General features: G+C 64.1%; 58 protein-coding genes (2 of these 58 running past the window's edge). 28 read left to right on the top strand and 30 right to left on the bottom strand.

Annotated features, from left to right (window positions below; genetic code table 11):
* Both J1M81_RS06320 and J1M81_RS06325 read left to right on the top strand, forming a co-directional pair.
* Positions 1 to 560, top strand: the 3' portion of a protein-coding gene (locus tag J1M81_RS06320) for a GAF and ANTAR domain-containing protein (protein ID WP_206497758.1). It extends 85 nt beyond the left edge of the window; the window shows 560 of its 645 coding nt (coding positions 86-645); the start codon falls outside the window, past its left edge; it ends in the stop codon at positions 558 to 560.
* Positions 561 to 630: 70 nt separating this feature from the next.
* The gene (locus tag J1M81_RS06325; RefSeq protein ID WP_206497759.1) at positions 631 to 2,769 is read left to right on the top strand and encodes a catalase; all 2,139 of its coding nucleotides are present in this window, start codon (positions 631 to 633) and stop codon (positions 2,767 to 2,769) included.
* Positions 2,770 to 2,771: 2 nt separating this feature from the next.
* Here J1M81_RS06325 and J1M81_RS06330 read toward each other — a convergent pair whose 3' ends face one another.
* Positions 2,772 to 3,164, bottom strand: a complete 393-nt coding sequence (locus J1M81_RS06330) for an ankyrin repeat domain-containing protein (protein WP_283348701.1) — start codon at positions 3,162 to 3,164, stop codon at positions 2,772 to 2,774.
* A gap of 214 nt (positions 3,165 to 3,378) precedes the next feature.
* Here J1M81_RS06330 and J1M81_RS06335 point away from each other — a divergent pair, with 214 nt between their 5' ends.
* Positions 3,379 to 3,798: a DUF4234 domain-containing protein gene (locus J1M81_RS06335; protein ID WP_027495463.1), complete on the top strand. Its 420-nt coding sequence runs from the start codon at positions 3,379 to 3,381 to the stop codon at positions 3,796 to 3,798.
* A 31-nt stretch (positions 3,799 to 3,829) separates the two neighbouring features.
* On the top strand, positions 3,830 to 4,264 hold the full coding sequence (locus J1M81_RS06340; RefSeq protein WP_206497761.1) for a GNAT family N-acetyltransferase: 435 nt from the start codon (positions 3,830 to 3,832) through the stop codon (positions 4,262 to 4,264).
* A gap of 112 nt (positions 4,265 to 4,376) precedes the next feature.
* On the opposite strand, the gene J1M81_RS06345 is transcribed toward J1M81_RS06340, so the two are convergent.
* The 10 genes from J1M81_RS06345 to J1M81_RS06390 all read right to left on the bottom strand — a co-directional run bounded on the left by J1M81_RS06345 (position 4,377) and on the right by J1M81_RS06390 (position 13,143).
* Entirely contained in the window at positions 4,377 to 4,709 is a 333-nt protein-coding gene (locus J1M81_RS06345) for a DUF3140 domain-containing protein (protein WP_032387659.1), read from the bottom strand.
* Between the two features lie 140 nt (positions 4,710 to 4,849).
* Complete coding sequence (locus J1M81_RS06350; RefSeq protein WP_158514256.1) at positions 4,850 to 5,593, bottom strand: EAL domain-containing protein; 744 nt, start codon at positions 5,591 to 5,593, stop codon at positions 4,850 to 4,852.
* 258 nt (positions 5,594 to 5,851) lie between these two features.
* Positions 5,852 to 7,144 carry a lipase family protein gene (locus tag J1M81_RS06355; protein WP_241257711.1) on the bottom strand — a complete coding sequence of 431 codons (1,293 nt, stop codon included), beginning with the start codon at positions 7,142 to 7,144 and terminating at the stop codon, positions 5,852 to 5,854.
* Between the two features lie 20 nt (positions 7,145 to 7,164).
* The gene (locus tag J1M81_RS06360; RefSeq protein WP_206497762.1) at positions 7,165 to 8,754 is read right to left on the bottom strand and encodes a GMC oxidoreductase; all 1,590 of its coding nucleotides are present in this window, start codon (positions 8,752 to 8,754) and stop codon (positions 7,165 to 7,167) included.
* Positions 8,755 to 8,861: 107 nt separating this feature from the next.
* On the bottom strand, positions 8,862 to 9,407 hold the full coding sequence (locus J1M81_RS06365; protein ID WP_032400433.1) for a TetR/AcrR family transcriptional regulator: 546 nt from the start codon (positions 9,405 to 9,407) through the stop codon (positions 8,862 to 8,864).
* A 34-nt stretch (positions 9,408 to 9,441) separates the two neighbouring features.
* The gene (locus J1M81_RS06370; protein WP_206497763.1) at positions 9,442 to 10,200 is read right to left on the bottom strand and encodes a 1-acyl-sn-glycerol-3-phosphate acyltransferase; all 759 of its coding nucleotides are present in this window, start codon (positions 10,198 to 10,200) and stop codon (positions 9,442 to 9,444) included.
* A 6-nt stretch (positions 10,201 to 10,206) separates the two neighbouring features.
* Positions 10,207 to 10,599, bottom strand: a complete 393-nt coding sequence (locus J1M81_RS06375) for a hypothetical protein (protein ID WP_032400435.1) — start codon at positions 10,597 to 10,599, stop codon at positions 10,207 to 10,209.
* A gap of 8 nt (positions 10,600 to 10,607) precedes the next feature.
* Positions 10,608 to 11,750 (bottom strand): FAD-dependent oxidoreductase, encoded by a 1,143-nt coding sequence (locus tag J1M81_RS06380; protein WP_206497764.1) that lies wholly within the window; start codon positions 11,748 to 11,750, stop codon positions 10,608 to 10,610.
* Positions 11,747 to 11,944, bottom strand: coding sequence for a ferredoxin (locus J1M81_RS06385; protein WP_027495453.1), 198 nt, complete (start codon positions 11,942 to 11,944; stop codon positions 11,747 to 11,749). Before J1M81_RS06385 ends, J1M81_RS06380 begins: the two co-directional genes overlap by 4 nt.
* On the bottom strand, positions 11,941 to 13,143 hold the full coding sequence (locus J1M81_RS06390; protein ID WP_206497895.1) for a cytochrome P450: 1,203 nt from the start codon (positions 13,141 to 13,143) through the stop codon (positions 11,941 to 11,943). The genes J1M81_RS06385 and J1M81_RS06390 overlap by 4 nt, the downstream gene beginning before the upstream one ends.
* 160 nt (positions 13,144 to 13,303) lie before the next feature.
* Here J1M81_RS06390 and J1M81_RS06395 point away from each other — a divergent pair, with 160 nt between their 5' ends.
* Positions 13,304 to 13,966: a TetR/AcrR family transcriptional regulator gene (locus tag J1M81_RS06395; RefSeq protein ID WP_206497765.1), complete on the top strand. Its 663-nt coding sequence runs from the start codon at positions 13,304 to 13,306 to the stop codon at positions 13,964 to 13,966.
* Positions 13,967 to 14,221: 255 nt separating this feature from the next.
* Here the strand turns inward: J1M81_RS06395 and J1M81_RS06400 are convergent, their stop codons facing one another.
* A complete protein-coding gene (locus J1M81_RS06400) occupies positions 14,222 to 15,070 on the bottom strand; it encodes a GAF and ANTAR domain-containing protein (RefSeq protein ID WP_206497766.1) in 849 nt (282 codons plus the stop codon).
* A 174-nt stretch (positions 15,071 to 15,244) separates the two neighbouring features.
* On the opposite strand from J1M81_RS06400, the gene J1M81_RS06405 reads away from it, so the two are divergent.
* Positions 15,245 to 15,724: a DUF2975 domain-containing protein gene (locus tag J1M81_RS06405; protein WP_206497767.1), complete on the top strand. Its 480-nt coding sequence runs from the start codon at positions 15,245 to 15,247 to the stop codon at positions 15,722 to 15,724.
* Positions 15,724 to 15,930 (top strand): helix-turn-helix transcriptional regulator, encoded by a 207-nt coding sequence (locus tag J1M81_RS06410; RefSeq protein ID WP_027495448.1) that lies wholly within the window; start codon positions 15,724 to 15,726, stop codon positions 15,928 to 15,930. The genes J1M81_RS06405 and J1M81_RS06410 overlap by 1 nt, the downstream gene beginning before the upstream one ends.
* A 12-nt stretch (positions 15,931 to 15,942) precedes the next feature.
* On the opposite strand, the gene J1M81_RS06415 is transcribed toward J1M81_RS06410, so the two are convergent.
* Together J1M81_RS06415 and J1M81_RS06420 are read right to left on the bottom strand one after the other, a co-directional pair.
* Entirely contained in the window at positions 15,943 to 18,300 is a 2,358-nt protein-coding gene (locus J1M81_RS06415; protein ID WP_206497768.1) for a pyruvate dehydrogenase, read from the bottom strand.
* Positions 18,301 to 18,537: 237 nt separating this feature from the next.
* The gene (locus J1M81_RS06420; protein ID WP_206497769.1) at positions 18,538 to 19,170 is read right to left on the bottom strand and encodes a TetR/AcrR family transcriptional regulator; all 633 of its coding nucleotides are present in this window, start codon (positions 19,168 to 19,170) and stop codon (positions 18,538 to 18,540) included.
* Between the two features lie 118 nt (positions 19,171 to 19,288).
* On the opposite strand from J1M81_RS06420, the gene J1M81_RS06425 reads away from it, so the two are divergent.
* From J1M81_RS06425 to J1M81_RS06450, 6 genes are all read left to right on the top strand, one after another.
* Complete coding sequence (locus J1M81_RS06425) at positions 19,289 to 20,269, top strand: SDR family oxidoreductase (protein ID WP_206497770.1); 981 nt, start codon at positions 19,289 to 19,291, stop codon at positions 20,267 to 20,269.
* Positions 20,266 to 21,051, top strand: a complete 786-nt coding sequence (locus J1M81_RS06430) for an SDR family oxidoreductase (RefSeq protein ID WP_206497771.1) — start codon at positions 20,266 to 20,268, stop codon at positions 21,049 to 21,051. Before J1M81_RS06425 ends, J1M81_RS06430 begins: the two co-directional genes overlap by 4 nt.
* A gap of 12 nt (positions 21,052 to 21,063) precedes the next feature.
* Complete coding sequence (locus J1M81_RS06435) at positions 21,064 to 21,780, top strand: TetR family transcriptional regulator (protein ID WP_206497772.1); 717 nt, start codon at positions 21,064 to 21,066, stop codon at positions 21,778 to 21,780.
* A 130-nt stretch (positions 21,781 to 21,910) separates the two neighbouring features.
* Positions 21,911 to 22,546: a VOC family protein gene (locus J1M81_RS06440; protein WP_206497773.1), complete on the top strand. Its 636-nt coding sequence runs from the start codon at positions 21,911 to 21,913 to the stop codon at positions 22,544 to 22,546.
* A 26-nt stretch (positions 22,547 to 22,572) separates the two neighbouring features.
* The gene (locus J1M81_RS06445) at positions 22,573 to 23,499 is read left to right on the top strand and encodes a fumarylacetoacetate hydrolase family protein (RefSeq protein WP_206497774.1); all 927 of its coding nucleotides are present in this window, start codon (positions 22,573 to 22,575) and stop codon (positions 23,497 to 23,499) included.
* Positions 23,496 to 25,265 (top strand): FAD-dependent monooxygenase, encoded by a 1,770-nt coding sequence (locus J1M81_RS06450; protein ID WP_206497775.1) that lies wholly within the window; start codon positions 23,496 to 23,498, stop codon positions 25,263 to 25,265. Before J1M81_RS06445 ends, J1M81_RS06450 begins: the two co-directional genes overlap by 4 nt.
* Here J1M81_RS06450 and J1M81_RS06455 read toward each other — a convergent pair.
* The gene (locus J1M81_RS06455) at positions 25,253 to 26,014 is read right to left on the bottom strand and encodes a tryptophan-rich sensory protein (RefSeq protein ID WP_206497776.1); all 762 of its coding nucleotides are present in this window, start codon (positions 26,012 to 26,014) and stop codon (positions 25,253 to 25,255) included. The two genes, J1M81_RS06450 and J1M81_RS06455, sit on opposite strands and share 13 nt — an antisense overlap.
* Before the next feature lie 252 nt (positions 26,015 to 26,266).
* On the opposite strand from J1M81_RS06455, the gene J1M81_RS06460 reads away from it, so the two are divergent.
* The 4 genes from J1M81_RS06460 to J1M81_RS06475 are packed head-to-tail and all read left to right on the top strand — an operon-like array spanning position 26,267 to position 30,132.
* The gene (locus J1M81_RS06460; RefSeq protein ID WP_206497777.1) at positions 26,267 to 26,947 is read left to right on the top strand and encodes a hypothetical protein; all 681 of its coding nucleotides are present in this window, start codon (positions 26,267 to 26,269) and stop codon (positions 26,945 to 26,947) included.
* Positions 26,948 to 26,956: 9 nt separating this feature from the next.
* Positions 26,957 to 28,174 carry a lipase family protein gene (locus J1M81_RS06465; protein WP_206497778.1) on the top strand — a complete coding sequence of 406 codons (1,218 nt, stop codon included), beginning with the start codon at positions 26,957 to 26,959 and terminating at the stop codon, positions 28,172 to 28,174.
* Between the two features lie 19 nt (positions 28,175 to 28,193).
* The gene (locus J1M81_RS06470) at positions 28,194 to 29,027 is read left to right on the top strand and encodes an alpha/beta fold hydrolase (RefSeq protein WP_032400446.1); all 834 of its coding nucleotides are present in this window, start codon (positions 28,194 to 28,196) and stop codon (positions 29,025 to 29,027) included.
* Positions 29,028 to 29,049: 22 nt separating this feature from the next.
* The gene (locus J1M81_RS06475; RefSeq protein ID WP_032400447.1) at positions 29,050 to 30,132 is read left to right on the top strand and encodes a M20 family metallopeptidase; all 1,083 of its coding nucleotides are present in this window, start codon (positions 29,050 to 29,052) and stop codon (positions 30,130 to 30,132) included.
* Here the strand turns inward: J1M81_RS06475 and J1M81_RS06480 are convergent.
* A complete protein-coding gene (locus J1M81_RS06480; protein WP_032367055.1) occupies positions 30,093 to 31,118 on the bottom strand; it encodes a LacI family DNA-binding transcriptional regulator in 1,026 nt (341 codons plus the stop codon). The genes J1M81_RS06475 and J1M81_RS06480 overlap by 40 nt on opposite strands.
* A gap of 202 nt (positions 31,119 to 31,320) precedes the next feature.
* Here J1M81_RS06480 and J1M81_RS06485 point away from each other — a divergent pair, with 202 nt between their 5' ends.
* Genes J1M81_RS06485 through J1M81_RS06520 form a run of 8 tightly spaced genes read left to right on the top strand, consistent with a single transcriptional unit; the run spans position 31,321 to position 38,319 of the window.
* A complete protein-coding gene (locus J1M81_RS06485; protein WP_308051227.1) occupies positions 31,321 to 32,187 on the top strand; it encodes a BtpA/SgcQ family protein in 867 nt (288 codons plus the stop codon).
* Positions 32,188 to 32,190: 3 nt separating this feature from the next.
* On the top strand, positions 32,191 to 33,087 hold the full coding sequence (locus J1M81_RS06490) for a carbohydrate kinase family protein (RefSeq protein ID WP_032374889.1): 897 nt from the start codon (positions 32,191 to 32,193) through the stop codon (positions 33,085 to 33,087).
* Positions 33,084 to 34,097, top strand: a complete 1,014-nt coding sequence (locus J1M81_RS06495; RefSeq protein ID WP_032367057.1) for a substrate-binding domain-containing protein — start codon at positions 33,084 to 33,086, stop codon at positions 34,095 to 34,097. Before J1M81_RS06490 ends, J1M81_RS06495 begins: the two co-directional genes overlap by 4 nt.
* 4 nt (positions 34,098 to 34,101) lie before the next feature.
* Positions 34,102 to 34,887 (top strand): ATP-binding cassette domain-containing protein, encoded by a 786-nt coding sequence (locus J1M81_RS06500; RefSeq protein ID WP_032367058.1) that lies wholly within the window; start codon positions 34,102 to 34,104, stop codon positions 34,885 to 34,887.
* Positions 34,884 to 35,918 (top strand): ABC transporter permease, encoded by a 1,035-nt coding sequence (locus J1M81_RS06505; RefSeq protein ID WP_032367059.1) that lies wholly within the window; start codon positions 34,884 to 34,886, stop codon positions 35,916 to 35,918. The genes J1M81_RS06500 and J1M81_RS06505 overlap by 4 nt, the downstream gene beginning before the upstream one ends.
* Positions 35,915 to 36,940 carry a phosphotriesterase gene (locus J1M81_RS06510; protein WP_027495428.1) on the top strand — a complete coding sequence of 342 codons (1,026 nt, stop codon included), beginning with the start codon at positions 35,915 to 35,917 and terminating at the stop codon, positions 36,938 to 36,940. Before J1M81_RS06505 ends, J1M81_RS06510 begins: the two co-directional genes overlap by 4 nt.
* Before the next feature lie 9 nt (positions 36,941 to 36,949).
* Positions 36,950 to 37,702 carry a glutamine amidotransferase gene (locus J1M81_RS06515; protein ID WP_045841059.1) on the top strand — a complete coding sequence of 251 codons (753 nt, stop codon included), beginning with the start codon at positions 36,950 to 36,952 and terminating at the stop codon, positions 37,700 to 37,702.
* A complete protein-coding gene (locus tag J1M81_RS06520; protein WP_032400451.1) occupies positions 37,699 to 38,319 on the top strand; it encodes a TenA family protein in 621 nt (206 codons plus the stop codon). The genes J1M81_RS06515 and J1M81_RS06520 overlap by 4 nt, the downstream gene beginning before the upstream one ends.
* 68 nt (positions 38,320 to 38,387) lie before the next feature.
* Here the strand turns inward: J1M81_RS06520 and J1M81_RS06525 are convergent, their stop codons facing one another.
* From J1M81_RS06525 to J1M81_RS06555, 7 genes are all read right to left on the bottom strand, one after another.
* Complete coding sequence (locus tag J1M81_RS06525) at positions 38,388 to 38,828, bottom strand: Hsp20/alpha crystallin family protein (protein ID WP_027495425.1); 441 nt, start codon at positions 38,826 to 38,828, stop codon at positions 38,388 to 38,390.
* 175 nt (positions 38,829 to 39,003) lie between these two features.
* Positions 39,004 to 40,401, bottom strand: a complete 1,398-nt coding sequence (locus J1M81_RS06530; RefSeq protein ID WP_032400512.1) for an MFS transporter — start codon at positions 40,399 to 40,401, stop codon at positions 39,004 to 39,006.
* Between the two features lie 158 nt (positions 40,402 to 40,559).
* On the bottom strand, positions 40,560 to 41,219 hold the full coding sequence (gene eda, locus J1M81_RS06535; RefSeq protein WP_032400452.1) for a bifunctional 4-hydroxy-2-oxoglutarate aldolase/2-dehydro-3-deoxy-phosphogluconate aldolase: 660 nt from the start codon (positions 41,217 to 41,219) through the stop codon (positions 40,560 to 40,562).
* Positions 41,216 to 42,628 (bottom strand): mannitol dehydrogenase family protein, encoded by a 1,413-nt coding sequence (locus J1M81_RS06540; protein WP_032400453.1) that lies wholly within the window; start codon positions 42,626 to 42,628, stop codon positions 41,216 to 41,218. Before J1M81_RS06540 ends, eda begins: the two co-directional genes overlap by 4 nt.
* Positions 42,625 to 43,560 (bottom strand): sugar kinase, encoded by a 936-nt coding sequence (locus J1M81_RS06545; RefSeq protein WP_032400513.1) that lies wholly within the window; start codon positions 43,558 to 43,560, stop codon positions 42,625 to 42,627. Before J1M81_RS06545 ends, J1M81_RS06540 begins: the two co-directional genes overlap by 4 nt.
* 8 nt (positions 43,561 to 43,568) lie before the next feature.
* A complete protein-coding gene (manD, locus tag J1M81_RS06550; protein WP_032374833.1) occupies positions 43,569 to 44,774 on the bottom strand; it encodes a D-mannonate dehydratase ManD in 1,206 nt (401 codons plus the stop codon).
* The gene (locus tag J1M81_RS06555; protein ID WP_206497779.1) at positions 44,771 to 45,817 is read right to left on the bottom strand and encodes an alcohol dehydrogenase catalytic domain-containing protein; all 1,047 of its coding nucleotides are present in this window, start codon (positions 45,815 to 45,817) and stop codon (positions 44,771 to 44,773) included. Before J1M81_RS06555 ends, manD begins: the two co-directional genes overlap by 4 nt.
* Positions 45,818 to 45,936: 119 nt before the next feature.
* Between J1M81_RS06555 and J1M81_RS06560 the strand changes: the two genes are divergently transcribed.
* Positions 45,937 to 46,650: a GntR family transcriptional regulator gene (locus tag J1M81_RS06560; protein WP_206497780.1), complete on the top strand. Its 714-nt coding sequence runs from the start codon at positions 45,937 to 45,939 to the stop codon at positions 46,648 to 46,650.
* A gap of 443 nt (positions 46,651 to 47,093) precedes the next feature.
* Here the strand turns inward: J1M81_RS06560 and J1M81_RS06565 are convergent, their stop codons facing one another.
* The 7 genes from J1M81_RS06565 to dcd all read right to left on the bottom strand — a co-directional run bounded on the left by J1M81_RS06565 (position 47,094) and on the right by dcd (position 54,750).
* A complete protein-coding gene (locus tag J1M81_RS06565) occupies positions 47,094 to 48,173 on the bottom strand; it encodes a fused (3R)-hydroxyacyl-ACP dehydratase subunits HadA/HadB (protein WP_032387624.1) in 1,080 nt (359 codons plus the stop codon).
* A gap of 83 nt (positions 48,174 to 48,256) precedes the next feature.
* Complete coding sequence (locus J1M81_RS06570) at positions 48,257 to 49,201, bottom strand: Hsp70 family protein (RefSeq protein WP_308051228.1); 945 nt, start codon at positions 49,199 to 49,201, stop codon at positions 48,257 to 48,259.
* 161 nt (positions 49,202 to 49,362) lie between these two features.
* Complete coding sequence (locus tag J1M81_RS06575; protein WP_027495414.1) at positions 49,363 to 49,650, bottom strand: ANTAR domain-containing protein; 288 nt, start codon at positions 49,648 to 49,650, stop codon at positions 49,363 to 49,365.
* 150 nt (positions 49,651 to 49,800) lie between these two features.
* Positions 49,801 to 50,871 carry a hypothetical protein gene (locus J1M81_RS06580; protein WP_206497782.1) on the bottom strand — a complete coding sequence of 357 codons (1,071 nt, stop codon included), beginning with the start codon at positions 50,869 to 50,871 and terminating at the stop codon, positions 49,801 to 49,803.
* Positions 50,872 to 50,954: 83 nt separating this feature from the next.
* Positions 50,955 to 52,394: a CYTH and CHAD domain-containing protein gene (locus J1M81_RS06585; RefSeq protein WP_206497783.1), complete on the bottom strand. Its 1,440-nt coding sequence runs from the start codon at positions 52,392 to 52,394 to the stop codon at positions 50,955 to 50,957.
* Positions 52,395 to 52,449: 55 nt separating this feature from the next.
* Positions 52,450 to 54,066 (bottom strand): Hsp70 family protein, encoded by a 1,617-nt coding sequence (locus J1M81_RS06590; protein ID WP_206497784.1) that lies wholly within the window; start codon positions 54,064 to 54,066, stop codon positions 52,450 to 52,452.
* A gap of 105 nt (positions 54,067 to 54,171) precedes the next feature.
* A complete protein-coding gene (dcd, locus tag J1M81_RS06595) occupies positions 54,172 to 54,750 on the bottom strand; it encodes a dCTP deaminase (protein ID WP_027495411.1) in 579 nt (192 codons plus the stop codon).
* 139 nt (positions 54,751 to 54,889) lie between these two features.
* On the opposite strand from dcd, the gene J1M81_RS06600 reads away from it, so the two are divergent.
* Both J1M81_RS06600 and J1M81_RS06605 read left to right on the top strand, forming a co-directional pair.
* Positions 54,890 to 55,618 (top strand): hypothetical protein, encoded by a 729-nt coding sequence (locus tag J1M81_RS06600; RefSeq protein ID WP_052067105.1) that lies wholly within the window; start codon positions 54,890 to 54,892, stop codon positions 55,616 to 55,618.
* On the top strand, positions 55,615 to 57,074 hold the 5' portion of the coding sequence (locus tag J1M81_RS06605) for an Rv1355c family protein (RefSeq protein WP_206497785.1). The gene runs 655 nt beyond the window's last position; the window shows 1,460 of its 2,115 coding nt (coding positions 1-1,460); its start codon is at positions 55,615 to 55,617; the stop codon falls past the right edge of the window. The genes J1M81_RS06600 and J1M81_RS06605 overlap by 4 nt, the downstream gene beginning before the upstream one ends.

Genomic DNA, 57,074 nt, shown 5'->3' on the forward strand with positions numbered 1-57,074 from the left:
CCGAAGCTGCCCGCATCGACGAACTCCAATTCACCACCGGCGAGGGCCCCTGTATCGATGCCTTCGTCACCGGGGAGCCGCAACTACACCCGGACATCGGTAATCGGCCCGATACCACGGGATGGCCGTCGTTCGCGTCGGAAGTTCTTCAGGAGCTCGACGTGCATGGGGTGTACGCGTTCCCATTGTTCAGTGGTGGTGCTCGACTCGGGGTCCTCGAGCTCTACACCCAAAAGTCAGGAACGATGACGACACAACAGATCGCCGCTGCCCAGGCTGCGGCGTCGACCCTCGGTGACATCGTCGTCGGAGAAGTGGCAGCCCGACCGAATTTTTTCGACGAGTCGACACTTCGACCACCCGAGGGCGCATTTCGCTTCGCTCGGTCCGACATCAACATTGCGGTCGGTGTGTTGGCCGAGCGTCTGCATGTGTCGCTCGACGAGGCAACCGCGCGGCTGCGTGCCCGTGCCTACGCCGATGCCCGCTCGATCTCCTCCCTCGCGTTCGACATCGTCCGCGGAGACGGCTTGTTCTACGACGACCCGGGGAGCGCGTGACATCGAAGCCCACCGTCCATCGACCACGAACGTCCGAGTTGACAGCTCCAACAACGAAAGAAGGCCGAACATGCCACCCATCCCTCGCCCGGATCAATCGTCGCCGGCACCCAACGGCCCGACCGGAGCTCGCGATACGAGAGCCCAAACCGGTGATTTCCTGACCACTGCGCAAGGCGTACGTCTACCCGACACCGATCATTCGCTCAAGGCGGGCGATCGAGGCCCGACGTTGCTCGAGGACTTCCATCTTCGCGAGAAGATTACCCACTTCGACCACGAGCGGATTCCGGAGCGCGTCGTGCACGCACGCGGTGCCGCCGCACATGGAACGTTCGAGTCCTATGGGTCGGCGAAGACCGTGACCAAGGCAGGATTCCTCGCCCAGAAGGGTAAGCGGACACCGGTTTTCGTGCGATTCTCGACCGTTCTCGGATCGCGTGGTTCTGCCGACACGGTCCGCGACACCCGCGGTTTTGCGGTCAAGTTCTACACCGACGAAGGAACCTTCGACCTGGTCGGAAACAACATGCCCGTCTTCTTCATCCAGGACGGCATCAAGTTCCCGGACATCATTCACGCCGGCAAACCGCAGCCCGATATCGAACTGCCGCAGGCTCAGTCGGCACACGACTCGTTCTGGGACTTCGTCTCGCTGCACACCGAGGCAACTCACCACGTCATGTGGAACATGAGCGATCGAGGTATCCCGCGCTCGTATCGCACGATGGAAGGCTTCGGCGTCCACACGTTCCGCCTCGTGGCCGAGAACGGCGAGACCAGGCTCGTGAAGTTTCATTGGAAGCCGCTCGCCGGAGTGCATTCACTGGTGTGGGAGGAAGCCCAGATCGCCGCGGGCGTCGATCCGGACTTCCATCGACGCGACATGTCCGACGGCATCAAGGCCGGTGCCCCACTGGAATACGAATTCGGAATCCAGGTCATGCCCGACGACGGCACCGAGACCTACGAGGGTATCGATCTGCTCGATCCCACGAAAATCGTTCCCGAAGAACTGGTTCCGGTGCAACCCATCGGCAAGCTCACCCTCGACGCGAACCCCACGAACTACTTCGCCGAAACCGAGCAAGTCGCGTTCCACACGGGCCACCTGGTGCCGGGCATCGAAGTCACCAACGACCCGCTGATGCAGGCGCGTCTGTTCTCTTACCTGGACACCCAGATCACGCGTCTCGGCGGCCCCAATTTCTCGCAACTGCCGATCAATCGACCGAATGCACCTGTCAACGACATGCTGCGAGACGGTATGCACCAGACCGCCGTTCACACCGGCCTTGCCCCGTACCTCAGCAACTCGGTCGACGACGGAGAACCAGCGGTAGCAGGTGAGAAGGACCACGGTTACGTGCAAACTGAACGCCTCATCGAGGGCCGCGCGGTACGAGCGAACCCCGCATCCTTCGACGATCACTTCACTCAGCCCACCATGTTCTATCGCAGCCTCAGTGCCGTCGAGCAGGATCACCTCGTCGAGGCATTCACGTTCGAGCTGGGCAAAGTGTTCGAGCAATCGATCAAGGAACGTGAACTCGAGGTTCTTTCGAACGTCGACGCCGATCTGTGCGAGCGCGTCGCCGCCGGTCTCGGCCTGCCTGCACCCGTCGGCACACCCGCTGAGGACGTATTGCTCTCCCCCGCACTGTCTCAGATCGTCGAGGCTCCGGGACCGATTGCCGGACGCAAGATCGGCGTCATCGCCGACGCCGGATCGGACCTGTCCGGAATCGGCAAGCTACGGACGGCAGCCGCGCGCCGCGGTGCCACAGTGCACGTCATCGCTGCGGCCGGCGGCATCCTCGGCAAAGGCATGCGCACTCAGGTGGTCGAGCGAACATTCCTGACAGTTCGTTCGATCGAGTTCGACGCCTTCGTCGTCGCGGGCGGAACGACGCCGACGAACGACATCAAGCTGATCCTGTTGCTGCAGGAAGCATTCCGTCATTGCAAAGCGATGGGTGCCTGGGGCGACGGAGCGGCACTGCTCGAGCAGGCCGGAATCGGTGCCGACGACGCAGGCGTCGTCATCGGCGAGACAGCGGTGAAAGCGTTCAACGACGCATTGTTCGCTGCGGTCGGACTGCACCGAGCCTGGGATCGTGCCCCCGCGGTGATGGCGTCGAACATCCCGCCTGCAGTCCCCGACAAGCCTGCTCGTAAGCGGGCAGCCAAGGCCAAGGCCAGGGAGTAGGGCTACCCCGACTGGGGCTCGGTCAGCATCGCTGCCATGTCGTCCAACTCGAAGTACTGGGCGATTGCGTGTGCCGATCGAGCTCCGGCTGCGGGGTCCGCGCCTGCCTCCAGCAACATCCGCACAATTGGCGTCGACCGACGAAACACCGCGGCCGCCAATGCTGTCTGGCCGTTGTCGTTCACGCGATCCACCGCAGCCCCCAGCGTGAGCAGCGTGCTCACCGCACCCGGTTGTACGTGATACGCCGCCAGAATCAGCAGTGTGTCGCCCTTGTCGTTGGTCAGGTCGACGGATCCTCCGGCCTCGAAGAACGACTGCAACCACGAGGCGTCACCGCTGCGCGCGCAGTCGAATGCATGCCGAAACACCGCCAGAACATCGTCGTCGTCCACCAACACATGATCCCCCGAGCAGTGAGGTTCCAACCAAGCATCGTCGATCTGAATCGACCGCTGATCCGTTCTATCGACCGCATGCTCGTGTAGTGACCGTGCGGAGTGTTCCCGCACGGAGCGAGACCTCGCGTACGGACCCACCGACGTGGGAGAATCGTGCGGTCCACGGACATGCGGCGTCTGTCGTGTCCGACAAGGTGGGGGGAGCGTCATGACCGGTCCGGTTGCCCAAGGTAGCGCTATGAAGCGGCGAAATCCCGTTGTGGTCTGGATTCTGTTGCCGCTCATCACTCTCGGCATCTACCACTTCGTCTGGTACTACCTCATCCACCGTGAGATGGCGGACTTCGACCGACGCAAGGTCGACCCGCCGGTCGTCGGCCCACTGCTGGTTCTGCTCCTCCTCGGCTGGACCATCATCGCGCCGTTGATCAGCTACTACAACACCGGAAACCGCATCGCCGACGCCCAACGCGCAGCCGGCCTTCAGCCGACGTGCAGCTCGGTCGTCGGACTTCTGCTCACGTTCGTCTTCGGCCTGCAGTCCCTGTACTACCAGCTGGAACTGAACAAGATCACGGCCCGATACAACGACGTACCGCCGGGAACCGTTGTGCCGCTCGCGGTGTGAATCCCGAAACCGAAACGACGAAACGGACACGATGACCACCCTCCATCACGCACCGCTCTCGCGCGTCGACCCGAGCACCCTGTACCGCATCATGGCGCTGCGGGTCGCGGTATTCGTGCACGAACAGAAGATCGTCGACGAGGCCGAACTCGATGGCGCAGACCTACTTCCGACGACCGAACTGTTCTGGATCCAGGACGAAAACGGAGAGGTGTTGGTCACTCTCCGAGTGCTCGTCGACGATTCGGTCCACATCGGCCGCGTCGCGACTGCTGCTGCGGGGCGTGGGCGCGGATATGCCGGACAGCTCGTCGAGGCCGCCCTCGATGCATACCCCGGAGTGGTCGAGATGTCCGCGCAAGCCCACCTCGAAAAGTGGTACGGCCGATTCGGATTCGTTCGGATGGGCGAGGAATACCTGGAAGCGGGAATCCCGCACGTGAAGATGTCCACCCATCCCAGCTGAATCAGCCCAGTGTCGGTGCGTGTGCAACTTGTGCTCCACTCTGGGCCCCGAGTCGGGGAATCCTCGCGACCGAGGCCCCGAGTGGAGCAAACCTCCCGTCAGCGAAGCGAGATCACTTCTTCTTCGGGTCGTGGCCCCAGTTCATCAGTGAGTAGCGCCATTTGGTGTCGGTGATGTCCCCGTCGGGCCGCTGCGCAAGGTGTCGTTTGCAGTAGCCGACGACCTTTCGCATGTGCTCGTAGTCGTCGTCGGACAGGTCCGCCTTCTTCGTCTTCAGGATTTCGACGATGCGGCGGCCGCTCTCGTGGCCCGTCGACTCACCGCCCTCCTTCTTTTGCCCGACGTCCTTCGAGTCGTCGGTGCCGAGAAACTCGTCGAGTTCCTTCGCCGTCATGTTGACGAGGTCATCGAACTCCGTCTTGATGTCACTGTCGTCATCGGCCATCAGTCCGTCTCCTTCGATTCACCCTCAGTGGTGGTGCCGCGTGTCTCCCGTTCGACCGCATCGGCCTTCGGAACTCGTCTCGTTCCTAGTCCGCCGCATACCCACAGTTGGGCGGTACTCAACCTGCTGGTCAGATCTGACTACACCGCCGCAGGGCGGCCCACTCGAAAGCCCTGCAGCAGGTCGGCCCCGATCGACGTGGCCGCTTCGAGGTCGTCGTCGGTCTCGATGCCCTCGAACACGCACCTGGCCTCGGTTTTTCGCGCGAACTCGAGCACCAGTTCGGCCAAGGCCGACTTCACGCGATTGCCTTTCATGCCGTGAACGACGAACGCGTCGAGTTTGATGATCTGCGGCTCGAGCACGACAAGCTGCCGCATACCTGCGTACCCGGATCCCACATCGTCCACTGCGACAGCGACGCCGCCGCGTCGAAGTTCGGCCAACACCGCCATCACCGCGTCCTCGTCGTCCTGGGCGGCATGTTCGGTGAGCTCGATTACCAGTGACCGTCGTCGGCCGAAGTCGAGCAGCACATCCACGAGGGCAGCATCGACCAGTAGCGTTGCAGCACTGAGGTTCACGGCAACGAAGCAACCATCCGGCAGACGCGCTGATTCTCCCAATGCCTTGACGGCTGCAGATCTGTCCAGAGCAGGACCGAGGCCGCACTGCGCTGCATCGGCGAACCACGCCTCGGTGTCACCGCCACCCGCAGGGAAACGCGACAGGGCCTCGTATCCCTCGATCACGCCATCGCGTGCACGGACGATCGGCTGAAAGACAATGTCCGGACCACCGCCGGCAATGACAACCTCCACCCGACGCCGCGACCGCAGCAGTGTCGAGCGCAGCGGTGTCGACGCGGCCCTAGCCAACGGCACGATTCCACACCCGAACCACCGGGTGGAGCCGAACAGGAGCCGCAACCGGGCGCATCGCGGCAAGGACGGCATCCGGATCCCGATCGCCGAAACTGGTCAGCAGTGCCCTGGCACGCTGTCCATCCGGCGGCCAGCCCAGCCCGAACGCGTCTGCTATCGCCACATAGTCATGGGCACGCTGCTCGACGGTCGAGGCTGCGGGACAACGATTTCGCAGTACAAATTCTCGCACCAGCCGCCAGCGCCTGCGGCCGCCGATCAGTCGATGGAGCATGGTGCCATGGGGACGTCGGCGAACCGATCCATCAGGAACGCTGCAGCGGCACCGCCGTACCCGTCGATCAGCTGCGGCCCGAAGTGGTTGGGCAACACCGCACCCTGCAGAATCGGCGGCAAAGGATTGGTTCGGAACTCCACCGTGGCACCTCGCCCACACCAATCCTGAGCCAACTGCCGGGCCTGACCGTACGGCACGGTGTCGTCGTTGAGTCCGCTGGTGATCATCACCGGTGCGTTCGGAGTACTGCGACCGATCCGCTGAGCCTCGAGGATGCGACCCGCCTGCGGAATGGTGCCCAAGTTCTCGAGCATCGACTTACCGTCCGCGGTCAACGATTCGGTTCGCAGGAACGGGTACTTCAGAATGGTGTCGCCGATGCACTGCGTCGACAGATCGTTCAGCACCGCCTTGCCGTGATCGGTGAGTCTCTCTTCGACGAGCGGCAGCAAGCTCGGATCCCGCTCGACGAACCCGTTGAGGGCATAGCCGATCACCCCTCCGATCAGCGTCCCGTCGACGGTCTTCAACACCTCGAGCAAGTCCGCTGTAGGTGCTCCGGCCCAGGTGCCCTTCACATTCAGACCTGGTGCGTACTCCGAGGCGAGTTCGGCCGCCGCGGCTGCCGCCCCACCGCCCTGGGAGTACCCCCAGATACCAACGGGTGCATCGGTATCACCGAGGAGCTCGTTCGCGGCACGAGCACCGTCGAGCACCGCATGAGCCTGCTCGACACGATTGACATAGGTGTGCACACCGGGCGTTCCCAACCCGATGTAGTCGGTCACGAATACGTTGGCACCCATCGATCCCCACAGAGTGGAAGACAACAACTCCTGATTGAACGAGATCGACAATGGTTGTGTCACAGCGTTGACAGTCGTCGGAAACGCACGAGAAGGAGCGCACTGATCGGCCTGACCCACCGTGCCGGGCGCGACGACGATTGTCGGCCGCGGGCCTGCACCGCGCCAGGGCACCTCGGTCTCGATGAACGTGCCCGACACGCCCACCGGCGTATCGTCCTGCGTCCGTGACGAGTACAGCACCCGCTGCGCCTGAACGGGGTAGGCACCGTCCGCACCTGGCAAAGCCGCGAACAGTGACATCGGCTGTGTCCGCAACACGGCCCCCGGGTCGTCGACGACCTGAACTGGAGGGACGTAGAAGTCGTCGACGGGGTCGGCATTCGCGGCCGAGCTGCCGAGCACGGTCAGGGAAGACGCGAGCACGGCGGTGACTGCGACGCCGATCATGTTGCGGTACAGATGCATCGGTCTCTTTCTGGTGGGGGTCAAATAACGGAGCCGATATCGTCGGCAACGATGTTGTCCAACGCACGTTCGGCCAGTGCGGCGATGGTCATGGATGGGTTGCACGCTGCGGTGGTACCGGGCATGAGCGCTCCGTCGAGGACATACAGTCCTCGCTGGCCGTGTACGCGACCGTCGAGATCACATACCGCGCCCATGTTGGCCCCACCCAACGGATGCCAGGTGGACGGGAACAGTGCATTGGTATCGGTGAGAACACTGCCCGATCCGGCGATACGACGCACCGTCGGATCGATCGAACCGTCCTGAATCCGGCTGTCGCCGTTGGCCGGCCAATGTAGTCGAACCTGGTCCATGGAGGAGTCGTAGCCGAAATGGCCGCGGCCGCTACTGACTCCGTATCCGACGAGCATCGTGCTGTGGGCATCGAACGACAAGGGCGGTATCGAGGCCTGGATGACGGTGTGCGCAGTGTTCGGGTCGTCCCAGTTCAGACTGCCGAATACCACCGGACCGCCCTGGGGCGCACCGAAAGTATGCTCGATGCTCGACCACACGTAGATGCGATCGGCATTGGTGCCCCAACCCTGTCCGAGCTGGTCCGGCAAGTCCGAGATCGCTCCGGTGGCACCGGCACGCACGAGCAGCTTCGTGGTGTTCAGGCTGCCCGCCGCCATGATCAATGCGCCGGCGGTGAGTACCTTGTTTTCCAATACCGTTCCGTCGGAGTCGATTCGATCGACATACACCGTCCAACGGCCGTCGTCACGCCGCTCGACACTCGTCACGTGGTGATGTGTCGCAACAGTGGCCAGCCCCGTCGCCTCGGCGGCCGCGATGTAGGTGACGTCCACGGAGTGCTTACCGCCGTTGTTGACTCCGAATGCGCCGGACCCATCGGTGTACGACGGTGCCATCACCCCGCGCGTCTCGTCGAGGGCGAAGTTCCAGTCGATCGGCATCGGGATCTTGGACACCGGCAGCCCCGCTCGACGAGCATTGGCCGCAAACACCCGCGCTGCTTGATAATTGGGCGTACCGATCAACTCGTCGGGAGCCTGCTGGAGCTGCAACATCCGCGCCACGCGTGGGTAGTGCACCCGATTCAGAGTCGGCCAATCCAGTCCGGTCGGAAAGTGTTCCTCGAACACCGGCTGCGATGGCTGCAGTGTCATTCCCTGGTAGATCAGGGATCCGCCTCCGACACCGGCCGCGCACAGCGCAGTCATGTTGTCCCCGGGGACCGCCTCGAGGAGGCCGACGTACGGATCGAACGGAACTGGCCTGCCGAACAGGTTGGGACTCGAACCGTGCCACAGCATCCGCTTGTCCGGTGACGTGGCATCGGGAAATGTGTCCGCATTCGGGCCTGTGTTCCAACGCCTTCCGCGCTCGAGCACCAGAACCGGCACCCCGGCTTCGGCCAGGCGCAATGCGGCGACGCCACCGCCGAAGCCCGATCCGATGGTCACCACACGATGATCCTCGCGGGTCAGCGGGATCTGGACGCGTCGCCCGCCCGCTGCTCGCGCCACCCCCGCGCCCGACAGTGCGGCCAATCCCGCAACCGCAGTCGCGCCGAGGAACGACCGGCGATTCAAATTCGACACGTACCCCCCCAATGGTGTGCAGCAGCGCGCATCGAGACCTGTGTCACGTGCACGTGCGAAGCAAAACTAGACAGATGCGGCTTATGGTGTCAAGTTTTGGGGGTCCGTCAGAACAGGAGCGGAATCAGCCAGCGCCGCAGGTATGACCGCAAACCGTCGTCGTCGTGGATCTGCGCGTCGTCGAACAGGATGACGGACAGCGCCACTCGAACCAGCACTCGCTCGATACCTTCGAACCGAGTCGAATCGAATTGTGGGTTCCGTTCGATGTAGCCATCGAGGAATTGACGCGCCACCGGCTCGGCCCGATCCACGACGTCCGGATCGAACAACGGATTTGCGTTGCCAGAACGTAGCAGCGAGTTGAGCACAGGCTCGCTGCGAACGAGGTTGCGTGCGGACACGATCATCTCGACGATGAACTCCGATGGCGTTTCGGCTCGATCGGCCTCCTCTCGGATGCCACCGATGATGCCGACGACAAGGCCGACCATCGCCTCGGAGATCATGTCCTCACGGGTGGTGAAAATCGAATACACCGTCTGACGCGTCACGCCCGCAGCCCGCGCGGCCGCGGCAATGGTGACATCCTCGAACCCACCCTGGACGATGAGCCCGAGGGTGGCGTCGAGAATCTTCTGCTTCGAACGCATGGTCCGAGTATGACTGCATCGCCGGCTCGGCGAGTCATCCGATGAGAGGCCGCCGATTCTTCGTCAATTTTTCGAGCTCGGCCTGCATCGCCCCGTGCACCCGCCCCGCGAACTCCTCCGCCGATTCGTCGGCCTCGGGGTGCATGGGCGCGAGCACCGAGGTCTCGAGTTTGGTGGGAAGCGGCAGGTACGGAAGAAGCCCAACCAGACCGAGATTGACGCCCCACGGTATGGACACCGACAGCGGAAGCGTTTTGAGCCGCAGTACCTTGTCCAACCTCAGCGCCTTCGCCAACCGCTTACCACTGCTGAGTACCAGCAGGGACTCCCCCGCTCCTGCTGTGACGACGGGGACGACCGGCACCCCCGCCTCGATTGCCAAACGGGCGAACCCCGTCCGACCCGAGAACACTATGTCGTTGCGGTGCCGCCACGAGTTCAAAGCATCGACGTCACCGCCCGGGAAGACCAGGACATTGCTGCCCTCCGCAAAAGCGTCCAGGGCCGTTTGTCGCCCGGCGGGCCTGGCACCGAAGGGTTCGATCAGCTTCTCTGCATGCAGCGTCCACGCGATCTGGTGCGTCAGCGTGATCAGCTCGCGGTCGATCCCGAGCTCGTCGTATGCGGCCGCGAATGCGAACACATTGAGATCGATGACTCCGCCGAACCCGTGGTTGGCGACGAACAGCACCGGGGTATCCGGAACCGGTTGCGCTACGGTCACTTCCAATCGGTTGTAGAGGCGAACAGCACTGATGCTCGCCGCGCGAACGACTCGAGCGATGTTGTCCACCGCCGACTACCGGTCCAGTTGCAGGTCTGCCAGCGCGCCGGCGATCATGAAGCCTCCGGCAATTGCACAGCCGGCTGTTCTCGTTCGTTGCGGCAGGTGAGCGGTGAGCGCGAACGCCGCGGTGTCCCAGACGTCGACGGCCACACCTGCTCGCAGCAGAGTGCGCACGGCCTTCGGCGCGAGCCGAGTTGCCGCATACAGGCCGCCGCCGATGTAGATTTCCCGAATTCCGAAGGTGCGAGCCGCAGCTCGCGTCGTCGCCACCGCCGCGTCGGGCCCGGCGAGGAGTTCGTTGGCGCGAGTGGGCGCAACCATGTGGGCGATGCCGATCGCGGCCCGAGCAAGCCCGACCGCCTCGGGAAGACGACGAACCAGACCGGACGCAGAGCCGAAAGCCATGAAATTCCTTACGTAGTGGGAACAGCGGAGTCGCGAGCAAGCCGTCGGAGCAGGCCGACGGCCTTCTTCATGCCGTAGGCAACGATGGTCGTGCGGCCGTTCTCGTGGTTCCACTGCAGCAGCGCCGATCCGTCGTCGACGGAACCCTCGAGCACGGTCGGATTACCCAGTAGCGGAGGAGGACCGACGACCTTGATGGACAGTCCCAGAATCTCGGTCCAGAAGTAGTCGTCGGCGGGCGCACAGGTGGGTTCGAGACCGAGCGCGGAGGCCGCTGCGACCTTGCCCTGCGCGACGGCATTCGACCAGAACGGCGCTCGACCGGAACCGGCACGGGAATACGCGACGTCGCCTGCAGCGAACACGTCGGGAACTGCTGTGGCGCAGCGCTCGTCGATGGCAACACCTCGATCGTCGGCGATTCCGGTGCCGTTCAACCACTCCGTCTCGGGCACATCACCGGCGCAGGTGACCACCACATCGGCGTCGAGGGTGCGGCCCGCGAACTCGATCCCGGTAACGGGTTTGCCCGTCAACGTAACCGGGCTGTCCGCGCGGAGAAACTCGACCGACGCGGCCTCGGCACGCGCGGTAATCGCGTCGGACAGGTAGGTACCCAGTAGCCGTGTCAACGGAGGGTCGACGTCCACGACGGTGACTGCGATTCCGCGAGAGACGCACGCACTGGCTAACTCCATGCCGAGAAATCCGGCCCCGACGACGATCGCCGTCTGCGCCGCATCGAGTTTCGGGCGTAGTGCCCGAACATCGTCGAAGGTCCGCAGCACCGTCTCGCCCCTTTGCCCGGGAGCCGCAATGCGACGTGCAGCCGCTCCGGTGGCGACGATCAAGCGATCGTACGCAACATCGGTGCCGGCCGCGGTCGTGACTGTGTGGGCCTCGGCATTCACCGATACGGCCCGATTACCGATCGCCTCGATCCCGAGGTCCGACAGATCCCACGTTTCCGCCTCGGCTGCTTCGCCTTTGAGCACGTGCTTGGACAACGGCGGCCGCGCGTAGCAACCGTCGGCATCGGCCCCGATCATCGTCAGTGGACCTTCGTGTCCGCGGGCACGCAGTTCGCGGACAGCGGTGCACGCGGCTATGGAGTCTCCGACGACGACGATCCTGCTCTCGAGAGAGCTCACGCCTGTTCTCGCAGTGCCGCCACCGGACACACGCCGACCGCAGACCGGGCCGAGGCCGCGAGGTCGTCGGGAATGTCGTTGCCATCGAAGGCGTAGTGCAGTTCGCCCTCGTCATCGAGGCTGAACACCTTGGGTGCCTGTTCGGCACAGATGCCGTGGCCCTCGCAGCGATCCCAATCGACGTCGATCCTCATGGCCGTGTCCCTTCTGCTGCCACCAATTTGAGCGGCAACCGTTCGTATCGATGAATGACGTTGTTGACAGCTCGTATGGGTGTTCCTGCGGGAACGAACTTCTCGACCCGCTGCGCCAGCACCCGGAGCATGGTCTGGGCTTCGAGACGAGCAAGCCCCTGACCGGCGCACCCGTGCACGCCGGAACCGAAGCCGAGTTGCCGCGCGGCGTCACGGGTGATGTCGAAGGCGTCGGCGTTGTCCCATTCACGCTCGTCGCGGTTCGCCGACGCGTAGACCACCAGTACGCGAGCACCTTTCGGGATTCGTGATCCGTCGATCTCGACGTCACGGACCGCTCGACGCGAGAATGCTCTGATCGGCGACTCGTATCGAACGACCTCGTTGATCGCATTCGGTATCAGGTCCGAGTCCTGCCTGATCGCCTGCCACTGCTCGGGGTGCCGCGCGAACAGGTCGAGGGCACCGGAAATCGCTCCGATGGTGGTATCGAGCGAGGGACCGAGGTAGTCGATCATCAACGCGGGACATGCCGACTTCTGAATCTTGTTGTCGTCGGCGGCCTTCAGAACGTCGTCGCCCATGCTTCCCGGAATCACCGATCGATCTCGCACCACGCGCCGCGAAAAGGCAAGCATCTCTGCGGCACCCTTGACGGCGGTGATCGAGTGTCGATTCACGGGGCCGAGGGAGTCGAATGTCGCACCAGCCCATCGGAGTAGATCCTCGCGGCCGTCCTCTGGCCACCCGACGAGATCGGGCACGATCGACATCGGCAGCGCTGTCGCGAGATCGTCGACGCCGTCGACGAACTGTTTTTCCAGTGCCGCGTCGACGATGCTCTCGGCCTTCTCCTGCACCGCCGCCTTCATCTTGCGCACGGCCTTCGGAGTGAGCCGAGGCGCGAGCACCGATCGCTTGATCGCATGCTCGTCGCCGTCACTGTTCAGCGTCGTTCCGCGGCCGAGCCGATTGGCGACGGGATTGAGCGCCACCCCGTCCCCCGAGATGAAGGTCTCGTCGTCGAGCAGCACCGCCTTGCAATCCGCGTAACGCGAGACGGCGAACACCTGCTGGCGCGGCAGCCACACCACCGGGCCGAGGGCGCGTAGCCGGGCATAGTGGGGGTACGGATCGAGAATCGCATCGGTGGAGTACAGATCGGTGCGGTACTGCGGGATCGTCGCGTTCGTCGTCATGAGGTCCTTCGGTGCCGCCGGAAGTCGATTCCCCTGCCGTCGCAAGGTGTTGACGATATCGTCACTCATGGCACGGCTGTACGTCAAGGGGTTTTGACGAATTCGTCATCATTGATTCGCGATAGGCTGCGCTCACTGACCCACAGAGCAGGAGCAGATCGTGACCGAAGGCAACCGCGTCGAGCGCCGCAAGGCACGCACCAGAGCCGCGCTGATCCAGGCCGCCCAAGGGTTACTCGCCAACGGGAACACCAACGCACCCGTGCTCGAAATAACGCAGGCCGCCGACGTCAGCAACGGCTCGTTCTACAACTACTTCGAGAGCAAAGAAGAACTGTGGCAGGCCGCCATCGACGCCGCTCTCGAGTCCGTCGGCGACTACCTCGATTCGCTCACCGTCGGTTTCGAGGACCCGGTCGAGAAATTCACCCAATCGTTCAGACTGTCCGGGCGCCTGTTCCGCCTCGAACCGCAACTGAGCCGCGTCCTGCTCAACTCCGAGGCCGCCGCATTCGCCGCGGCCGGTGGCCTGGCACCACGGTCGCGTCGCGATATCGAATCGGCCGCAGCGCAAGGGAGATTCGACGTCGACGACCCGGATCTCGCCCTCGCGATCGTCGCCGGTTCGCTGCTCTCCATGGGCCGCCTGCTCCTCGCACAGCCCGACCGCGACGAAGCGGCGACGGTCGACGGCACCACCGAGCGAGTGCTCCGCGCACTCGGAATTTCGACCGACGAGGCACGCACACTGTGCAGCAGTCCACTACCGGCGTCCTACAGCGGCGACGTCCACGCGGCCGTCGCACCCACTGCGCCGCACTGAGGGACTCCCCCTGGGTTTGCCGTCAGGCTCTCTGGTGCCGGGGTGGGCCGTGCACGGCCGCCGGGTCCGGTGCCGGCCGAGCAATGGGCTCGTTCTTCCGACTCCCCCCGCCGGTATCCATGTCGAGAAAATGCTGAAGTTCGTCGTGAATCGGTGTGTCCGTCATAGGCCTTGACCTTCTCGACCTTCGGAGATGCAGATCGTTCGGCTTCGCTGAACCATTGATGGTGCTCGGTGGACCGTGTGACCCCGACACTACGGCCCTTCGGCATCCTGCCATCGGTCGACGGAATCGACCATCCGAGCCGCCAACACGGCAACTCGCGTGTTCTCTCGCTGCGATTGCTGCACCAACGCGGCGAACGCGGCTTCGGGAGTGATCGACTGCGTTGCCATCAGGATGCCCTTGGCCTGCTCGATGGTCGCCCTGGTCGCCATCGCCGCACGAAGACCGACGACTTCCTGCTTCGCCTCCACCGTGTGCCGGGAATTCCATACTGCCGCTTCGACCGACGTGACGAACATCTTCACCACCACTTCGTCGATATCGTTGAAGCCACCGGCATCGAAGCCGTAGATGTTGAGCGAGCCTGCATGCTCGGAGTCGACTGCCAGCGGTGCCGACAGGTAACTCTGCACTCCGATGTCTGCTGCTGCGGCTGCGAATGCGGGCCAGCGAGTGGTGATCTCGTCGACTCGGACGCACACCAACCGATCGTGGCGCGCCGCTTCGAGGCACGGACCCTCGTCCGCGCGGTACTGATCGGCATCGATATCGACCACGCGCGCGTCCGAGAATGCAGCGGTGGCGGGATTCTCCGAATCATGATGCAGCAGGGTCACTCCCGCCATATCCGCCCCGGGAATTGCCACGACGGCCTGCTCGCACAGGCCCTGCAGCACAGTCTCGAATCGGCTGTGCTCGAGCAATATTCCGCGGAACACGTCGAGCGCCTCGAAGGTGTCTTCCGCGAAATACGTCGTCGCACCCGGCATGTGTGATTGCCTCGGGAGTGCCGCCGCGATCTGCTCGTCGAACGCGGCTGCGGCCGCTCTCTCGGCAGCCGAATCGTCCGGCGTTTCCTCGGATGTCCGATCGGTCACGTGGTCCCGCCCCCATACGATGCGGCCATCACACCCTTCGCCGTGAACGAGCAACCTACCGCGTTGGCCCTCGCCGAATGTTACAACCGTACGCCCGCTGTCAATCGGAACTGGATGATCCGGACACCGTATTGATCTATTGACTTTCGATAGATTACTGTCGATACTCGCTCCATGCTGAGTGGATATCGAGCGGTAGTCCTGTTGCGTCTGTTTCTCGCGGCCCTGTTCGCGGTTCTGGTGCTCATGCAGGTCATGTCGCTGCCCGGGCAGTTCGCCCACATGGCTCAGGAGTCTCCCGAGTCCGCATACCTGCGATGGCCGCTGACCATCGTGTCCATTTTCTGGGTGCTGTGCATTCAGGTGGTCGTGGTCGCGACGTGGAAGTTGCTGACGATGGTCAATCGCAATGCCATCTTCACCCGCTCCTCCTTGGTGTGGGTCGACACGATCACGTGGTCGATCCTCGCCGCATGGGTGGTGCTGGTCGGGGTATTCCTCTACGTCGGATTCGGTGCCGACGACCCAGGCCTGCCGCTGCTGCTGTTTCTACTCGTCGTGATCGTCGCGGTAGCAGCGCTGTTGATGGTCGTCATGCGCACTCTGCTCCGGCAGGCCACCGACCTGCGGACAGACATGGACGCAGTCATCTGATGGCCATCGTGGTACGCATCGATGTTCAGTTGGCCAAGCAAAAGATGAGCGTCGGCGAGTTTGCCGAACGCGTGGGGCTGACGCCCGCCAACATCGCAGTCCTCAAGAACGGACGGGCCAAAGCCGTGCGCCTGAGCACCCTCGACGCCATGTGCCGGGTGCTGCACTGCCAACCCGGAGACCTCTTGGAATGGGTGGACGAATGAGCACCCGCGGCACTACTGACCGGTGACATCCAGAGCGGCACCGACTATCGAATCGGTGTCGATGTGATGATGCTTGTACACCTCGTCCAGAGAGCCCACCTGACCGAAGTTGCTGACGCCCAACGACGTCGACGCCACGCGGTTCACCGTGGCCAGGAACGCCAGCGTGTGCGGATGGCCGTCGAGGACGGTCACCATCGGTGTCGCCCGATCGGCCGGCAACAGCTGATCGAGAATCCACGACTCCGCGTCGCCGTGTCCCTGTCGAGCCTGGACGGCTCGATAGAGCTGGCCCGGACTTGTGATGCACAGGACGTCCGCGACAATGCCGATGCGCTCCAAACGTGCTGCGGCGTCGAGAGCTTCGGGCATGAGCGCACCCATCGCCGCGATCGTGACGGTGGCACCGTCTCGTCGGACGAGCGGGTAGCCGCCGGCCACCACCTGCTTGCGCCTGCGTTCGCGGGCCGCCGGATCGCTGGGCACGTCGGCCAACGTCTGATCGACCGGCCGGGTCGACAGGCGCAGGTACGCCGAGGTGCCGTCGGGACGACCCAACTTGGCGATACTGGCGAGCAACGTCCACTCCACGTCGATGGCGAACGCCGGCTCGTACGAGATGCACCCGGGCTGCTCCAGACCGATCGACGGAGTCTTGATCGACTGGTGCGCACCACCTTCCGCGGCCAACGTGACACCCGACGGCGTACCGACCAGAATCGACTGACCGCCCGCGTAGATGCCGTACGACCACGGTTCAAGGGCGCGTTCGACGAACGGGTCGTACATCACCCCGATGGGGAACAGCGGCTCTCCCCACCGACTCCACGTTGCGCCCAGCTCGCCCATCAATCCGACCAGATTGGTCTCTGCGATACCGAGTTCCATGTGTTGACCGGTAGGACCCTCACGCCAGTGCATGATGGTTTCGGCATCGTCACCGAACCAGTCGTGCCGCTCCGACGACGACCAGACACCGACCTTGTTGACCCAACCGCCGAGATTGGTGGTGGAGCTGACGTCGGGACTGACCGTGACCACGCGCCGCGCCGCATCCGGGGCCTCACGCGTCAGGTCGATCAGGGTGCGGCCGAGCGCGGCCTGCGTCGTGGCCGTGCCCTTGGGAGTACGTCCGATGTCGGTGGGAACTGCAGGCGGTGCCGAGACGGGCACCGGCTCGCGGCGCAACCGTTCGGCGACATCGGCGCACAACTGCCCTGCGGCTGTAGCGTCCTCGAAGCGGCCCCAGGGAGAACCGACGTCGGTGCCGAGAGTGTCTGCCAAAGCTGCATATTCGTCGACAGTCAGCAGAGACGAATGGTTCTGCGGATGCCCCTGAGTAGGGAGGCCGAATCCTTTGACCGTGTAGGCGATGATGACTGTGGGCCGGGTGTCGTCGATCTGCGCGTAGGCCTCGCGCAGCGCGTCGAGATCATGGCCGCCGAGATTGCGAATCGACTCGGTGAGAATCAGATCGTCGAGGTCACCGATGAGCGCGGTGATCGCCGCGGCATCGGAACCGTTGCCGGGCAGCCGATCTCGCAATTCGGACGCCGAGCACCGCAACAGCCGCTGATACTCGGGATTGGGCATGTCGAGGATGCGACGCCGCAGGGCGTCACCACCGGTACGCGCGAACAGGTTCTCGAGCAGCCGACCGAAACGCACGGTGATGACTTGCCAGCCTGCCGCGTCGAACATCTTCTCGAGGCGACGCGCGGCGATGTTCGGCACCACTCGGTCCAGGGACTGACGGTTGAGGTCGACGATCCAGACGATCTCGCCCAACTCCCCAATACCCGGATCGATGACGGCTTCCCACACGGCACCCTCGTCGAGCTCGGCGTCTCCGACGAGCGAGTACTGCCGGCCGCGAAACCCAGTCGGGGTGTCTTCGGAAAATGCGGAGTCGACGAAGCGGCGCGACATTGCGCCCCAAATAGGTGCCGTCGCACCGATACCCACCGATCCCGTCGAGTAGTCGACGGTATCGGGATCCTTGGCGCGCGACGGGTAGGACTGCAGACCACCGTACGAGCGCAGCGTCGTCAAATACTTCTCGTCCAGCTCACCGAGAAGGTAGTTGATGGCGTGTAGCACCGGCGACGCGTGAGGCTTGACCGACACTCTGTCGCCCGCTTCGAGCTGCTCGAACCACAGCGAAGTCATGATGGTGACCATCGACGCGCACGACGCCTGATGACCGCCCACCTTGAGGCCCGTCGAATTGGGCCGGACTCGGTTGGCGTGGTGGATCATCGACGTCGACAGCCACAGCACCCGCTCGGAAATGTCGTGCAGGGTTTCGCGCCCCCCGGTGACCGAATCACCGTCGGTCGAATTGCCGGTGGTCGAGCTGAGGCTGGTCATGGCGAGCACTCCTGAAATAGGCGACGAAAGATTGCATCGAGTGGACGTGGCGGGACCGGATGGGTCCCGTCACTCCATGAGGCAAGCGTTCGGATTGCGAAGCGCCGAGTCAGTCGCGTCTGTGATGCAACCGGCGTCAGTCGACCAGAACCCGGCGGGCTGCGCAATAGAAGTCTTCGATATTGAGCAATCTGCGCAATTTTCGGAATCAGCCTTTTCGGTTTCTGGTCGACCTGATCACCGCGACCCGGCACCTCGACGAGTCGCGGAATCGACGACAGCTTCGAATGCGTCGACGATCAGCGCGACCGACTCGTCCAGATCGAGATCCGCCGTCTCGAAGAAGGCATCGGCGGTTCGATCGAGAAAGCCTGTCCACCCCGAAATCGCGACAGCAACCAGTGGTGGCAACGGATCCGGGAGTTCGGCCAGGGCTGCGACCTGACGCTCGCCCTCGGCCCGAGCCTGCCGGAGGGCGCTCTCGACGCCTGCCTCGCCGAATTCCTCCTCGCGCACCACCCGCAGGTACAGCGCGCGGTGATCTCGCAGGAACTCGATGTGCCGTCGGACGAATCCTTCCAGCCGAGCTCGGACGGTCCGCTCCTCGGACTGCGGCCCCTGCGCGTCGGACAACTTGCCCAGAACGTCGGCCAGTGCGGCCTGCACCAGGCCCTGCTTGTCGGTGAAGTAGTAGAAGAGCAACCCGTGCGCCACACCCGCTCGGCGCGAAATCGCCGCTGCACTGATGTCTGCGCTGGCACCTTCGGAAATCATCTCGATCGCGGCGTCGATCAACGCCTGACGGCGATCGCGACGTGGGCGGGCGCGCCGCCGCGACGGCTCTGCATCGTCGACGTCGTTCGAAGGCACCGTCCGAGACTAATGCAGATCGAATCGGCTGTTGCGTCGACCTCTTGCGTTATGTGCGGCTCATCTGCAATATATGCAACCGAGCCGGAGTTGCCGCGCTCACCATCGAGGAGGTCCGATGATCACAGTGACCAGTGCCGCAGGCGGGATCGGACGGTTGCTCGTCCGGCAGCTGACCGCGCAGAAGATGCCCGTCCGCGCTGTCGTGAAGAACGACAGTCAGGCTGCGACCACCCGTCGAGACGGGGCAGCCGAGGTCGTCGTGGGCGATCTGCGGTCGCCCGACACGCTCGACAGAGCTCTGGCCGGAGCCGACGTGCTCTATCACGCGGCACCGACCCAGGTCATCGACGAAAGACCGATCATCGAGCACCTGATCGCGTCAGCACCTGCAAGTAGGTTGCAGCACATCGTCTTTCACTCCGTTATTCACCCGAACCTGCACGAGCTGACGCACCATCATCAGAAGGACATCGCCGAAGGCCTGCTCCGGGAGAGCGGGATTCCCACCACGATTCTCAGGCCCTCGCACTACATGCAGAACTACTTGGAAGTGTGGGAGTTCCTGCAGGCGGGCGTCATGCCGTACCCGGTGTCGCCGGACAGCATCATGGGTGTCGTCGATCTCGCCGACGTCGCCGAGGCCGCGGCGAACGTACTGATCGACCCGTCGCCGCACACCGGCCGCACCTACGACCTGTCCACGGTCGACCTCACCCGACACCAGATGGCCGAGATCTGGTCACGCGTGCTGGGGCATGCGGTGACCGCCATCCGAATCCCGCCCTCGTCGTTGACCAACTCGCTCGACGTGCTGCCTGCACTCCCCACCGTCATCGGTCACGCCGTGCGATCGACGAAACTCAATTCGCTCGGGCACCTCGTTCGCGGCGCGCAGGCCGCCTCGAACCCCCGCGACATGAAGAATTGGCCGGAAGACGCACGTCAGGCGTATGGCACGATGATGACCCATTACGACGGCCACGGTCTGCCCGCGGGAGACCTGACGGTTCTTCCGACCCTGCTCGGACGAGCACCCACCTCGTACGAGGAGTTCGCCCGGCGCTCGGCCGCTGAACTCGGACGCACGGAACGATGAGCCGCAGGGCTTTTCGCTACAGTCCGGGCCGCTCGCTGGTCACCGGCGCGAGTTCCGGAATAGGCGCCGAGTTCGCGCGAGTGCTGGCCGCCCGCGGCTCCGATCTCGTGCTCGTCGCCCGACGGGAAGATCGTCTGACAGCGCTGGCGGACGAGCTCGAATCGACCTACGGTGCGCGCTGCCGAACAGTGCCCTGGGACTTGTCGGAGGAGGCCAGTGGTCGGCGGCTCCGCGCCATCGTTCCCGAGCGCATCGACCTCATCGTCAACAACGCAGGATTTGCGGTCCAGGGACCGTTCGTCGACGGCGACGCCGACGATTTCGAGCGGCTCGTCGCCGTCGACATCCGCGCGGTCGTGGACATCTGCTCGGCGTTCCTGCCGGACATGATCGCCCGCTCGGCGGGCACCATCGTCAATGTGGCCAGCACGACGGCATTCCAACCTGTCCCGACTCTTGCCGTGTATGCGGCCGCCAAAGCCTTCGTGCTGAGCTTCAGCCAGTCGCTGTGGTACGAATCAGCGCAACACGGAGTCAGAGTGTTCGCTCTCAACCCCGGCCCCACCCACACCGAATTCTTCGACGTCATAGGCGATTCGGCCACAGCCACCGGTACCTACCAGACACCGGCCGACGTCGTCGCCACCGCCATGAAGGAACTCGACGCCAAACGGTCACGGCCACATGTTGTTTCGGGTCGCCGCAATGCTCTGCAGGCGGCGACGGCGGGTATCGTCCCCGCACGAGTTCTACTCCCGGCCCTCGCACGAATGCTGCACTAGACTGTCACGATCATGGCCAGGGTCTCGAGATTCACACTCGCCGATCGCCGAGAGGCGGTGGCACGGGCATTCGGGGGTTCCGAAAGCCCGGCAGCCGTGGCCACGGACTTGGGCATCCACACCACCACGCTGTACCGCTGGGCCGGGTCGTCGGCCACGGACGAACCCGGGCCCGCACCTACACGCCTCATCGAGGCCACCCAGGAGCTGCTTCGGCACGCCGACTACGCAGACATCACGATCGAAAGTGTCGCTGCCCGATGCGGTCTGGCACCCCGAACGGCCTTCCACCACTTCCCCAACAAACGCCAACTCTTTCAAGCCGCCGTCGACGACGCCGCCACCGTTCTGGTCGAACGCATCCGTGAACGGTCCGCGGACGCCGGCTGGCCGAGCACCCCACTCGAGCAGCTGCAGACATTTCTGCGAATAGCCGCCGAGAGCATCTACGAGACACCGCGCACGCACGTGCTGTTCCGCAATCTCGGAGTCCCGAAATCCGAAGGCACAGCGGAGCGTTGGCACGACAGCTTCGTCGATGCCATCACCGAACTACTCCGCGCCGCTGCCGAAGCAGGTCAGATCGACAACGCCACGGACCTCCCTGCCTCAGCCCGACTGCTCACCGGTGCCATGCGCGGCATCCACACAGCGGTGTTCGACGGTGCCGACGCCGACACGGCATTGGCCCTCGTCGGCCGCGTTCACCTTCTGATCCCGCCCGCCTGATTCCAGGACGTCTTCTCACCTACGGCATCGGTCGACGCTCGCAATCTACTGACTGCCAGTCAAATTATTGACTGGCAGTCAAACTGCACTTAATCTGGATCACACTCCGATCGCGACGAAAGGTCGATTCATGAGCGCAACGCACGAGGCACCGACGATCGAGACGCAACGGGTCGCGCCCGACTACATCGCGCATTGGGTCGTCAAATCTGCGCGAACCGAGGAGATGGTCCGCTGGTACGGCACGGTATTCGGGGCCGAGATCGCCTACCAGGACGACGAGATCACGTTCTTGACCTGGGACGACGAGTCGCATCGACTCGCGATCATCGCAGTACCCAAGCCGGTGAAGTTCCTGTTTCCCTTCGCCAAGCTGCGGCGCAAGGCCTACGGCATCGACCACATCGCCCTGACCTTCCGATCGCTGGAACGACTGCTGGAGAACTACGTGCGACTCAAGCGCCAGGGCATCCTCCCGGTGTGGTCCATCAACCACGGACCGACGATCTCGCTGTACTACGAGGACCCCGACGGCATTCGGCTGGAGTTCCAAGTGGAGAACTTCGACCCCGACAACACTGCGGCCTTCTTCTTCACCGAGGAATTTGCGCGCAATCCCATCGGCGTCAACATCGACCCCGACTACCTCCTCAGCCGACTCCGCAACGGAGCGACCCACGATGAACTGCGGCAGCGTGAGGCCGGAACCAGGCCCGGCCGGCCGGTGATCGCCAACAAGAAGACCATCACACCGAAAACTTTGTGACAGATTGCTAGGGGGGATCGAAAGCTATGCCCATCAACATCATTCGAACCACGGACGGCTGGTGGCGTCTCGACGGCGACCAGGCCGTCAAGATCGACACCACTGAGCAGACCACCCGTGAGCTACTGGCCGACCGGTCGGCCATCGACGCCGCGTCGGGGGCCGGGACGAATGTCGCCGAACTCGAACTCCTCTCACCCATCACCGCACCGTGCCGAGTGGTGGCGCAGTTGCTTAACTACCGATCCCATGCGATCGACGCCGGCTCGGACCCGAAGACCCTGCAGCCGACGTTCTTTCGTAAGTCGTCCGCGTCGATCAGTGGCCCGAACGATCCCATTCGGCAACCGCCGGAGGTAGCCCTGCTCGACTACGAGATCGAGCTGGGCGTGGTGGTCGGTGCCGATATCCCCATCGGGACAACCGTCACCGACGACAACCTCGCGTCCTACGTGGCCGGCTTCGTCGTGGCCAACGACGTGTCGGCTCGTGAGATCCAGTTGACGAAAGTGCAGGTGTACGAGAGCAAGTCGTATCCCACCTTCACCCCGCTCGGCCCTCGGCTGGTGCTGCTCGACAACGACGAGCTGCGACGACTGCCCGAGCTACGCATGACACTAGCGGTCAACGGGGAGATCCGTCAGGACCAGACCATCGGCGACGACCTCATCACTCCTCCCGCCGAGGCCTTCACCAGACTGGCCCGTTTTCAGAACATGACCGCAGGCGACGTCCTGTTGACCGGAACGCCGATCGGCACGGCAATCTCCGCGCCGCCCAAAGCAATCCAGAAGATCGGCGAACTCATCCCGCCGGCACTGAAGTGGAAGTTCTTCTTCGCACGCCAAGCCAAGAACCCGAAGTACCTTTCGGTCGACGACGTCGTCACTGCCACCATTCGGACTCCGGACGGGTCGATCGACCTGGGAACCCAGGAAACCGTCGTCCGATGAGCACTCCTGTCGTCATCATCGGTGCCGGTCCGGCGGGGACCACTGCAGCGCTTCTGCTGGCGCGCAGGGGTATTCGAACGGTACTGCTCGAGCGTCGAACCAGTCCACTGTTCCATCCGGCGGCTCACGTCATCAATGCTCGGACACTGGAGATCTGGAACGAGTACAGCCCCGAACTGGCCAAGTCGATAGCGGCGATGTCGCCTCCGCACGAACAGGTGAATCTGATCAGCTGGTACGGCGACCTGGCCGGTGACGCCATCGGGTCGATCGATCTGCTGTCCGATCCCGAGCGCAAAGCCATCGTGGAAAGCCAGAGCCCGTACATGGTGTCGCACATCGGCCAGCACATTCTGATGCCCGTGCTGTGGGACGCCGTGGACGCCGAACCGTTGATCGAGTTTCGCCGCGGAGTCTCCGTCGAATCGGTCGAATCGAACTCCGGTGACGCGCGCATCGCCTTCCGCACCCTGACAGGTGACGTCGACGAACTCGGTGCGCCGTACGTCCTTGCCTGCGACGGTGCCAACAGCGCGACCCGCGACGCAGCCGGGATATCGCTGACCGGACCGGTACTCGCCAACATGGGCAGTGCGTTCTTCACGTCGAACACATTGTTTCCCGACGACGCGCGTCCGCTGTTGAGTTGGATCTACACCCCGGACCTGTGCGGAGTGCTCATCTCGCACGCGGATCACCGCTACATCCTGATGACGGCCTATCTGCACCCAGCGCAGGAGATCGCCACGAACGGCCGTCGATTCTGGGAGAAGACGCTACCGAAGGCGTTGGGTACGAACGACTTCACGCTCGAGTCGACGGGCACGTGGGTGATGACGTCACAGACGGCCGACACGTTCCGCCACGAGCGGCTGCTGTTGCTGGGCGATGCCGCTCACCGCTTTCCGCACACCGGCGGCTTCGGGCTCAATTCGGGAGTGCAGGATGCCCACAACCTCGCGTGGAAGCTCGATGCCGTGCTCTCTGGTGGGGCAGGCCCGGAGTTGCTGGACACCTACGACACCGAGCGCCGCCCGGTGGTGGAGAAGTTCGCCGAACAGAGCGTGGCCAACCACTTCCGCATGGACGACATCGGCAAGCGCGTTGGGATCACCAACGCCATGCTGGCCAAGGCAACTCAGGCGGTGGGGCGGGCACCACTGAACAAGATTCCGGGCAGACTGATCGCGCCCATCGCGGCTGCAGCAACCCGCAAGCAGATGAGTCGGTCACGAAGCCTGCGCCCGGACGTCCCCGGGTCGGCGGAACTGCGTGCCGGAATTGCCGCGGCGATTCCACTGCAGTTGGAGCATTTCGTCTCCACCGGCCTGCAATTCGGCTACCTCTACGACAGTCCGCTGATCGCCCAGGACGCGTCGACGAAGCCCGTGGAAGATGTTGTCGATTACGTGCCCACCACGTACCCCGGTGCGCGATTGCCGCATGCGCTCGTCTCGGTCGACGGGCAACTCGTCTCGCCGCACGACGTGTTGGACCCGAACATGTTGACGCTGTTCACGTTCGATGGTTCTGCGTGGGAGCCGGTGGTGGAGAGTATGCATGATGCACGCCCGGGTATGTCGCTCGTCGTGCTGGACGCACCCGTCGGCGTCGATCGCAACGAACTGATATCGCTGTACGAGGTAGGTGAGACCGGAGCGGTCCTCGTCCGACCCGACGGTCACGTCGCCTGGCGTACCAACGATTCGGGGAGTTCGCTGTCCGACTTCCTCGAAACGCAGTGGCGGAGGTACTACGCCGCCTGACGGACCGTCGACCGCCGTGATCGGAGCCTGATTCCCACCGTCACGACGGCGACGATCGCTGCGGCACATACAGCCGTCCATCCGACCGTGGCGTTCGCCAGCTCGCCGCCGAGACGCCCCTGTGCCAGCCATCCCAGTCCCCACACGATGGCGAGCATCGGAGCGATCGCTCCGTTCGAGTAGCGCGCCAGAGTCACCCCGACCAGTGCTGCGACGGCCAGTACGACGACTGCCCAGACCGTCGCGCCACCGGTGACTCCGAGATCGACCAACCACGCCGAGATGTTGGCGATGGTGGCCACGCACACCCACCCGAGGTAGAGACCCATCGTGCCGTCGGTGATCACCGCGTCGGCCACGGATTCCGGGCGTTGCTGTTGCAGGAGTACGAACACGCGCACGAGAGCAACCAACAACGCAACGATGACCACCACGCTGAGCCACACCTGCCCGAACTGAATCGCGAGAATCCACGCCGGATTGAGCAACATCGACGCGATAGCCGGTGCCCGCAAGGCGTCGTGACGTGCAGTTCGACCGGGTAAGAACTGCCAGACGGCATAGACGATGAGACCGGTGTAGATCACCGACCAGATCGAGAACGCGGGACCTGCCGGAGCCACCAGCGTCGACGTCGCACTGAGCGCACCGCCGGCCGCCTCGGCAATGGGCGTCCCTATCCACGCGCCCGACCCGAGAAACGACACCACAACCGCTACGACCGCACTGACAACGACGCCAATCCTCATGGCTGCGATAGTCCCCGAAAACCTGAAGCGACAAACCCTGAACTGCGATGCCGCTACGTTGTGCTGATGACATGGCGATGGACGGTGGGACTGATGCTCGTCGCCATCACCGCGGTCACCTGTGCGTCGCCGGCGTCGCTGAGTCCCCACCGGGTCGTCTCCGAAATCGGATCTGCAGAGGCATTTCGGTGCGACCCAGGGCCCCAGATAGACGAGCCGCGACCGAGATTCCCTCGGCCCACACCTGGGACAGTGCCTGACGATTTCGTTCCAGTAGCCGCGATCGTCTGCGACCAAATCGACGAGGGGGTCGCCCCCGACACCGTGCCGTACCGCGAGCACAGATACGAAGGCGACCTCACGGAGGTGATCCGCCTACTCAACGCGCCGTCCGAAAGCATGCTGATCCGCGGCTATTGCCCGACATACAGCGTCGTCGAGCCGCCGCAGATATGGCTAGTCGACAACCGAGGGCGCGCAATGGAACCGACTCTCCCTACTGGGGAATGCGGGCTGCCGAATCACAGCGCCATCGCCGAAATTCGGACACTCGATATGGTTACCGAATTCGAGCACGACGTATCGGTGATCAGCTACGACCGGCAACGAGTCTCGAGCTGCTCCCCCCACTACTCCGAGGTTCTCCTCGGCGATGAGCGCGCACCGGGTCTGACCATCGGCTACACGTACTGCTTGTTCTCCGGCATCGAATTCACCGGAGTCACCGGCGAGATCGGGATATCGATCGAAGACTTGGCACCCGCCGGGCCCTGCTCGATGTCCGCAACGCGGACGGCGGTGACGACTTATGTTGCTGACTGGCCGTCGAACATTCGTAATTTCACCATCGAACTCGACGGATGCCGTCGCGTCATTCCCGACGGGTATGCGCCGCTGCAGGCGACCGACGAGTTGTTGGCTGCGTTCTGGTAGACACGCGACATGCCCGCATCCATTGCCCTGTCGTCTCGTCGAGTCTTCGCAGCTGCGTGCGGGCTCACGCTGTTGACGGCCGTCGGATGCAGTTCGTCGCCCGCTGCGCCCGACTCACCCGCGCCCGCAACGACGTCTGCAGCACAGTCGCCGTACGAGCTGACGGGCACTCCGGGGACGGTGCTCGAATCGGAGGATTTCGGGTCCCGGTCAGCCACACTCACTGCGACGGGCGCGACCGTCTATCGCTTCGTGTACGAGTCGACATCCGGTGTCGATGATTCTGCGACTGCGGTCTCCGGCGTCGCCGCTGTCCCGCCCGGCACACCTCCCGCAGGTGGATGGCCGATCGTCGTCTACGGCCACGGCACCACCGGCGTACAAGCCGACTGCGGGCCCTCCCTGTACCCCGACCTACTCGGATTGGACTCCACGGTCGAGGCTTTCACCGAACTCGGCTACGTCACGGTGCTACCCGACTATCAAGGACTCGGCAGCGGCGACGGCACCCACCCGTACCTGGAGCCCCGCACTGCGGGCCACAACATGATCGACGCGGCTCGCGCCGTCCACAACGCCCTGCCCGAGACCTCTGCTCGGTGGGCCGCCGTCGGACTGTCACAGGGCGGGCAAGCCGCATGGGCTGCAAACGAATTGAACTCCAGCTATGGGCAAGGGCTGGAACTGATCGCCTCGGTCTCACTGTCCCCGCCCACGGATCTGGCACCGCTGGCGCGCGCCGCCAGCGACGGCACCCTGACCACACCGCAGAAAGGGCTGCTGCCGTACCTGCTCTACGGGGCGCAACAGGTCGATCCCACCCTCGACCCTCGCGACTACAGCGGCACGGTGGCCCAGACCAACGCAGAACTGCTACTCGCGTGCCAGGGCACGAACACCGCAACCAAGGAGCGCGCGGTCAGCGAGATGGCACCGACGGAGTTCGCACCGAGATCCCCCGAGGCAGAACAGAAGCTGTTCGATCTGATCGGCCGCTACACCCTCCCTCAGGTACGAACCACCGTGCCGATGTTCGTCGCCTACGGTGCGCGCGACGACATCGTGCTACCGCAGTGGACGGCCGACGCCGTCCGCGCAGCGTGTGCGCTCGGCGATCGGGTTGTCGCTCAGGAACAACCAGAGCAGGGACACAACGTGAGCGACGACTCGGCCATGCAATTCCTCGCCGCCGAATTCGCCGGTGCATCGGTTCCCAGCACGTGCTGACCAACGAAAGGATCCTTCGGTGAGCGAGAGGATCGCACGCTACACCCATGACGGACTCGAGTTCGACGTCCTCGACCAGGGACCTCTGGACGGACCGATTGTATTGCTGCTGCACGGCTTTCCCGAACGTGCCGCGTCGTGGTCCGCAGTGATGGACCAGCTGAACGACGCGGGCTTTCGAACAATCGCGCCCGATCAGCGCGGGTACTCGCCGGGTGCCCGACCCAAACGCCGACGCGACTATCGCGTCGGTGCGCTCGTCGACGACATCGTGGCCCTCATCGACGAAATCGGTGCCCCGGTGCATGTGGTCGGCCACGACTGGGGAGCGATGATCGCGTGGGTCACCGCAGGCCGACGCCCGGATCTGGTGTCGTCGCTGACGGCATTCTCCGTCCCGCATCCGGGGTCGTTCATGACGGCTCTGCTCACCTCGCGACAGATACTCCACTCCTGGTATTTCGCGTTCTTCCAACTGCCGGTGCTCCCCGAGAAATGGATGACGCGGCCCGGCCAGAGGGCCGAAAATTGGTACGAGAGAAGCGGTATGAACGCGGACGACCTGGAGCGCACGCGCACGGACATCGTCGACTACGGCGCACTTCCCTACGCTGTCACTTGGTATCGCGGACTGCCGTTCTTCAACCCTGGTATCGGCCGTCTGCGCATCACAGTGCCGACATCGATGGTGTGGAGTGACGGCGACACTTTCATCGGCCGATCGGCCATCGAACGCGCACAACAGTACGTCGATGCCCGCTACACCCTGACTGTGCTTGCCGGAGTGACGCATTGGATCCCGACTCAGGCACCGACCGAGGCCGCGCAGGCAATCATCGCCAACGCCTCATAGATGCCTGCGGCATACTGGAGTCATGGATTCCGTCGGACTTCTCACCGAACTGGTCACCCAGCCCACTGTGTCGGGTGATCCCCGTCCCCAGCGCTCGTCGATGGACGCAATCGTGTCCGTGCTCAGGGCCCGCGTCGGTGACCTTGCCATCGACGGCGATCCGGATGGTCCCCACCCATGGCTGTTGATCACCAATCCCTCCCCGCCGACGTCGAAGCGGTTGATGTTCGCGTGCCACGTGGACACCGTGCCGGCGGGTGATCTGTCGAATTGGCAGTTCGATCCCTTCGCTGCAGATATCGAACACGGTGTTCTCCGTGGCCGCGGCACCTCGGACATGAAGGCCGGGCTTGTTGCCGCCACCGCTGCGGTGATGGACGCCTTCGACAACGGGGTTCCTGCCGCCCTGTTGCTCACCAGCGACGAAGAGATCGGGTCACTCGGTGCGCGTGCCGCTCGCCACGCCGTCGCCGAGTGCGCCGTAGGAGCGGTCGTGGTTCCCGAGGCAACGGGAAATCGCGTCCATCTGGGGCATCGAGGTGCGTTGTGGGTCGACGTAACCACCAAAGGCATTGCAGCACACGGAAGTACTCCGCATCGGGGTGAGAGTGCAATCATGAAACTGGTCGACGTGTTGACACGAGCCCGCACCGAGCTCCCGCTGTCTACGGATCAGTTCCTCGGTGCCGAAACGTTCAACGTGGGATTGATCGACGGCGGCTCGGCACCCAACATCGTTCCCGACACCGCACACGTCGTCGTCGACCATCGCACCGTCGGGGACGGCTCGGCACTGCTGTCCTGGTGGCGTGATCAACCCGAGGTCGATCACGCCGACGCTCGCATCGATCTGCCAGGAGTTCGCACACCCCAAGGCGACCGATGGGTGGATGGCCTTCCGCATACCGTTGCTAAAGAACCGGTCACGTACTTCACCGACGCGTCCATCATCGGATCCGCTGCCCCCGGTGCCCCTATTGTCGTGTGGGGGCCGGGGACGCCGGCACTGATGCACGCCGCCGACGAAACCGTCACGCTCGACGAACTCGATGCGGCGATCGTGGCCTACACCGCGGCGACGCGTGCGTGGCCGACCGTCGACTGACGGACCACCAACTCCGGCTGCAACGCGATGTGCGCAGTGCCGGTGTGATCGCTGTTCATGGCCTGATCCAGTAGGCGAGTGGCCTCTTCAGCGATTCGTTCCTGCGGTTGCCGGATGGTGGTCAGCGGCGGATTGCTCAATGCAGAGAACGGAATGTCGTCGAACCCGGTGACCATCACATCGCCCGGAACCGACAACCCGAGAGCCTGACAACTCTGCAGCACCCCGAGGGCGATCAGGTCGTCCGCGCCCACCACCGCATCGGGCCGCGTGGAGGCAGCGAGGATCGAGCGCGACGCCTCACGCCCCCAGTCGATCGAATAATCACCCAACAACGTCCACTCGTCCCGCGTCCGAATCCCCACGCGCTCGGCATGGCGGAAGAAGCCCGCCCGCCGCAACTCCGTCGACGAATTGGTCAGCTCGGAACTGATGAATGCGGCACTCCGAACACCCTGTGCAGCAAGGTGATCCATGATCAGACCCTGAGCGGCATCATCGTCGACGCCGACCCAATCGGTATGAGTATCGAGAGCGAAGCGGTCGAGCTGAACCACAGGGATCGCACGGGCCGACGCACGAACGGCCTCGGCGGAACGTTCTCCATGGCACGGGCTGATGATGATGCCGTCGACCTGACGCGAGACCAGACTACGTAGCCGTTGCGCCTCTACTTCAGGATCCGATCGCGAATCGCACAGGAACAGCTGCAGTCCACGCTGCGAGAGAACGTGTTCGACGTTGACGACGAGCGAGGTGAAGAACGGGTTGGCAATACTGGGCACCACCATCCCGACCGTGTCCGTGCGGTTGCGGCGCAGAGAGCTGGCGATGATGTTGCCCGAATAGCCGAGTTCGGCCGCCGCCTGCCGAATACTCGCGGCAACGTCGTCCGACACCGGACGTGACCCCGAGAGCGCCCGAGACACCGTGGCTGTCGAGACGCCCGCGCGCTCCGCGACGTCACGAATGGTTGCTTTGCGCATCCAACTCCTACTCTCGCGTGTGAACCGAGGCTAGCGAACCGCACGGTCGCTTGCGATGCTGTTTACACAGTAGAGGTAATCGTTTACATAAACGACTCAAGAACTCCTTGACACGACCCGGTGCCGATCGCCTACGGTGCATACATACGAGGCAATCGATTACATCGCCTTGGTCGACGCCCACACCAGAGGAGCTCCTTACGTGAGTACGTCCCCGTCGGATCCGAACCCCTCAGCTTCGCTGGGGGTATTTCCGACAAAGCCGTCGGCGCTGGCCGAGATGTTCACCTCCGCACCCGCACTCATCGGCGCGATCCACCTACCCGCACTGCCGGGCAGCCCGCACTACAAGGGCCAGCCCGTCTCCGAGATCGCAGGCTTCGCCGTGGAGGAGGCGCACGCGTACATCGACAACGGATTCGATGGCGTCATCGTCGAAAATCATTGGGACATACCCTTCCTCAAGCCCGGAGAGCACGGATACGAAACAGCGGCCAGCATGGGCGTCGTCACCGCCTCCGTCGTCGGTCAGTTCGGCAGCAGAGTCGGAGTATCCATCCTGTCCAACGCGGGCGAATGCGGCGTGGCCGCAGCGTGGGCCGCCGGAGCGAGCTTCGTGCGGGTCAACCAGTGGGCAAACGCCTACATCGCCAACGAGGGATTCATCGAAGGCCAGGCAGCCAAGACCACCCGCTTTCGCCACCGCATCGGTGCCGACCCGGTCAAGATCTTCGCCGACGTTCACGTCAAGCACGGTGCCCACGCCATCGTTGCCGATCGCACCATCGCCGAACAGACCGAGGACGCAGAATTCTTCGACGCAGACGTGCTCATCGCAACCGGCTCGAGAACCGGTGACGCCGCCTCGGTCGACGAGGTGTCGGTCATCAAGAACAACACGGTCCTCCCCGTCATCATCGGATCGGGAATCACGGCGGCCAACGTCGCCGACCTGATGAACGAATGCGACGGTGCCATCATCGCTTCTTCGGTGAAGGAGAATGCACGCTGGTGGGGCCGGGTCTCCGGCGAGAAGGTTCGCGACGTGTCCCGCGCAGCCGGGAAGTAGACGATGATCGTATTTTTCGGCTACGCCAACAACGATGTCACGGTTCATGTTCCGCATGTTCCGACCCTCGGAGAGAGGGTGCAGGCCACGACGATCGAGTCGATCGACGGCGGCATGAATGCCAACGCCGCAGTGTCGGCAGCCCGCATGGGAGCCCGCGTCGCGTTCGCCGGCGCGGTGGGCCCGGACATTCGATCCTCCGAATTCCTCGCGGCCCTCGAACGCGACGGAGTCGACACCAGCTGGGCACCGCGCGACGCATTCCTCTCCACCGCAGTGGTTCTCATCGCCGACGGCGGGGACCGATCGATCATCAGCCAGGACGACGCCAACGACGCAGGCAGACTGCGCACGGTCCTCGACAAGCTCTCGATCGACGGTGGACGCGTGTTCCTCGACGGCTACCGCGCATCGATGCTCCCACCCACGCTCCCCGGCAACGTCGGCCTCGCCATCGACCTCGACGGCTGCGACGACGTCGACGCCGCACTGCACGCATTTGCCCTTGCCGACCACGTCATCGTCGGACGCAGTCTGTGGCAGAACAGCTTCGGCATCCCAGCCGAACGGTGGCCGATACTGACCGCCGAGCACGACACCCACCTCGTCGTCACCGACGGCGAACGCGGGTGGACTCTGGTCACACCCTCGGGTGAGACCCTGACAGAACCGGCAGTATCGGTCGACGTCATAGATGCCGTCGGAGCCGGAGACTGCTTCTGCGGCACCTACATCGCCTTCATCGACGCGGGCGAACCCCCTATCCACGCAGCCCGAATGGCGGGAATCTCGGCAGCACTCGCCTGCGCTACAGCCGGACCACGCGGATGCCCCACTCCAACCGAACTCGCCGACTTCACCTCCACCCTCGCCACTGTCGATCTCCAGGAGACCCGATGATCAAACGCGCACTCCCCCTCGTTCTCGGTGCCGCACTTGCGCTCACCCTCACCTCGTGCGACTCCGCATCCAGCAGCGACACCGCGGGCGGAACCGACGCAGCCGCGTCGAGCATCCCGGATCCGAGCCGCGTCGCCGATTCGTGCGACGGCAAGAACGGCACCCTCAAGGTCGGTCTCGTCACCATCAACCTGCAGGCCCTGTTCTTCAACCAGATCAACAACGCAGCCCAAAAGATCGCCGACCAGACCGGCGTCGAACTGCAGATCATCAGCGGCAACGACGACTCGGTCAGCCAGGCCAACGCATTCGACAACCTCATCGCCTCGGGCGTCGACGCGATCATCGTCGATGCCATCGACACGGACGGCATCAAGCCCTCGATCGTCAAGGCCGATGCTGCGGGCATCCCGGTCGTCGCCGTCGACGCCACCGTCGACGATCCTGCCGTGGACACGCAGGTCGGCACCGCCAACGCCGAAGGCGGCGTTCAGATCGGCGACACCCTCACTGCGTTGGCGAACAACACCGGCACCGTGGGAATCGTCGGCGCACTCAACAGCACCATCCAGCTCGAACGTCAGAAAGGCTTCACCGATACCGTCTCGGCGGCCGGGATGACCGTCGGCACCGTGGTCGACGGCCGCAACATCCAGGAGAACGCGCAAACCGCGGCCGAGAACCTGCTCACCGGCAACCCGGACATGCAGTACGTGTACGCCACCGGGGAGCCTGCTCTGATCGGATTGGTCGCCGCGGTGAACAGCCAGAACGCCCAGGACCGAATTCAGGCCGTCGGCTGGGATCTGTCCGATCAGGCCGTCTCAGCTCTCAACGCAGGGTGGCTGAAAGGCGTCGTGCAGCAGAACACCTTCGAGTTCGGCTACGAGGCCATGAATGCCGCCATCGACCTCGGCTGCGGACGGACCGCACCCGCTGACATCCCGGTACCGACCCAGATCGTCACTCCGGAGAACGTCGGCGACTACATGTACTACCTGGAGAAGTAGCCCTATGGCACAACAAGACCTGACGGTCGCGCCACTGATCGAACTCTCGGGAATCACCAAATCGTACGGCCCGGTGAAATCGCTTCGCGGAGTCGACCTTCGACTCGGTCGCGGCGAAGTACTCGGGGTCGTCGGAGACAACGGCGCCGGCAAGTCGACGCTCATGAAAATCCTTGCCGGCGCCGTCCAACACGACGGTGGGGAGATGCGGGTGAACGGGGAACCGGTGCGCTTCTCGACACCGCTGGACGCGCAACAGAAAAAAATCGGCATCGTCTACCAAGACCTCGCCCTGTGCGACACCTTGGACGTCGCAAGCAATCTGTTCCTCGGCCGCGAGCCACGCAAAGGGCCGTTCCTCGATCGCCACGGGATGCATGAACGTTCCGCCAAGATTCTGGCGGACCTGCACGTGAAGGTGAAGTCGACCTACCAGGAGATCGGGCAACTCTCCGGTGGGCAACGCCAGACGGTGGCCATCGCACGCGCGGTCTCGTTTCGACCGGATGTGTTGATTCTGGACGAACCCACCGCCGCTCTTGCTGTGGCAGAGGTCGAATCGGTCCTCAAACTCATCACCGACGTCGCAGCCCAAGGCGTCGGAGTCATCCTGGTGACGCACCGCCTACAGGACCTGTTCCGGGTCTGCGACCGCATCACCGTCATGTACGAGGGACAGAGCGTCGACGATGTTCCGATCGGCGATCTGAACATCGAGTCGCTCGTCGGATTGATCACGCGCACGCCGGTTCCCCAGCGTTCACCCTCCTCGCCGGAAGGCCGCCCATGATCACCGTGGACAAGAAAGCCCAGCCGACCGTGGAGAAACTGGCGGCACGCCCGACTCTGTGGCAGCAGACCAACAAGCCGACCCTGGCCATGCTCGCGGTCACCATCGCAGTGGCCCTGGTGTTCTCGGTGACGACGTCCTCGTTCCTGACCTTCACCAACATCTCGAACCTCGCGACGCAGATCGCACCGGTTCTCATCATCGCCGTCGCCATGACGTTCGTGATCACCACCGGTCAGATCGACCTGTCGGTCGGAGCGACGGTTGCCTTCGTCGCCGCGATGAGCGCCGAACTCATCCAAGCCGGAGTCGACTCGTCGGTGGTATTCGTCGCGGCACCTCTGATGGGTGCCGCATGGGGCTTGGTCAACGGTTGGCTCGCCGCGTATCAGGGCATTCCGCCGTTCATTGTCACCCTGGCGACCCTGTCGATCATTCGCGGCATCGCGTTGTACAGGACCGAGGGCTTCTCGGTACCGATCACTCCCGGTACCGCCTTTGCGAAACTGGGTACGGCGTCGTGGCTGGGCTTTTCGGCAAGCGCATGGATTGCTCTGGCCGTAGTGATCGTCGGCGCTGTTGCGCTCAATCGCACACGATTCGGCCGCTACGTCACCGGAATCGGCTCGAACGTCGAATCCGTCCGACGCTCCGGCGTCAACACCCGTCGCGTGCTGATGATGACCCTGGTGTTCACCGGGCTCGCCGCGGGCATCGCGGGCCTATTGATCGCTGCACGACTCGGATCGGGATCGGCCAACTCCGCCAATGGTTTCGAGCTCACCGTCATCACCGCAGTGGTGTTGGGAGGCACCAACCTGTTCGGCGGCCGGGGAACGGTCATCGGCACCGTCATAGGTGCAGTGTTGACCGGCATCATCGCCAACGGCCTGACGCTACTCGGTGTGAGCCCGTTCCTGACACCGATCATCACCGGTGTTGTTCTGCTCGTCGCCATCTGGATCAACATGCGCGGGCACTCTCTGGCTTCGCTGTTCAAGCACCTGCAGAGCGCACCGGGTAAGCAATGATCGTCCAGACCGTCACCGGGCCGATCGACTCCAGCGAACTGGGACTGGTGCTACCGCACGAGCATCTGCACAACGACGCCTCGACCGCGTATTCCGAAGCTGCCGACCCGGCTCTGGCGCAGTTGCTGTCCGGTCCGGTATCGGCGGACCGGGCCTGGCTGCTGCACGACAACCCGTACCACAGCGCAGACAACTGCCGAGTGGACGACGCGGCGGCCGTACTCGACGACCTGAAAGTGTTCGCGGACAACGGCGGTACCACGGTCGTCGACCTCACGCCGCCGGGCATCGGGCGGCGACCCGAGATCCTCGAGCACTACTCACGCGAGTCCGGAGTACGCGTCGTCATGGGTTCGGGCTGGTATCTCGAACCCACGCACCCGCCCGAGGTCACCGCGCTCGGTATCGACAACCTCGCGGCCCGGCTCATCGCCGAATTCACCGGCGACGGGCCGCGGCCGGGGGTGATCGGTGAGATCGGCGTTTCGCCGTCCTTCACCGACGCCGAGGCCAAAGCACTGAGAGCCGCCTGCATCGCCCAAAGAGAAACCTACGTCCCCTTGTTCGTCCATCTCCCGGGCTGGCAACGCAGAGGACATCAAGTCCTCGACATCGTCGTGGACGAGATGGGTGTCGACCCGGCAGCTGTGGTGCTCTGCCACATGGACCCCTCGGGCGACGACCCCGACTATCAGTGCGCCCTCGCCGATCGCGGAGTCTTCCTCGAGTTCGACATGATCGGCATGCCCTTCGAGTTCGCAGGCGAGGGCCAGTCGCCGTCGCCCGCCGATACCGCGTTCGCGATCTGCGGCCTCGTCGGCGGCGGCTATCGATCCCAGTTGCTGCTCAGCCACGATCTGTTTCTCAAGTCGATGCTCCGCAAGTTCGGTGGCAACGGATTGGCCTACGTTCCAGTCTCTTTCGCAGCGCGGCTGGTCCGCAGCGGAATGGACGCACACCACGTCTCCTCGCTCATGCAGGACAACCCCAGGTCGCTCTTCGAGAGCGCCGGAAAAGGATAGAGAACCACCATGGGTAAGAAAGTTCTGATCGCCGGCGAAAGCTGGATGACCTCGTCCACCCACGTCAAAGGCGTCGACGAATTCACCGTCCATTCCTACGTAGAAGGGATCGGCCCCCTGCGCGACGCGCTCACCTCGCGCGGGCACGAAGTGGTTCACATGCCCGCGCACCTCGTTCCCACACAATTCCCCGGCACGGCCGAGGCACTGTCCGAGTTCGACGTCATTGTGCTCTCGGATATCGGAGCCAATTCGATTCAACTCGCGCCCAACGTGTTCGACCGCTTCCAGGCCGGCGACGACAGGCTCGCCGCACTGCGTGAGTGGGTGAGCAGCGGAGGAGGACTGATCATGATCGGCGGGTACCTGTCGTTCTCCGGTTTCCAAGCGCGCGCCGCGTATCGGCAGACTGTGCTCGCCGACGTATTGCCGGTGACACTGCTGGCCGAAGACGACCGAGTCGAGGCTCCCGGCGGAATGGTTCCCGATGTCGTCGACAGCACGCACGCCGCACTGGGTGCCAGCGGAACACAGTGGCCCGCCTTGCTCGGTTACAACCGAGTGGTGCCGAAGGAGGGCGTTACCGTGCCCGCCACCATCAATGGAGATCCGCTCGTCGCGGTCGGCGAATACGGCTCGGGCCGATCCGCGGTCTTCACCTCCGATTGCTCGCCGCACTGGGCCCCGCCCGAGTTCTGCGAACAATGGCCCGGTTACACCGACCTGTTCGACGGCTTGATCACGTGGGTTGCCGGCGCGTGACCCGCTCGCAGCAACTCGTCGAGCGTCAACAGCCCAACCTCGCTGCTGCTCAGCAAGTTCGGTTCATCGTGCAATCGACGGACGGATCACTCTCCGATGAGGACTTTCGAAGGTACCTGGTGATCGAGGAGGCGTTCGTACTCACTGCAGTCCGCATTCTGGGGCTGGTCGTCGCCGAGTCGACGTCGTTGGACGACGCGTCGGATCATGTGATGTCGATGTCGAACCTCGTCGGAGAACAGCGAGCGTACTTCGCCGGTCTCCGCGAGAAGTTTCCGTTCGACGGCAATACCGAAGAGTTGATCGCGAGTTCCTCGGCGCTGTCGGACTATGCCCTCGGACTCGCGCAGCGAGAGGGTAGAAGTGCCGCTCTGGTAGCGATGTTCGCCGCCGAGACCCTGTACCTATCGTGGTGCCGAACAGCGATGAAGTCCTCCGCTGAACGTGAACCGGCACTTCAGGAATGGATTGCCATGCACGCCCGGTCGACCTTCGTCGCTCAGGTCGACGCACTGGCCCATGAAGTCGACCGCATGGACGCCGTGGACGACGAGACGCTCGACAGGTGGTTCGAGGGGATGCTGGCCGCCGAAAACGAATTTCACGACGCAGTGTGAGTGCCTGCGGCAGTGGTGCGGCTATGTGCCCTGGGCGGCGCTTTGCCGCACCACTGCGCGAAGCGCACTCAGCTCTTCTGCGGCTCGATGGTCTTCTGCGTGTTGTCGTGGGCGATCTCGATCTTGCGCGGCTTCGCACGCTCAGCCAGCGGGATGGTGACCGTCAGGACGCCGTTGTCGTAGGAGGCCGAGATCTTCTCCGCGTCGACGCCGTCTCCCAGGGAGAGTTGCCGACGGTACGTTCCGGCGAACCGCTCCGACGAAAGCCACTGCACACCATCACTACTCGGAGCGGTGCGATGCGCAGTCAGAGTGAGTGTGCCGCGGTCGATGTCGACGTCGATGGAGCCGGGATCGACGCCGGGTAGGTCGGCGTTGAGTACGTAATGGTCGTCGAGCTTGTACAGATCCATCGGCATGAATCTGGGCGCACGGTCCGAACCACTGGTCGCGCCGAGCATGCCGGCGGCAATCGAGTCGAGGTCACGGAACGGATCGAAGCGAAGCACAGCAACCACCTCCTGTACGACGAAGCGTCCGCCCCTGTGGCGGGCCGCCCTTCACTGTGCAGAACCCAAATTAGCACTCTCCACCGGAGAGTGCCAATAGGGTACTTCGATTTTTTTGCGTTCAATTCTGTTGCAGTGGTGCAGCTATGGGCTCAGCTACACCACTGCGGACATCTCAGGCTGCGTCGGCCAGTCTGACGAGATCGCGCCCCTTGGTTTCCGGTGCCAGGTAGGCCGACACCAGCGTGATCGCGGAGTAGATCACGAGCATCGCCGCGATGGGCCACCAGCTACCGGTCCATGCGGTGAGGCTGGCCGCGAGCAGCGGTCCGATGGCAGTGGCGAGGATGCCGCCGATCTCCTTGGACAGCGCGAGCTGCGTGAAGCGGGTACGTGCGCCGAACAGCTCCGCCATCGTCACGCTTTCGAGCGAGAACAGGCCCAGCACACCGAGGTTCAGAGCAAGAACCATTGCGACGACGAGGGCTATGGTGTTGCCGCTGGTGACCATCAGCATCAGCGGGAACGCGAGAATCATGGTGAGCGCACTGAGCACCATGTACATCGGACGACGGCCGAACTTGTCGCCCAGGATGCCGATGATCGGAATGGTCGCGAAACCGATGAGCGAGCCGTAGACGATCGCGCTGGTGGCGATGGAACGATCGATCAGCAGCGTCGACGCGATGTAACCGACCAGGAACGTCTGAATCAGTCCGGAGTTGCCCGCCTGACCGAAACGCAGACCCAGCGCGATGAAGAACGCGCGCCCCTTCTTCTGCTTGAGACCGGACTCGAGAACGCTGACCTTCACGTCCTCGTCGGTCTTCTCGATCTCGTCGCGCGAGAGAGCCACACCGTCGACCACATCGGCACGCTCCTCGAAGACCGGGCTCTCCTTCAGGTTCGAGCGCAACCACACCGCGAAGATCATCAGGAAGAAGCTCGCGAGGAACGGCACTCGCCAGCCCCAGCTGAGCAACTGATCCTCGGACAGGACAGCGAGCAGCAGGGCCCAGATAGCCGAGGCCGCAAGGGTTCCGGAGTTGGTTCCCAGGGAGACCAGCGATGCGATGAGGCCTCGACGCTTGTCCGGTGCGTATTCGACCAACATGACCGTCGCCCCGGCGATTTCGGCTCCGGCACCGAAGCCCTGGATCAGGCGGAGGGCAACGAGCAGGATCGGCGCCATGATGCCGATCGCGTCGTAAGTCGGCAGTGCGCCGATGAGGGTGGTGGATGCGCCCATCATCGCAATGGTGATGAACAGGACCTTCTTTCGACCGATCCGATCGCCCATCCGGCCGAAGTAGATGGCACCGACCAGGCGGGCCACGTAGCCGACTCCGTAAGTGGCCATGGCGGCGATCAAGCCGATCGCCGGGCTCACGTCGGGGAAGAAGATGCGATTGAAAACGATCGCGGCGGCGAGCGAATACAGCTGGAAGTCCATGAACTCCATTGCCGTACCCAGCCAACCGGACATCGCCGCCTTGGTGAGGTCTTTAGTGCTGCGAGTCGGGACGGCGGTGTTACCGCGATCGTCCGTCGACTCGTTGGTGTCCTGTGACATCCGAAGCTCCATTGCTGGTGATGATCGATGAGTTCATGATGCGAGTTCGCCGCGGTCTCCGCGAGACCTGTGCCTCATCGAGGAGGGTTGGTGGCGCTCGCCACAGTGATATACAAGCACTGTTATACCAATACGTCAATGACCCTTCGCGAACCGAACTACGCGGTGCCGAGCGCACTCGCAGAACGGGCCAGTTCCTCTATCGCGGCCCAGTCCCCCGCCTGCACCAGTGAGCGCGGCGTGAGCCAGCTACCGCCGACGCACACCACATTCGGCAATGCCAGGTAGTCGACAGCGTTCTGCGGGGTGATCCCGCCGGTGGGGCAGAACGTCAAGTGCGGCAACGGGCCTGCCAGCGCGCCCAGTGCCGCTGCGCCACCGGAGAACTCGGCGGGGAAGAACTTCATCTCGGTCGATCCGGCCTCGGCAACGGTCATCGCCTCGGTCGCAGTCGACACGCCCGACAGAACAGGCACCGGTAGCGTGCGTACCGCGTCGAGCAGACCCTTCGACGATCCGGGTGAGACCAGGAACCTCGAGCCGGCATCCACCGATCTCATGGCATCGTCGCGGTTCAGCACAGTTCCCGCGCCGATGACCACTTCCGGCACGTCCGCAGCGATCGCCGCAATGGCACCGAGCCCGGCCTCGGACCGCAATGTCATCTCGATGATGCCGATGCCGCCCGCATAGAGTGCACGCGCCAGCGGCACTGCATCCTCCACCCGATCGATCACGACGACGGGAATCACCGGACTCACGCGTAATACATCTCGGGCAGTGAGGTTTTCGAGCAATGTTTCGTGTTCGGAGGTCATACCAGCACTCGTTTCCACTCGCTCAGCGAGTTGGTCCGTAGGAAGTCGGTCCACGCAACGACCTGCGTGCCGAACGGTGACGTGGGCCCGAGATCGGACCCGAAGATGGACTCGACAGCGAGAAGGTCCGACGCCGACCCGGCCCGAGCCAACTGCGCCGACAACGGATCGTCCAGTGCACGTCCGGCTCCCGTCTCGGCGAGAACGAAGGCGCACCAGGCTGCGACGGCAAGGGCGAGCATGTCCGTCGAACCACCGGCGTCTGTGGCGTCCCGCACGGTTCCGAGAAGGCGCGGTCCGAGCTTCTGCGATCCGTCCATCGCCACCTGCCGGGTGGTGTGTTTCAGCGCCGGGTTGGCGAATCTCGTGCGTACCTCGTTGCCGTAGCCGACAGCGTCCATTCCGCCGGTCGTCGTCGGTGCCACGTCTCGGAGAACCATGGCCCGGCAGATCTCGTCGAGCTCCGAATCCTGGACCGCCTCCGCGATGGTGTTGTGTCCACGCAGAATTCCGAGGTAGGCCAACACCGAGTGAGTGGCATTGAGGACGCGCAACTTCATGGTCTCCCACGGCTCCACGTCGTCGACGAACTGCACGCCCACTCGTTCCCAGGCCGGACGCGGACCAGCGAAATTGTCCTCGATCACCCACTGCCGAAAGGGTTCGCACACCACCAGGGCGTCGTCGCGCAGTCCCGTTCGTCGTTCGTTGTCCGCCCTGTCCTCATCGGTGGTAGCCGGCACGATTCGATCGACCATGCTGCTGGGGAATGCGCCTCGACGCGAGATCCATTCGGCCAGGCCGTCGTTCATGCCGCGTGCCTCAACGAAAGCACTGACGAGTTCGGACAGAATCCGCCCGTTCGACGGTAGGTTGTCGCAACACAACACCGTGAGAGGCGCATCGCCCGCCATGCGTCGAGCCAAGCCCGCCACCAACTGTCCGGCAACGGTGCGCGGCGGCCTGCCGGCCAGATCCGCCGCGATCTCCGGATCGTCCAGGCGCAATCGACCCGACGCGGGGTCGAGTCGATAGCCCTTCTCGGTCACCGTCAGCGTGACGATGTGCGTTGCGGGATCGGCGATGGCCTCGACCACCGCGTCGGGGTTCGCGGCTGCGTTCCGTACGTCGAGCATCGAACCGACGACGGTCGCCGTCGTCTCCTCGGTTCCCTTCTGCACCAGGGTGAACAACCCGTCCTGTGGGGCAAGCTGTTCCACCACGGTGTTACTGCGCTGGGTGAAACCGGTTATGCCCCAATTGGTCTCACCGGTCAGCAGCGCCGCCTCGTAGGTGAACGCGGCCTGATGCGCCCGATGGAATGCCCCGACGCCGAGATGCACGATTCCGCTGGCGGTGGGACGAACGACCTCGGCGGACGCATCGGACAATCGCGTGGCCACCGTCATGTCGTCACTCGTTCTCTGTGACGTCGGATTTCGGACAGCGGTGCGATGAGACCGGTGCCGCCCCGCCCGCCGACGCTCAGCGATGCCGCAGCAGCTGCCATGGCCGCCGCCTCGCGAAGATCGTCGCCGAGAGCGAGACGCGCCGTCAGGGTGCCGGCGAACACATCACCGGCACCGGTCTGATCGATGACCTCGAGCGCGGGGATCACCGGCTGGTGCGACGTCCCCGCAGCGGTGAAGATGCTGGACCCTTCGGACCCTCGCGTGACCACCACGGAACGTGCACCCCAGCTCATCAGGAAAGCTGCAGCAGCCTCCGGTTCGGTTGTGCCCAGGAGCAATTCGATCTCGCTCGGTGCCGATGGCACCATCACCTCGGTACAGGGAGCAACGCTCTGCAGGAATGCGCGGGCCTCGTCGGCCGTGGTCAACCTGGGGCGAAAGTTGGGGTCGTAGACGAATCTGCCCGAGCGCTGCGCCGCGTGCAGCATCGTGCGGGCGAGCGTCGGCGACAGTGCCGCAGCGATTCCGCCGCCCAGCACGGCACCTGCCTGCTCGATCACACCCTCGGGCAGGTCCGCCACATCGAGCTGACTGCCCACCGATCCGGATCGGGCATAGGAGAACTGGCGATTCCCCTCCGGATCGATGTGCAGGAAATAGACACCCTGCTGTCCGGGAACTCGCCGAATGTAGGTGTCGTCGATACCGAGTTCACGAATACGCCGACAGACGGCATCACCGAGTTCGTCGTCGGATACCCGCGCGATCAGCGCTACCGAAGCACCTGCAGCAGCGGCCGCGGCACCTGCGTTGACGACGTCTCCCGACACCCCGAGCGCAGCACCTACTCCGTGCCGGAAGGCCTCGGTGGTCGAAACCTCCACGAGGGGCTCGCCGAGCAGGACGACATCGAATTGCGTTGTGGTCATGTGGCGCTTCACCAATCGTGCATGCTGCCGTCGAGACGGCGATTGACGGGCAGATACTTGGGGTTGTACGGGTACTTCGCGGCGGCCTCTTCGTTCACCTCGACGCCGATGCCCGGCTTGTTTCCCGGGTGCATGAAACCGTCGGTGAAGGTGTAGCTGGTCTGGAACACATCGCCGGTCGGGTCGACGTGACCCATGTACTCCTGCACGCCGAAGTTCGGGATCGACAGATCGACATGCAATGCGGCTGCGAGGGAGACGGGCGAAAGATCGCCCGCACCATGAGATCCGGACCGAACGCCGTAGAGATCCGCCAACGAGAAGATTCTGCGCAGATGGGTGATGCCGCCGGCGTGTGAGACCGACGCTCGGATGTAGTCGATCCACCGGTTGGTGATCAGATCCTGGCAGTCCCAGATCGAGTTGAAGATCTCGCCGACGGCAATCGGGGTGGTCGTGTGTTGGCGAATGGTGGCGAAGGCACTCTGATCCTCGGCTGGAGTGGGATCCTCGATCCAGAACATGCGCATCTCTTCGAGGTCGCGCCCGAGTCGTCCAGCCTCGATCGGGCTCAGACGGTGGTGCACGTCGTGGAGCAGGTGAAAGTCGAACCCGTGACGTTCACGCACGGCACCGAGCATCTGCGGTGCGAACCGCATGTACGGGGCGGTATCCCACGAATCTTCCTGCGGCGCAGCGCCGGAGGCTGGTTCGTAGAAGCCGTCGACCGGAATTCCGTAGGTCTTCTTCAGGCCAGGAATGGCCGACTGAGCACGAATTGCTTTGTAGCCCTTGTCGAGATGCGCTTGGACGTCGTCGAGCATCTCTTCGATGCTACCGCCGCTGGCGTGCCCGTAGACCATGATTCCGTCTCGTGCAGCACCACCGAGGAGCTGGTAGACCGGCATATCGGCGGCCTTACCCTTGATGTCCCACAGTGCGACGTCGACGGCTGCGATGGCCGTCATGGTCACCGGGCCACGTCGCCAGTACGCGCCCTTGTACAGGTACTGCCAGATGTCTTCGATCCGATGGGGATCGCGTCCGATCAGAAGTGGCGCAATATGGTCCTTCAAGTACGACTCGACTGCGAGCTCGCGTCCGTTCAGCGTCGCATCACCCCACCCGACGATGCCCTCGTCGGTGGTGATCTTGAGCGTGACGTAGTTGCGGCCCGGAGCCGTCACGATGACGGTGGCATCGATGATTTTCATTGCGGTCCTTGCGAAGTGGTGTCGATGACGATCTTGAGCTGGGTGGGGTCGGTGAGCGCGGCCTCGAGCGCTGCGGCAGATTCGGCCAACGGGTACGTCGATGTGACGAGCGCCGCGAGGTCCACTCGAGCCGATCCGGCGAGTGCGATTGCGTCGGCGAATGCCGAAGGGCCGTAACGGAAGCACCCGCGGATGTCGAGCTCCCAGCGTTGCACTGCCCCGATCGGGAATTCGGCAGACGCGCGTCCGGGCACGCCGACGAGCGCCAGAATTCCTGCCGGGCCGAGTGAGCGTGCCGCGTCGGCAATGGCTCCGGGATGTCCCGAGCAGTCGAAGGCGATGTCGAAAGCGCCTTCCGGCAGTGCGTCTTCGCCGGAACGCAACGTCGTGGTGGCACCCAGCGCTGCCGCGACCTCGAGCCGAGCGGGTGCGACGTCGGTGATGGTTGTCTCCGACGCGCCCAGGGCAATGACCGTCTGCAGAACCAACAGACCGATGGGCCCGGCACCGGTGATCGCGATGCGCTTGCCCAACACGGAGCCGACTCTGGCGGCAGCCCACGCTGCGACGGCCAGGGGCTCGATGAGCGCTGCGACATCGTCGTCGATCGAATCCGGGAGTGGGTGCGCGAATTCGGCTGCGAGAACGACGGATTGCCGCAGCAGTCCGTGGTTCGGTGGGGATCCGAAACAGACAACGCTGGGGCAGACGTTGTAGTGACCGCTCAGGCTCAGCGGTGAGGTGCCCTTCGGAATCGCGGGTTCGATGGCCACTCGCTGGCCGATCCGGTCCTGGGACACGCCCGCGCCGACCTCGGTGACGACCCCGAATCCCTCGTGGCCCAAGACGGTGGGCTGCGTCAGCGAGTTGGAGCCGTTGCGGCCGTCGGCGTAGTAGTGCAGGTCCGAGCCACACAGGCTCACGCCGTGTACCTCCACCCTCACCTGGCCGTCGCCGACCTGCATACGGTCGATCTTCTCGATCCGCAGGTCACGTGGACCGTGTAGGACGGCTGCCTCGTCGTTGCCGCTGATCACTGCCATCGCTGTAGAGCCTCCGCCGTAGTGCCTTGAATATCAGTACTACCATACTAGTGACGGGCAGCATTTCGTCAAGGCTTCGGCCCTGTGGGTCACCCACGAGGTCACGTTAGTCTTGACCGGTGAGCACACAGAGCAGCAGGAAAGTCACCGCACGGGAGCGGGCGTACCGAGAATTGCGCCTACGCATCGTGTCGCTGACGCTCCCCCCGGGTAGCCCGCTGTCGGAGAACGACCTCGCCGAGCAGATGTCCGTGAGCCGCACACCCGTCCGCGAAAGCCTGATCCTCTTGGCCGAAGAGGGTCTGGTTCAGGTCTTCCCACAACTCGGCACCTTCGTCTCGCGGGTCGACACCGACCGTGTTGCCGATGCCCAATTCGTCCGTGAGGCAATCGAAACCGCGTCTTTGAAAGATGCAGTCAACTCTCGCTCGGACGAGGACCTCGCTGCGTTGCGCGCCAATCTGGCAGCGCAGGACGAGCCGGGAATCGACATGGACCAGTTCTTCGACTTGGACGAGCAATTCCACCAGCTACTCCTCGCAGCCGGAGGACATTCCGCCGCATGGCGATCCGTCGAATCCGCGAAAGCTCATCTGGATCGGGCCCGACGACTCGGTCTGCGCGACACCCGTCCCATCCCCGACCTCATCGAACAACACACCGCAATAGTCGACGGCCTCGAAGCCCGAGACTTCGAGGCCGCCGCCCAGTCGATGCGCGAGCACCTGCGCGCCGTATTCGCCGACGTCGAATACATCAAGAGCAAGAGCCCACACCTGTTCTCCAACAGCAACGAACGCCCGACGCGCAAAGTCGTCTCCAGCTGGGAATGAGTGCGGCGCTGCCGCTCCGGCGGGTAGCTTGACCACCATGGACGATGAATCGAGCATCGAACCTCAGGACGACCCGCGGGCACAGTGGCGACAACTACCGGAGCCGGTGGAACCCACCCATTAGGGCCAGACCCTCGAGTCCGATACATCCATTTGGGACCACAAACCCAAGAACGACCCGAGCATGGACATCGTTCGCTGACTCGCGCAAGTGCCTTCTTCGGGTCACACCGCCTCGACGGCGTGGCTCAGCCGACACATTTACGCCCCTAGCAGCAATCCACACCCCCCACACGCGGCGTAAATTCCGAACAGGGGCGTAGATTGCAACCCCCACCCACACATCCACGCCCCCACCGACACATCAGCTCCCCACATTCGGAAACCCGACGCCGATCGGAGTCAGAAATCCGAAACCGAGGAGCCGATACGCGGCAACAGGCTCAGCCCAATTGCACTGTCGCAGTAGCGCGGTGGCCGAAGATTCGCTTGCCCTCGAAGGTCGCGCCGATCGAGATGACGGCCGTACGGGACTCCTCGTCCTTCGACTTGATCTTGCCGCCGAAGACGATTTCGGCCGGCTTGTGTGTGTCCACCGGGATCGGGGTGGTGAATCGAACGGTGTAGTCCTTCACCGCGCCTGGATCGCCGAGCCACTCGCTGATGAATCCGCCGCCGACACCCATGGTGAGCATCCCGTGCGCCAGGACGTTCTCGAGATCGATCATCTTGGCGAACTTCTCGTCCCAGTGGATCGGGTTCGCGTCACCGGCGACGCCGGCGTAGTTGACGAGATCTCCGCGAGTCAAACGCACTGTGCGCGTGGGCAACTCGTCTCCGACGTTCACCTCGTCGAACTTCCGAGTGGGCTGACCCCGGTACTCCTCGACGATGAGCGGCTCGTGCTCCTGGGGAGTGGACAGGGTGTCGTGCTCACTCGCCTCGGCACTGCTGGTGTCGGTCGTCGCACCGAACATCACGATGTTGCGAGCCGCCTCGGAGATGGCCGGATCGATCTCGCCGGATCGCCCGACGAGCAGCGTGGTGTACGTGGTCTGCACCAGTTCGTTCTTCTGGTTGGACACGACGTTCTTGGTGATCATCATGTCTCGACCCATGACCGTCTTGAACGCGTCGAGGGAGACATCGCAGGTCAACTGGTCACCGGCCAGAATCGGCTTCTGGAACACCAGTACCTGATCGGTCTGCAGAATCTGGCTGAGGTCGTAGCCCTCGGCGATGGACTGCAACAGCTTCTTCTGCGCCAGAGTGCCGACCAACGACATGAACGTCAGCGGGGCCACGAGAGCGCTGTGGCCCAGCGCTGCTGCGGCATCGCCGTCCCAGTGGGCGGGGTGGAAATCCTGAACGGCACGGGCGTACTCGCGAACCTTCTCGCGGCCCACCTCGTAGTAGTCCTCGGTGCGGTAGTGATACCCGACCATGCTGCGCGCGTGCTCCGCCGGATCGAATGCTCCCGCATCGGATGCTGCTGCGCCGGACTCCGCTACCTGCTCTGCCACTGTTGCCCCACCGTCTCGTCCCTACTGTTCATCATTACCCGAGCAACCTACCCAACGACGACGCACGTTGGCCAGGAAGGGGCTCAGGCAGAACGGTGCCGCGGGGCGTCCCGGTACCCCACCATGCCCACCATCGCGGCCGGCTGCGTCAGCACCGACGCACTGCTCATCGCACCGCGCGGACGGTGTTGGCGCGACGCGACCGCATCGATTGCCATCAGGGCAGCCCCGTGCGCAGTGAGGGACTCGGGATTGGCAGGCACGACGACGGGCAACATCAGATCGCGTCGAAACATCCGACGAAGCGACGGCAGGTTGGCGCATCCGCCCACCATCACCAACGCATTCACGGCGCAGGGTGCGTCGACGATGATGCTGGCCACCCAATCTTCCAGTGATCGGATACTGCGCTCGAGAACATCGTCGAACGTGTTGCGCCACAACCGGACCGGTCCGCCGACGAACGGCCCGGTGACCTCGGCCACCCGCAGGCGTGACAGCTGTTCGCGTGCCGTGCGAACGGACACCAGCAACTCCGCGCGGGCCCGTTCCGAGGCCAATTCGTCTGCCCCGTAGACGGACAGAAGGTAACGCGAGATCTGGGCGTCACACCCGATCCCGCCGAACAACGTGGTGCGGACCGAACTGTGCACCGCTCCCGTGGCGGGGTCGGCAATGGACACGGTGGTTCCCGACGCCCCGATGTCGCACACGGCCACGGTGCGCGCACCCTCGAGCATCCCCGTGCCGCGTAGATACCGAAGTTGTGCCCCGAGCTCCGACGCCACCAGCAGACGATCGGCCTCGTACGTCGAATATGCCGACGTGCGTCCGCGCGCACCGGGATCGTCCGGAACGGCGAGAACGATGTCCGGTCGATCCACCGTCTGATCCCGCGACATCGAATCCAACAGATCGAGCGCGACCTGCAGATGGTCGTCCGGATCGAACGATCGCACGACGTGCGCAGAACGTACCGACTCGTCCGACGCATCCAGGGCTACACCCCGGGCAATGGCTGAACCCACCGAGACACCAAGGACAGATCTCATGTTCCCTCGACTCGCCTAGCTACTCCGACCTGGCGATCGTAGCGCCTCGAACCGTCGAGGAGTCGGTAAATGCCCTGTTCTATTCAACTTTCGGTTTGTTTTGGGATTCGTTACAACAACTCGGACCACGAGTTGGGTCAGGCGACGTGCCCGAACCCGTCCCGACGGTCGGCGAGCAACGAGCCCCACTCTTCCTGCGCCGACGACATTGCGGCACAGCCCACGCCGTTGTCGGAGTCCATTCCTCGTGCCGCAGTGACGATGGATCGAGCCGACTGCACGAGAGAAACATCGAAACGGAAACTGTGCGCTGCCAATTCGGCGAACGCCTCATCCGGACTGCAGCCGCGCAAGGCAATGAGGACACCCACCGCCCTGTCGATGGTCGTGCGCGTCACCGGTTCTACTGCGGATTTGTCGGTCATCGAGAACTCACCGTCTACTGGTCGATCACCCGATGGTAGCCAGGCTCGAGCAGAAGTTCAGGTGTCCGAGTCGAATTCACACACCTGTCACACCACGGACTTTTCGAAGTAGCGAACCCGCTCGCTCACAACGGATTATCGACAAAATCGTCACTCGGCCGGATCGATGACAGGTGGTTCCTCCGTCCGAGGCGCGGGATCCGTCGGCCCCGAAGGCTCCGTGGGTTCGGTCGGCTCCGTGGGCTCCACGGGCTCGGTCGGCCCCGTGGGCTCCGCCGGCTCCGTGGGCTCGGTCGGACCCGGTTCCGTGGGATCGGGGACGTCCGTATCGGTGGGAGCTGTGGTTTCGTCGTTGGTCGGCGGAGTCTCGGTCCCGGGCTTCGAGATCTCTGTTTTCGTATCCCGACCACCGGGGGCGGAATTGCCGCCACCCGAGTTGCCCCGTCCCGTCGACGACGAACTCGGTGCGTTCGACGTCGCACTCGGGGCGGCCACCGGGACCGCGTCGATCCAGACGTCGCCCGACCCGGAGCGGGCGGTCGACACATCCAGAACACCCGCGCCGATCGGTGGAACCGCGGACGGCCCAGCCACAGGAACAACCGGCCCGGCGCTCGACGCCGGCCGACCGGGCGTCGATGGGGCGATGCTGGAATCTGCGGTATCGAGTACTGCGTCCTGAGTCGGCGCGGGCGAGGAGAACGCCCACACGGTTGCCCCACTCAGAGCAGCCAGCACGGCCACACCCAATCCGACCATGGTCCATCGAGATCCCCGCGACGCAGCATCGTATTCTCCGGCCCGATCGTCCCAGTCGGGTTGCCCCGCAGCGATCTCGTCACCCGACGGACGGCCCGTCCTGGACGCGGCACCGACGACGGCGGCGGCCACGTCCAACGGGTACTCGTCGGGCAACCGCGGATCGTCCATCGCCAATACCTCGACGTCGACGACGCGGTGGTCGGCCAGCGCGGCCCGAACGATCTCGCCGTGCAGAAGGTTGTCGCAGACCACGGCGGCACCGTCGACGATCAGGTCTCGTTGAGCTGCCTGTACACGCATGATTCCGAGAACCGTCGCAACGGCGTCACCGATTCCGCCGGGGGCAGCGGCGATCGACACGGGTCGCGAGGTAACCGGGCCCAGACCCGGCAGATCGGTTTCGACCAAGACGGCCGAGATCTCATCGGTTCCGACGTGAACGCCCAACGCAACGGACATACCCGTCGACACCCCCTACTCGATTCGGTCTCATAGTACACTTCGAGGGTTTAAACGGGGAAAACGACGGTTTGTGTACTCGGTCAGAACTCCAGCTTGCTCGCCTCGTCACGAGCCAGTTCGGCTGCACGGCGCTCACGCTCGAAGAGGAGTCCGAACGTGAACCCGTTCTCGCCGGAGGTGGTTCCCGCTCGAGCCCCGAGGGTACGCAGAATCTCCGCCGCGATGACGGCATCCTGATGCTCGCCCAGAACTTCTTGAATCTGCTTGTATCTCTTGATATTCGACTTGGACACCTTCTTGTCCACGACGGGTGCCACCAACTCGGCCGCATACCGAGCCCGCTTCGAGGCCTTCCTCCCGCGGTGCAGTTGCTCATCGTCGGTGCCTCGCACAGCCTTCTCGGTGCGGTCTACGGCCTTCTTACCGGCCTTGCGCGCCAGCTTGATCAGCAACCGCTCGCTCACCTCGCCGTCGATCGGCAATCCCCTCGACCAGGCAGCCACGGTCGTGAGCATCTCTCGGTACCGCTCGCCGTCGAGCTCGGCCATCGCAGCTTCGCGGTGGCGGATCTGCTCGGCGAGCAGGTCGTTCTCGATACGCGACGCCACCGGGCCCAGAACCAGTTCCGACGGAAGGTCTCGCAGCGCCGCTGCAAACCGCGCCCGCTGCACCTGCCGATCTCGCACCTCGCCGAGCAGGCTTGCATACCAGGACAATTCGGCTTCGAGTGCGGCCGCGGGCTCGTCCTCGAACACGCTGCCGAAGACGCGAAGCGTACTGCGGTAGCGCCTGATGGCCACCCGCGTGGAGTGAATCGGATCCAGTCCGCGGCGCAGATACACGTCGCCGGCCACGATGGCCTGCGCTTGCTCGTCGAGATAATCGACGAGCAACCGAAGCCCGTCGTGCGCCGGCTCCTCCCGAACCACCGACAGCGCACGGTTCAACTTGGATGGATGTGCCGACGGCGTCGCACCCGACGCGCGAAGCACCTTGCTCGCCTTCTTCAGGAACGATTCCGAGCCGGCCGGCCCGAGCTCGACTTCCACCTCACGCCACTGCGGCCCGGTCGCGCCGCCGATCAGGACGACCGACACCGCGTCGTCGGCGAATTCGGCCACGACGGCTCCGGATGCATCGGTGACGGTACGAATCTTCCGACGCGTCGTCAGGGTGGCGACAGCCGACAACTGCTTGCCCATGACCGCCCCGCGCAGTACGTCGGCCAGCTCGTCGGGCACGACCTGCGGGTCGCCGTGACCGAGTGGAAGCCTGATCTCGGTTCGCGCCTTCTCCGCAGGAACCTTTGCGTGCCAACCGTTGTCGGAGTCTCCGGTGCGTCGCCGAAGGGTGATTCCCCGACGCAGCAGATCGTGACCGGTGGTGTCGAAATACTCGCTGACCAGTTCGATGTCGGTCTCCACCGCCGCGCCGTCGGCAGGAACGAGCGAGGTGAGGGAGGGGAACTCGAAGTCTGCATCGACATCGAACTTGTCTTCGCGCTCGGTCTGTGACTCCATACCGACCATCCTGCCTCGAGGATGCTGCCCCGTGGCGGTCGAAACCGTAGATCTATCACCGCCACGGCGAAACGAACGGCGGTGTCTGCGGTCGCCGAGGCGTGGTTATCGTGGGTTTCGTCGGGGTCGAGGCGCGAGTGGTGTTGTGCGGCACCGTCGTTGTGGTCGGTGCAGTGGTTGTCGGCGCAGTGGTTGTCGGCGCAGTGGTTGTCGGCGCAGTGGTTGTCGGCGCAGTGGTGGTCGTGGGGTGAGTCGGAGCCGTCGTGGTGGTCGGAGCCGTGGTCGTCGTCGGAAGTCGAGTGCCTTCACGCGCGGGCCGAAGGACAGTGACGTCAGGAATCGTGCGGGTTGGAGGCGGTGACTCGGCACTGTTCGGCGAGGTGGGTGCAGGAGAGGACGTCGAGACTCCGGATGTCGGAGACGTCGAGGACGACGCGGCCCCGTCCGTGGCCGACACCGAGGGCGGCGTCGACACGGACGGTGAGCCGTCCACCGCCGGCATCACAGCCTGCGATCGGGCGGAGGGCGACGCGTTCTGGGAGGTCGCGATCGACGGTTCGGGGGTGTCGTCGGTGGTCCGGGCCGCTGCCGCGACCACGGTTCCGGCCACGCACACCGCAACGAGCGCGGCGAGTGCGCCCCCGACGCGGCGGGACTTCGCTGCCCTGGCCATTCGCCGAGACGGGCTGCCGCTGTGCCGCGGACGACGGGAGGGCACGGCGGTCACGGCGGTCACGGCGGTCACGGCGGTCACGGCGGTCACGGCAGGGGCCGGTGCAGGCCTGGCTCCCACGGTCCGCGCGATCCCGGCTGCCCCACGGGCGGCCAACAATTCCGGTCGTTCCGGAACGTAGACGGGCACCGACACGGCGTCGAACAGTGTCTGCCGAACGATCTGCATGTTGGCACCGCCGCCGACTGCGACGATCGCCTCCACGTGAACGCCGCTCGCGGCGACGGACTCGAGCACGTCGACGGCTGTGAAGACTGCCGCACGAACGGCGTCGCCGATGAGCTCGTCGAGGTCGTGTCGCCACAACGACGCGCGACCGCCGACGAACGGCCCGACGACAGAGACGCTGCGCAGGATCGACAGCTGGTGTTTGCCGTCTTGCACGTCGTGCACGAGCTGTCGACGAGCTGCCACCGTCAACGCCTCCGCCGCGCCGAACGTCTCGATCAGGTGGTCGCTGAGCACACGGTCGCACTCGTCGCCGCGGAGTTCTTCGGTGCGATGCGAGGCCAGGACGCGACCGGACTCGACGTCGACCACCGACACGCTGGTGCCGGATGCGCCGACGTCGAACAGCGCGACGCAACGCTCACCGGCGAGCACTCCGGTTTCTCGTAACGCGCCCAGCTGCGCACCCAGTTCGGATACGAGCACGATGCCGTCGGAGAAGTCCTCGCGGAAGGCCGTGTCGGGATCGCTCTCACGAAGGGCGAGCACCGGGTAGTGGCGAGTGGACGCGTATTCGTCTGCCGTGCTGTGCACCGATGCGACGACGGCATCCCAGGGATCCGGGGCGAGACCGTTGGGCGCGGGCCCGGTGGCAACCGGTTCGAGGACGTGGAGCACCGTGTCGACACCCGAGCTGTCGCTGATCACACTGCGGACGCCACTCGACCCCAGGGAAGCGCCGAGGACGGTCGGATCGGGTACCGCGGACACGAGAAACCTCATTCTGGTAGGCCCCAACCCACGTTCGAGCACCAGAATACCGCTACAACCGGGAACTCACCAGGTTTCGTCCAAGAAAACAGACCGAACGTTGGTCTATGTCACGTCCGACTGGATGAAGTTCAGATACGCCTTCGACGGAGTGGGACCACGCTGCCCCTGATACTTGGAGCCGACCGCGGCGCTGCCGTACGGATTCTCCGAGGGTGACGACAGCCGGAACAGGCACAGCTGCCCGATCTTCATTCCCGGCCACAGCGTGATCGGCAGGTTGGCGACGTTGGACAGCTCCAACGTGATGTGACCGCTGAATCCCGGGTCGATGAATCCTGCCGTCGAGTGCGTGAGCAGTCCCAGCCGGCCCAGAGAGCTCTTCCCCTCGAGTCGACCCGCCAGATAATCCGGCAACGTCGTCAGTTCGAGAGTGGAACCGAGGACGAATTCCCCCGGATGAAGAACGAACGGCTCACCCGCTCGTGGCTCCACCAACGTCGTCAGCTCGTCCTGCTGCTGGGACGGATCGATGTGGGTGTACCGGGTGTTGTTGAACACCCGGAACAGCTTGTCGAGTCGCACATCGACGCTCGACGGCTGCACCATCGACGGATCGAAGGGATCGATCGCCAGGTTGCCCAGGGTCACTTCGGCACGAATGTCACGGTCGGAGAGCAGCACCACTGCAGGCTACTGGTCCTCACGGGCTTACGCGAAGCACCCGAGTGACCACTTCCACAGGTACGTGCGGACCGAACAGTCGGACAATCGATCGGTCACACCTCTCACATTCGGTGACACTCCCTCAGGAAGAGCCCCTATGTACATTCGACCCGAGCACATTCGAATCGACGTTCCTTCGTACTTCGATCACCCCTCCCAGTGCCACATTCTGGCCACGACTCCCACCCGAAGTCCCGCTTTGTGGACGCAGTTTCTCGACGGTGCCGAAGAAAGCTATCGACGCCACGACGTGACACCAGCGCTCGAGATATCGACAATTCGCGACGGCGGGACCACCGCATTGTTCTTCGCCGCTCTCGACCGAACCGGAACGATCCTCGGCGGAGTTCGCGTTCAAGGGCCGTATTCTTCGGCCGATCAATCTCACGCACTCGTCGAATTCGCCGCGCATCCCGAGGGCCGACACCGCGTTCGCGCGATGCTCGACAGCCGCATCGAGGACGGGGTCGTCGAGATCAAGTCGGCGTGGGTTGCCCCGGGAGCACCCCGAGGCCGCGCCGTCACCACCATGATCGCGCAGTCACCGGCGTACAGCACAGCACTGCTGGGCGCTCGTTACGCGCTGGCCACTGCCGCCTCCCACGTCCGCGCCGCGTGGCTGCGCACCGGAGCAGCGATCGCAACGCACATCGAACCGGTGCCCTACCCCGACGACCGATACCGAACCGAGGTGTTCTGGTGGGACCGAACGACTCTCGCGTTCGATGCCGAACTCGAGACGTGGCGGCGCATGAAACGCAACACGGTCTCGCTGCTCGCACAGCACGGCACGTCGAAGAACCTGCACTCGGCGGTGGCGTCGTGACGATTCCCATCACTGCCGAATACAGCTGGCAGCCTGTGATATTCGACGAGACGGTCGCCACACAGCGGGCCGCCCTGGACGAGCTACGGGGTGACACCTCGATCACCGTTCTCGACGAACGCGCCACCCAGCGAGCCGGACTGCATGCATTGTTGCCGAGCCCCGAGCAGAGCCTTCTCGACGAAAGCGACAGGTGGGTCTATTTCCCGTGGCGCAATACCGTCGTCGCCGTTCTCGGTCCGAATTCGTATCGGCACCTCCGACTGGACCGAAACAGAAACAAGATAACCCTCGAGGAACAGCAGAAATTGGGAGATCTCACGATCGGCGTCATCGGATTGAGCGTCGGACACGCCATTGCGCACACTCTCGCACTCGAGGGAATCTGCGGAACTCTTCGCCTCGCGGATTTCGACGAGATAGAACTGTCGAACCTCAACAGGATTCCGGCGTCGATCATCGATCTGGGTGTCAACAAAGCGATCGTCGCCGCCCGGCGAATCGCCGAAATAGATCCGTACCTGACGGTGGAGGTCTTTCGGAACGGGATCGACGAGACCACGATCGACGAGTTCTTCGACGGACTCGACCTGCTCGTCGAGGAATGCGACTCCCTCGACATCAAGGTCCGCGCACGAGAGGCGGCCAGGTCGCGTCGAATCCCCGTACTGATGGAGACCTCCGATCGAGGTCTGCTGGACGTCGAGCGATTCGACCTCGAACCACAGCGGCCGGTGTTTCACGGCGTACTCGGCGACATCGAGTCCGCCGGCCTGCACGGACTCGGAACCCGCGACAAGATTCCCATCGTGCTCGATCAGCTCGACGCCTCCCTGCTCTCGGCTCGGATGGCGGCCTCGATGGTGGAGGTGGGCGAAACGATCGAGACGTGGCCCCAGCTGGGCGGCGACGTCCAACTCGGGGGTGCCACCATCGCCGCGGCGGTCCGACGCTTCGGGACCGGAGCGCACCTACCGTCCGGACGTATCCGCATCGATCTCGAGGTGCACCTCGACGGGCTGAACACGCCGGCCCCCACCCGCAGACAGGTCTCGGGTGATGCGGCCGGTCCGCAGAGTGTGGATTCCCACGACTCGATACTCGAAGCGGCACGACGAGCGCCTTCCGGCGGAAACAGTCAGCCGTGGACCTTCTCCTCGAACGGGCGAACCTTCCGGATCGACGTCGATCGATCCCGAACGTCCACCCTCGATATCGCGTACCGCGGCAGCTTCGTCGCTGTGGGCGCAGCCGGATTCAACGCGCGCGTGGCCGCCGCCGCCCAGGGCACGCTCGCCGGCATCGAGATCACCGACGAGGCGGTCGAGCTGTCGTTGCGCGACGGCACCGCCGGGCCGATCACCGATCGACGCCTCCTCGACGCCGTGCTCACCCGATCCACGGACCGAGAGCTCGGGTCACCGTCGACGCTGGACGATGCGGTGGTCGCCGATCT

Source organism: Rhodococcus sp. KRD175 (assembly GCF_017168275.1).
GTDB lineage: Bacteria > Actinomycetota > Actinomycetes > Mycobacteriales > Mycobacteriaceae > Rhodococcoides > Rhodococcoides fascians.

Excerpts from the sequence above, each read along its gene's own strand:
- J1M81_RS06475 (WP_032400447.1), top strand. The coding sequence starts at position 29,050 with ATGGATTCCGTCGGACTTCTCACCGAACTGGTCACCCAGCCCACTGTG.
- J1M81_RS06345 (WP_032387659.1), bottom strand. The coding sequence starts at position 4,709 with ATGGCCGATGACGACAGTGACATCAAGACGGAGTTCGATGACCTCGTC.
- J1M81_RS06440 (WP_206497773.1), top strand. The coding sequence starts at position 21,911 with ATGAGCGCAACGCACGAGGCACCGACGATCGAGACGCAACGGGTCGCG.
- J1M81_RS06545 (WP_032400513.1), bottom strand. The coding sequence starts at position 43,560 with ATGACCACAACGCAATTCGATGTCGTCCTGCTCGGCGAGCCCCTCGTG.
- J1M81_RS06510 (WP_027495428.1), top strand. The coding sequence starts at position 35,915 with ATGATCGTCCAGACCGTCACCGGGCCGATCGACTCCAGCGAACTGGGA.
- J1M81_RS06425 (WP_206497770.1), top strand. The coding sequence starts at position 19,289 with ATGATCACAGTGACCAGTGCCGCAGGCGGGATCGGACGGTTGCTCGTC.
- J1M81_RS06450 (WP_206497775.1), top strand. The coding sequence starts at position 23,496 with ATGAGCACTCCTGTCGTCATCATCGGTGCCGGTCCGGCGGGGACCACT.
- J1M81_RS06465 (WP_206497778.1), top strand. The coding sequence starts at position 26,957 with ATGCCCGCATCCATTGCCCTGTCGTCTCGTCGAGTCTTCGCAGCTGCG.
- J1M81_RS06445 (WP_206497774.1), top strand. The coding sequence starts at position 22,573 with ATGCCCATCAACATCATTCGAACCACGGACGGCTGGTGGCGTCTCGAC.
- J1M81_RS06430 (WP_206497771.1), top strand. The coding sequence starts at position 20,266 with ATGAGCCGCAGGGCTTTTCGCTACAGTCCGGGCCGCTCGCTGGTCACC.
- J1M81_RS06575 (WP_027495414.1), bottom strand. The coding sequence starts at position 49,650 with ATGACCGACAAATCCGCAGTAGAACCGGTGACGCGCACGACCATCGAC.
- J1M81_RS06410 (WP_027495448.1), top strand. The coding sequence starts at position 15,724 with ATGGCCATCGTGGTACGCATCGATGTTCAGTTGGCCAAGCAAAAGATG.
- J1M81_RS06540 (WP_032400453.1), bottom strand. The coding sequence starts at position 42,628 with ATGACGGTGGCCACGCGATTGTCCGATGCGTCCGCCGAGGTCGTTCGT.
- J1M81_RS06530 (WP_032400512.1), bottom strand. The coding sequence starts at position 40,401 with ATGTCACAGGACACCAACGAGTCGACGGACGATCGCGGTAACACCGCC.
- J1M81_RS06335 (WP_027495463.1), top strand. The coding sequence starts at position 3,379 with ATGACCGGTCCGGTTGCCCAAGGTAGCGCTATGAAGCGGCGAAATCCC.
- manD (WP_032374833.1), bottom strand. The coding sequence starts at position 44,774 with ATGAAAATCATCGATGCCACCGTCATCGTGACGGCTCCGGGCCGCAAC.
- J1M81_RS06600 (WP_052067105.1), top strand. The coding sequence starts at position 54,890 with ATGTACATTCGACCCGAGCACATTCGAATCGACGTTCCTTCGTACTTC.
- J1M81_RS06340 (WP_206497761.1), top strand. The coding sequence starts at position 3,830 with ATGACCACCCTCCATCACGCACCGCTCTCGCGCGTCGACCCGAGCACC.
- J1M81_RS06355 (WP_241257711.1), bottom strand. The coding sequence starts at position 7,144 with ATGCATCTGTACCGCAACATGATCGGCGTCGCAGTCACCGCCGTGCTC.
- J1M81_RS06495 (WP_032367057.1), top strand. The coding sequence starts at position 33,084 with ATGATCAAACGCGCACTCCCCCTCGTTCTCGGTGCCGCACTTGCGCTC.
- J1M81_RS06480 (WP_032367055.1), bottom strand. The coding sequence starts at position 31,118 with ATGCGCAAAGCAACCATTCGTGACGTCGCGGAGCGCGCGGGCGTCTCG.
- J1M81_RS06500 (WP_032367058.1), top strand. The coding sequence starts at position 34,102 with ATGGCACAACAAGACCTGACGGTCGCGCCACTGATCGAACTCTCGGGA.
- J1M81_RS06415 (WP_206497768.1), bottom strand. The coding sequence starts at position 18,300 with ATGACCAGCCTCAGCTCGACCACCGGCAATTCGACCGACGGTGATTCG.
- J1M81_RS06505 (WP_032367059.1), top strand. The coding sequence starts at position 34,884 with ATGATCACCGTGGACAAGAAAGCCCAGCCGACCGTGGAGAAACTGGCG.
- J1M81_RS06555 (WP_206497779.1), bottom strand. The coding sequence starts at position 45,817 with ATGGCAGTGATCAGCGGCAACGACGAGGCAGCCGTCCTACACGGTCCA.
- eda (WP_032400452.1), bottom strand. The coding sequence starts at position 41,219 with ATGACCTCCGAACACGAAACATTGCTCGAAAACCTCACTGCCCGAGAT.
- J1M81_RS06455 (WP_206497776.1), bottom strand. The coding sequence starts at position 26,014 with ATGAGGATTGGCGTCGTTGTCAGTGCGGTCGTAGCGGTTGTGGTGTCG.
- J1M81_RS06585 (WP_206497783.1), bottom strand. The coding sequence starts at position 52,394 with ATGGAGTCACAGACCGAGCGCGAAGACAAGTTCGATGTCGATGCAGAC.
- J1M81_RS06325 (WP_206497759.1), top strand. The coding sequence starts at position 631 with ATGCCACCCATCCCTCGCCCGGATCAATCGTCGCCGGCACCCAACGGC.
- J1M81_RS06515 (WP_045841059.1), top strand. The coding sequence starts at position 36,950 with ATGGGTAAGAAAGTTCTGATCGCCGGCGAAAGCTGGATGACCTCGTCC.
- J1M81_RS06405 (WP_206497767.1), top strand. The coding sequence starts at position 15,245 with ATGCTGAGTGGATATCGAGCGGTAGTCCTGTTGCGTCTGTTTCTCGCG.
- J1M81_RS06385 (WP_027495453.1), bottom strand. The coding sequence starts at position 11,944 with ATGAGGATCGACGTCGATTGGGATCGCTGCGAGGGCCACGGCATCTGT.
- J1M81_RS06435 (WP_206497772.1), top strand. The coding sequence starts at position 21,064 with ATGGCCAGGGTCTCGAGATTCACACTCGCCGATCGCCGAGAGGCGGTG.
- J1M81_RS06390 (WP_206497895.1), bottom strand. The coding sequence starts at position 13,143 with ATGACGACGAACGCGACGATCCCGCAGTACCGCACCGATCTGTACTCC.
- J1M81_RS06580 (WP_206497782.1), bottom strand. The coding sequence starts at position 50,871 with ATGTCCGTTGCGTTGGGCGTTCACGTCGGAACCGATGAGATCTCGGCC.
- J1M81_RS06375 (WP_032400435.1), bottom strand. The coding sequence starts at position 10,599 with ATGGCTTTCGGCTCTGCGTCCGGTCTGGTTCGTCGTCTTCCCGAGGCG.
- J1M81_RS06490 (WP_032374889.1), top strand. The coding sequence starts at position 32,191 with ATGATCGTATTTTTCGGCTACGCCAACAACGATGTCACGGTTCATGTT.
- J1M81_RS06365 (WP_032400433.1), bottom strand. The coding sequence starts at position 9,407 with ATGCGTTCGAAGCAGAAGATTCTCGACGCCACCCTCGGGCTCATCGTC.